This is a genomic window from Subtercola sp. Z020, assembly GCF_002931235.1.
In the GTDB taxonomy this organism is placed as follows: Bacteria; Actinomycetota; Actinomycetes; order Actinomycetales; family Microbacteriaceae; genus Subtercola.
The window spans coordinates 1-55,675 of sequence record NZ_PSTT01000100.1 but is presented as its reverse complement, the minus strand read 5'-3'; the positions used below and the strand labels follow the sequence as shown (position 1 = coordinate 55,675).

Annotated in this window: 56 protein-coding genes and 2 pseudogenes (1 of these 58 cut by a window edge); 21 read left to right on the top strand and 37 right to left on the bottom strand. The window is 66.4% G+C overall.

Annotated features, from left to right (window positions below; genetic code table 11):
* The 5 genes from C5B96_RS13115 to C5B96_RS13095 form a co-directional block, all read right to left on the bottom strand.
* On the bottom strand, positions 1-491 hold the 5' portion of the coding sequence (locus C5B96_RS13115; RefSeq protein ID WP_104245803.1) for a type 1 glutamine amidotransferase domain-containing protein. 67 nt of this gene lie to the left of the window's left edge; 491 of the gene's 558 nt are visible here — the first part of the coding sequence; the start codon lies at positions 489-491; its stop codon lies off the left edge, out of view.
* Position 492: 1 nt separating this feature from the next.
* Positions 493-1,653: a glutathione-independent formaldehyde dehydrogenase gene (locus C5B96_RS13110; RefSeq protein WP_104245802.1), complete on the bottom strand. Its 1,161-nt coding sequence runs from the start codon at positions 1,651-1,653 to the stop codon at positions 493-495.
* A 56-nt stretch (positions 1,654-1,709) separates the two neighbouring features.
* Positions 1,710-2,885 (bottom strand): zinc-dependent alcohol dehydrogenase, encoded by a 1,176-nt coding sequence (locus C5B96_RS13105; protein ID WP_104245801.1) that lies wholly within the window; start codon positions 2,883-2,885, stop codon positions 1,710-1,712.
* Positions 2,882-3,361 carry a hypothetical protein gene (locus tag C5B96_RS13100; protein ID WP_146078178.1) on the bottom strand — a complete coding sequence of 160 codons (480 nt, stop codon included), beginning with the start codon at positions 3,359-3,361 and terminating at the stop codon, positions 2,882-2,884. The genes C5B96_RS13105 and C5B96_RS13100 overlap by 4 nt, the downstream gene beginning before the upstream one ends.
* 242 nt (positions 3,362-3,603) lie before the next feature.
* Positions 3,604-4,824: an ROK family protein gene (locus C5B96_RS13095; RefSeq protein ID WP_146078177.1), complete on the bottom strand. Its 1,221-nt coding sequence runs from the start codon at positions 4,822-4,824 to the stop codon at positions 3,604-3,606.
* A gap of 152 nt (positions 4,825-4,976) precedes the next feature.
* Here C5B96_RS13095 and C5B96_RS13090 point away from each other — a divergent pair, with 152 nt between their 5' ends.
* From C5B96_RS13090 to C5B96_RS13060, 7 genes are read left to right on the top strand one after another with little or no spacing between them, the layout of a single operon-like run.
* Positions 4,977-5,981, top strand: a complete 1,005-nt coding sequence (locus tag C5B96_RS13090; RefSeq protein WP_158507187.1) for an SIS domain-containing protein — start codon at positions 4,977-4,979, stop codon at positions 5,979-5,981.
* The gene (locus C5B96_RS13085) at positions 5,953-6,885 is read left to right on the top strand and encodes an ROK family protein (protein ID WP_104245797.1); all 933 of its coding nucleotides are present in this window, start codon (positions 5,953-5,955) and stop codon (positions 6,883-6,885) included. The genes C5B96_RS13090 and C5B96_RS13085 overlap by 29 nt, the downstream gene beginning before the upstream one ends.
* A gap of 49 nt (positions 6,886-6,934) precedes the next feature.
* Entirely contained in the window at positions 6,935-8,509 is a 1,575-nt protein-coding gene (locus tag C5B96_RS13080; protein ID WP_146078176.1) for an ABC transporter substrate-binding protein, read from the top strand.
* A gap of 50 nt (positions 8,510-8,559) precedes the next feature.
* Positions 8,560-9,543 (top strand): ABC transporter permease, encoded by a 984-nt coding sequence (locus C5B96_RS13075; protein ID WP_104245795.1) that lies wholly within the window; start codon positions 8,560-8,562, stop codon positions 9,541-9,543.
* A complete protein-coding gene (locus C5B96_RS13070; RefSeq protein WP_104245794.1) occupies positions 9,540-10,457 on the top strand; it encodes an ABC transporter permease in 918 nt (305 codons plus the stop codon). Before C5B96_RS13075 ends, C5B96_RS13070 begins: the two co-directional genes overlap by 4 nt.
* A 48-nt stretch (positions 10,458-10,505) precedes the next feature.
* On the top strand, positions 10,506-11,345 hold the full coding sequence (locus C5B96_RS13065) for an ABC transporter ATP-binding protein (RefSeq protein ID WP_104245793.1): 840 nt from the start codon (positions 10,506-10,508) through the stop codon (positions 11,343-11,345).
* A gap of 9 nt (positions 11,346-11,354) precedes the next feature.
* Positions 11,355-12,158 (top strand): ABC transporter ATP-binding protein, encoded by an 804-nt coding sequence (locus C5B96_RS13060; RefSeq protein ID WP_104245792.1) that lies wholly within the window; start codon positions 11,355-11,357, stop codon positions 12,156-12,158.
* Positions 12,159-12,209: 51 nt separating this feature from the next.
* On the opposite strand, the gene C5B96_RS13055 is transcribed toward C5B96_RS13060, so the two are convergent.
* Positions 12,210-12,776: a TetR/AcrR family transcriptional regulator gene (locus C5B96_RS13055; RefSeq protein ID WP_104245791.1), complete on the bottom strand. Its 567-nt coding sequence runs from the start codon at positions 12,774-12,776 to the stop codon at positions 12,210-12,212.
* 110 nt (positions 12,777-12,886) lie between these two features.
* On the opposite strand from C5B96_RS13055, the gene C5B96_RS13050 reads away from it, so the two are divergent.
* A complete protein-coding gene (locus C5B96_RS13050) occupies positions 12,887-13,312 on the top strand; it encodes an ester cyclase (RefSeq protein WP_104245790.1) in 426 nt (141 codons plus the stop codon).
* Entirely contained in the window at positions 13,309-14,664 is a 1,356-nt protein-coding gene (locus tag C5B96_RS13045) for an FAD-binding oxidoreductase (protein WP_199176652.1), read from the top strand. Before C5B96_RS13050 ends, C5B96_RS13045 begins: the two co-directional genes overlap by 4 nt.
* A 25-nt stretch (positions 14,665-14,689) precedes the next feature.
* Here C5B96_RS13045 and C5B96_RS13040 read toward each other — a convergent pair whose 3' ends face one another.
* The 3 genes from C5B96_RS13040 to C5B96_RS13030 form a co-directional block, all read right to left on the bottom strand.
* A complete protein-coding gene (locus C5B96_RS13040) occupies positions 14,690-15,040 on the bottom strand; it encodes a hypothetical protein (protein WP_104245789.1) in 351 nt (116 codons plus the stop codon).
* Positions 15,041-15,088: 48 nt separating this feature from the next.
* On the bottom strand, positions 15,089-16,132 hold the full coding sequence (locus C5B96_RS13035) for a DUF4436 family protein (protein ID WP_104245788.1): 1,044 nt from the start codon (positions 16,130-16,132) through the stop codon (positions 15,089-15,091).
* Between the two features lie 68 nt (positions 16,133-16,200).
* Positions 16,201-16,590, bottom strand: a complete 390-nt coding sequence (locus C5B96_RS13030; protein ID WP_104245787.1) for a DUF1622 domain-containing protein — start codon at positions 16,588-16,590, stop codon at positions 16,201-16,203.
* Positions 16,591-16,705: 115 nt separating this feature from the next.
* Between C5B96_RS13030 and C5B96_RS17630 the strand changes: the two genes are divergently transcribed.
* From C5B96_RS17630 to C5B96_RS13005, 6 genes are all read left to right on the top strand, one after another.
* On the top strand, positions 16,706-17,191 hold the full coding sequence (locus C5B96_RS17630) for an RNA polymerase sigma factor (RefSeq protein ID WP_104245822.1): 486 nt from the start codon (positions 16,706-16,708) through the stop codon (positions 17,189-17,191).
* A 58-nt stretch (positions 17,192-17,249) separates the two neighbouring features.
* Positions 17,250-17,390 carry a hypothetical protein gene (locus C5B96_RS17425; protein WP_158507186.1) on the top strand — a complete coding sequence of 47 codons (141 nt, stop codon included), beginning with the start codon at positions 17,250-17,252 and terminating at the stop codon, positions 17,388-17,390.
* Between the two features lie 69 nt (positions 17,391-17,459).
* Positions 17,460-18,377 (top strand): helix-turn-helix domain-containing protein, encoded by a 918-nt coding sequence (locus C5B96_RS13020; RefSeq protein ID WP_104245786.1) that lies wholly within the window; start codon positions 17,460-17,462, stop codon positions 18,375-18,377.
* A gap of 182 nt (positions 18,378-18,559) precedes the next feature.
* The gene (locus tag C5B96_RS13015) at positions 18,560-18,817 is read left to right on the top strand and encodes a hypothetical protein (protein WP_104245785.1); all 258 of its coding nucleotides are present in this window, start codon (positions 18,560-18,562) and stop codon (positions 18,815-18,817) included.
* A 122-nt stretch (positions 18,818-18,939) separates the two neighbouring features.
* The gene (locus tag C5B96_RS13010; RefSeq protein WP_104245784.1) at positions 18,940-19,227 is read left to right on the top strand and encodes a hypothetical protein; all 288 of its coding nucleotides are present in this window, start codon (positions 18,940-18,942) and stop codon (positions 19,225-19,227) included.
* 125 nt (positions 19,228-19,352) lie between these two features.
* Positions 19,353-19,709, top strand: a complete 357-nt coding sequence (locus C5B96_RS13005) for a VOC family protein (RefSeq protein ID WP_104245783.1) — start codon at positions 19,353-19,355, stop codon at positions 19,707-19,709.
* Between the two features lie 383 nt (positions 19,710-20,092).
* On the opposite strand, the gene C5B96_RS13000 is transcribed toward C5B96_RS13005, so the two are convergent.
* Positions 20,093-20,830, bottom strand: coding sequence for a VIT family protein (locus C5B96_RS13000; RefSeq protein ID WP_104245782.1), 738 nt, complete (start codon positions 20,828-20,830; stop codon positions 20,093-20,095).
* A 231-nt stretch (positions 20,831-21,061) separates the two neighbouring features.
* On the opposite strand from C5B96_RS13000, the gene C5B96_RS12995 reads away from it, so the two are divergent.
* The gene (locus C5B96_RS12995; RefSeq protein ID WP_104245781.1) at positions 21,062-21,439 is read left to right on the top strand and encodes a DUF1801 domain-containing protein; all 378 of its coding nucleotides are present in this window, start codon (positions 21,062-21,064) and stop codon (positions 21,437-21,439) included.
* A 30-nt stretch (positions 21,440-21,469) separates the two neighbouring features.
* Complete coding sequence (locus tag C5B96_RS12990; protein ID WP_104245780.1) at positions 21,470-21,682, top strand: DUF4287 domain-containing protein; 213 nt, start codon at positions 21,470-21,472, stop codon at positions 21,680-21,682.
* A 58-nt stretch (positions 21,683-21,740) separates the two neighbouring features.
* Here C5B96_RS12990 and C5B96_RS12985 read toward each other — a convergent pair whose 3' ends face one another.
* The 13 genes and pseudogenes from C5B96_RS12985 to C5B96_RS12925 form a co-directional block, all read right to left on the bottom strand.
* Positions 21,741-22,577, bottom strand: a complete 837-nt coding sequence (locus C5B96_RS12985; RefSeq protein ID WP_104245779.1) for an undecaprenyl-diphosphate phosphatase — start codon at positions 22,575-22,577, stop codon at positions 21,741-21,743.
* On the bottom strand, positions 22,574-23,317 hold the full coding sequence (locus tag C5B96_RS12980) for a phosphatase PAP2 family protein (RefSeq protein ID WP_104245778.1): 744 nt from the start codon (positions 23,315-23,317) through the stop codon (positions 22,574-22,576). Before C5B96_RS12980 ends, C5B96_RS12985 begins: the two co-directional genes overlap by 4 nt.
* Positions 23,314-24,090 carry an ABC transporter permease gene (locus tag C5B96_RS12975; protein ID WP_104245821.1) on the bottom strand — a complete coding sequence of 259 codons (777 nt, stop codon included), beginning with the start codon at positions 24,088-24,090 and terminating at the stop codon, positions 23,314-23,316. Before C5B96_RS12975 ends, C5B96_RS12980 begins: the two co-directional genes overlap by 4 nt.
* Positions 24,091-24,099: 9 nt before the next feature.
* Positions 24,100-24,714, bottom strand: a complete 615-nt coding sequence (locus tag C5B96_RS12970) for a VTT domain-containing protein (RefSeq protein ID WP_104245777.1) — start codon at positions 24,712-24,714, stop codon at positions 24,100-24,102.
* Entirely contained in the window at positions 24,711-26,135 is a 1,425-nt protein-coding gene (locus C5B96_RS12965; RefSeq protein WP_104245776.1) for an FtsX-like permease family protein, read from the bottom strand. Before C5B96_RS12965 ends, C5B96_RS12970 begins: the two co-directional genes overlap by 4 nt.
* A pseudogene (locus C5B96_RS12960) lies at positions 26,132-26,889 on the bottom strand (ABC transporter ATP-binding protein). Before C5B96_RS12960 ends, C5B96_RS12965 begins: the two are co-directional and overlap by 4 nt.
* 107 nt (positions 26,890-26,996) lie before the next feature.
* A complete protein-coding gene (locus C5B96_RS12955; protein ID WP_104245775.1) occupies positions 26,997-27,665 on the bottom strand; it encodes a response regulator transcription factor in 669 nt (222 codons plus the stop codon).
* Positions 27,662-28,894, bottom strand: a complete 1,233-nt coding sequence (locus C5B96_RS12950; protein ID WP_104245774.1) for a histidine kinase — start codon at positions 28,892-28,894, stop codon at positions 27,662-27,664. The genes C5B96_RS12955 and C5B96_RS12950 overlap by 4 nt, the downstream gene beginning before the upstream one ends.
* Before the next feature lie 185 nt (positions 28,895-29,079).
* Positions 29,080-30,126, bottom strand: coding sequence for a family 43 glycosylhydrolase (locus C5B96_RS12945; protein WP_199176655.1), 1,047 nt, complete (start codon positions 30,124-30,126; stop codon positions 29,080-29,082).
* Positions 30,123-32,768 (bottom strand): alpha-L-rhamnosidase, encoded by a 2,646-nt coding sequence (locus tag C5B96_RS12940; RefSeq protein ID WP_104245773.1) that lies wholly within the window; start codon positions 32,766-32,768, stop codon positions 30,123-30,125. The genes C5B96_RS12945 and C5B96_RS12940 overlap by 4 nt, the downstream gene beginning before the upstream one ends.
* 2 nt (positions 32,769-32,770) lie before the next feature.
* Positions 32,771-33,667 carry a carbohydrate ABC transporter permease gene (locus C5B96_RS12935; protein WP_233189190.1) on the bottom strand — a complete coding sequence of 299 codons (897 nt, stop codon included), beginning with the start codon at positions 33,665-33,667 and terminating at the stop codon, positions 32,771-32,773.
* A gap of 5 nt (positions 33,668-33,672) precedes the next feature.
* Positions 33,673-34,557, bottom strand: a complete 885-nt coding sequence (locus tag C5B96_RS12930) for a carbohydrate ABC transporter permease (protein ID WP_104245772.1) — start codon at positions 34,555-34,557, stop codon at positions 33,673-33,675.
* Between the two features lie 97 nt (positions 34,558-34,654).
* Positions 34,655-35,965 (bottom strand): ABC transporter substrate-binding protein, encoded by a 1,311-nt coding sequence (locus tag C5B96_RS12925; RefSeq protein ID WP_233189189.1) that lies wholly within the window; start codon positions 35,963-35,965, stop codon positions 34,655-34,657.
* A 140-nt stretch (positions 35,966-36,105) separates the two neighbouring features.
* On the opposite strand from C5B96_RS12925, the gene C5B96_RS12920 reads away from it, so the two are divergent.
* The 3 genes from C5B96_RS12920 (at position 36,106) to C5B96_RS12910 (ending at position 41,295) form a co-directional block, all read left to right on the top strand.
* Positions 36,106-37,176 carry a LacI family DNA-binding transcriptional regulator gene (locus tag C5B96_RS12920; protein WP_104245771.1) on the top strand — a complete coding sequence of 357 codons (1,071 nt, stop codon included), beginning with the start codon at positions 36,106-36,108 and terminating at the stop codon, positions 37,174-37,176.
* 251 nt (positions 37,177-37,427) lie between these two features.
* On the top strand, positions 37,428-38,168 hold the full coding sequence (locus tag C5B96_RS12915) for an aldo/keto reductase (protein WP_146078174.1): 741 nt from the start codon (positions 37,428-37,430) through the stop codon (positions 38,166-38,168).
* 301 nt (positions 38,169-38,469) lie between these two features.
* Positions 38,470-41,295, top strand: coding sequence for a discoidin domain-containing protein (locus C5B96_RS12910; RefSeq protein ID WP_158507184.1), 2,826 nt, complete (start codon positions 38,470-38,472; stop codon positions 41,293-41,295).
* A 71-nt stretch (positions 41,296-41,366) separates the two neighbouring features.
* Here the strand turns inward: C5B96_RS12910 and C5B96_RS12905 are convergent, their stop codons facing one another.
* The 10 genes and pseudogenes from C5B96_RS12905 to C5B96_RS12865 form a co-directional block, all read right to left on the bottom strand.
* Positions 41,367-42,095: a substrate-binding domain-containing protein gene (locus C5B96_RS12905; RefSeq protein ID WP_233189188.1), complete on the bottom strand. Its 729-nt coding sequence runs from the start codon at positions 42,093-42,095 to the stop codon at positions 41,367-41,369.
* 96 nt (positions 42,096-42,191) lie between these two features.
* A pseudogene (locus tag C5B96_RS18130) lies at positions 42,192-42,332 on the bottom strand (LacI family DNA-binding transcriptional regulator); the annotation flags it as partial.
* A gap of 49 nt (positions 42,333-42,381) precedes the next feature.
* Positions 42,382-42,870: a Sec-independent protein translocase TatB gene (locus tag C5B96_RS17625; protein ID WP_199176651.1), complete on the bottom strand. Its 489-nt coding sequence runs from the start codon at positions 42,868-42,870 to the stop codon at positions 42,382-42,384.
* Positions 42,871-42,916: 46 nt separating this feature from the next.
* Positions 42,917-43,714, bottom strand: coding sequence for a twin-arginine translocase subunit TatC (gene tatC, locus C5B96_RS12895; RefSeq protein ID WP_104245767.1), 798 nt, complete (start codon positions 43,712-43,714; stop codon positions 42,917-42,919).
* Positions 43,715-43,718: 4 nt separating this feature from the next.
* On the bottom strand, positions 43,719-43,964 hold the full coding sequence (locus C5B96_RS12890) for a twin-arginine translocase TatA/TatE family subunit (protein ID WP_369826483.1): 246 nt from the start codon (positions 43,962-43,964) through the stop codon (positions 43,719-43,721).
* A 42-nt stretch (positions 43,965-44,006) separates the two neighbouring features.
* Positions 44,007-44,627, bottom strand: coding sequence for an intradiol ring-cleavage dioxygenase (locus C5B96_RS18125; protein ID WP_369826482.1), 621 nt, complete (start codon positions 44,625-44,627; stop codon positions 44,007-44,009).
* A gap of 850 nt (positions 44,628-45,477) precedes the next feature.
* Positions 45,478-47,964 carry a beta-glucosidase gene (locus C5B96_RS12880; protein ID WP_104245766.1) on the bottom strand — a complete coding sequence of 829 codons (2,487 nt, stop codon included), beginning with the start codon at positions 47,962-47,964 and terminating at the stop codon, positions 45,478-45,480.
* A 140-nt stretch (positions 47,965-48,104) separates the two neighbouring features.
* Positions 48,105-49,013: a carbohydrate ABC transporter permease gene (locus C5B96_RS12875; protein WP_104245765.1), complete on the bottom strand. Its 909-nt coding sequence runs from the start codon at positions 49,011-49,013 to the stop codon at positions 48,105-48,107.
* On the bottom strand, positions 49,010-50,059 hold the full coding sequence (locus C5B96_RS12870; RefSeq protein ID WP_104245764.1) for a carbohydrate ABC transporter permease: 1,050 nt from the start codon (positions 50,057-50,059) through the stop codon (positions 49,010-49,012). Before C5B96_RS12870 ends, C5B96_RS12875 begins: the two co-directional genes overlap by 4 nt.
* Positions 50,060-50,064: 5 nt before the next feature.
* Positions 50,065-51,360 (bottom strand): ABC transporter substrate-binding protein, encoded by a 1,296-nt coding sequence (locus C5B96_RS12865; protein ID WP_104245763.1) that lies wholly within the window; start codon positions 51,358-51,360, stop codon positions 50,065-50,067.
* 150 nt (positions 51,361-51,510) lie between these two features.
* Between C5B96_RS12865 and C5B96_RS12860 the strand changes: the two genes are divergently transcribed.
* On the top strand, positions 51,511-52,518 hold the full coding sequence (locus C5B96_RS12860) for a LacI family DNA-binding transcriptional regulator (RefSeq protein WP_104245762.1): 1,008 nt from the start codon (positions 51,511-51,513) through the stop codon (positions 52,516-52,518).
* 28 nt (positions 52,519-52,546) lie between these two features.
* Here C5B96_RS12860 and C5B96_RS12855 read toward each other — a convergent pair whose 3' ends face one another.
* The 4 genes from C5B96_RS12855 to C5B96_RS12840 all read right to left on the bottom strand — a co-directional run bounded on the left by C5B96_RS12855 (position 52,547) and on the right by C5B96_RS12840 (position 55,489).
* Entirely contained in the window at positions 52,547-53,521 is a 975-nt protein-coding gene (locus C5B96_RS12855; RefSeq protein ID WP_104245761.1) for an acetylxylan esterase, read from the bottom strand.
* 49 nt (positions 53,522-53,570) lie between these two features.
* A complete protein-coding gene (locus C5B96_RS12850; protein WP_104245760.1) occupies positions 53,571-53,780 on the bottom strand; it encodes a hypothetical protein in 210 nt (69 codons plus the stop codon).
* A 19-nt stretch (positions 53,781-53,799) separates the two neighbouring features.
* The gene (locus C5B96_RS12845) at positions 53,800-54,561 is read right to left on the bottom strand and encodes an SDR family NAD(P)-dependent oxidoreductase (RefSeq protein ID WP_104245759.1); all 762 of its coding nucleotides are present in this window, start codon (positions 54,559-54,561) and stop codon (positions 53,800-53,802) included.
* A gap of 85 nt (positions 54,562-54,646) precedes the next feature.
* The gene (locus tag C5B96_RS12840; RefSeq protein ID WP_233189194.1) at positions 54,647-55,489 is read right to left on the bottom strand and encodes a PDDEXK nuclease domain-containing protein; all 843 of its coding nucleotides are present in this window, start codon (positions 55,487-55,489) and stop codon (positions 54,647-54,649) included.
* Between the last annotated feature and the right edge of the window lie 186 nt (positions 55,490-55,675).

Sequence of the window (55,675 nt, the reverse complement as noted above, 5' to 3'; positions counted from 1 at the left end):
GGCGACCGGCTCGTGGTGAGGGTGCCGTCGGTCACGACCACCGCGTCGACCACCTCTGCGCCCGCGTTCCGCAGGTCTGTGCGGAGGCTCGGCCACGATGTCAGCCGTCGCCCGCGAACACGGTCGGCCTCGATGAGGGTCCACGGCCCGTGGCAGATCGCGGCGACGGGCTTGCCCGAGTCCACGAAGTCGCGCACGAACGCCACGGCCGACGAATCGGTGCGCAGCTTGTCGGGATTGACGGTGCCCCCGGGCAGAAGCAGAGCGTCGAAGTCGGCGGGGCTCGCATCCGACACCTTCCCGTCAACCGTGAACGTTCCAGCGTCGGCCAGGTCGTGGTCGCGGGCCGCGATCTCTCCCTCGTCGAGCGAGAGCAACGTGGTGACGGCTCCCGCTTCGTCGAGGGCCTGCCGGGGCTGTTCCAGTTCGACCCGCTCGACCCCGTCGGCGGCGAGAATGGCGATGCGCCGCCCGTTCAGTTCGTCAGCCATGTCACACCCCCGCCAGTGCTGTGTCGGGGTGCAGCACGACCTTCGTCCAGCCGGCTTCCCGGTTGTCGAAGTGCTCGTACGCCTCCACGGCATCATCGAGCGGGAGCTCGTGGCTGACCACCCACGAGGGTGTCGCCTTTCCCGCCGCGATGAGGTCGCGGAGTCGCCTGTTGTACTTCTTCACCGGGCACTGCCCGCTGCCCATCGACTGGCCGCGGAACCAGAACTCGCCGAAGTCGAAGGCGACCCGGCCGCTCTTGGCGAGCTCATCGCTGGCGCCCGGATCCTGTGGCACGTAGACGCCGACGACGCCGATACTGCCCGTGAACCGCACGGATCTCACCAGGCGGTTGAGTGTGGCATCCGGATGCTCGTCACCGTCGGGGTCGTGCGCCTGGTAGCCGACACATTCGCAGCCGTTGTCGGCGCCGAGGCCCGCGGTCAGGTCGTTGACGACCTCGACGGGGTCGACGGCGGAGTCGTCGATCGCGATCGCGCCGATCTCCTCCACCTTCTTCAGGCGGTCAGGGTGGCGGTCGACGACCATGACCCTGCTCGCACCCTTCAGAATGGCCGAGTATGCCGCCATGCACCCGACGGGGCCCGCACCGTAGATGACCGTCTGGTCGCCCGGCTGCACGCCCGCCAGTTCGGTGGCGTGATAACCGGTCGGAAAAATGTCGGCGAGCATCACGTAGTCGTTCTGCTTGTCTTCGGCGTCTTCTCCGAGGCGCAGGCAGTTGAAGTCGGCCCAGGGTACCCGCAGCAGTTCGGCCTGCCCGCCCGCCCACGGCCCCATGTCTGCGAACCCGTAGGCGGCGCCCGCCCACTCCTTCTTCGGCTGGGCGGTCAGGCAGTAGTTGGTGAAGCCGCGCTCGCAGTTCTTGCAGTGGCCGCAGGCCACGTTGAAGGGGAGCACGACGTAGTCGCCGACGCTGATCTTGTCGACGGCGTCACCCACCTCGATGACCTGGCCGAGGTTCTCGTGACCGAACCAGCGGCCGGTCTCGAAGTCGGTCCGGCCCTCGTACATGTGCAGGTCGGAGCCGCAGATGTTCGTGGTCGTGATTCTGACCAGGGCGTCGGTGGGTCTCTCGATCCGCGCGTCGGGCACCTCCCTGACGCTGACCTTCCGCGGACCGTCGTACACAACTGCTTTCATTTTCCTCTCCTCTCCTCTCCTCTCACTGCGGCGACGGCTCGTGCCGTCGCCCTCGGTCACGCTGCGGGCTGGAACACCGCTCGCACGCAGCCGTCCTCCTTGTTCTTGAACATCTCGTATCCCCGGGGCCCGTCATCGAGCGGCAGGATGTGCGTGGCCAGGTGCTCGGTGTCGATCTCGCCGGCAGCGATACGGTCGAGAATGGCCGGGATGTAACGGTGACCGTGCTGCTGGGCTCCCCGAACGGTCATGCCCTTGTTCATGATGGCGCCGAAGGGGAACTTGTCGACGACCCCGCCGAAGACACCCAGGGCGAAGAGACTGCCTCCTTTGCGGCAGGCGTAGATCGCCTCGCGCAACGCGGTCGGCCGGTCGGACTGCAGCCGCAGCTGCTGCTTGACCTGGTCGTACAGGTACGCGGGGCCGGTGCTGTGCGCCTCCATCCCCACGGCCTCGATGCAGACGTCTGGCCCGCGACCGCCGGTGCGCTCCTTCAGTTCGGCGAAGATGTTCTCCCTCGTGTAGTCGAGGGTCTCCGCGCCGATGAAGCGTCGTACCTGGTCGAGGCGTTCGGGCAGGCGGTCGATGACGACGACCTGTTCCGCACCCAGCAGCATCGCCGCCCGTGCGGCCATCTGCCCCACCCCGCCGGCGCCCCAGACGGCGACGGTGTCACCGGGGGTGATGCCGGCCAGGTCGGCGCCGGTCCATCCGGTCGGGGCGGCGTCGGAGGCGAACAGGGCGGCGAGGTCGGAGACGCCATCGGGAACAGTGAAGGCGCCCTGGTCGGCGAACGGCACGCGAATGTACTCCGCATGGCTCCCGGCGAAACCGCCGAGCGCGTGGCTGTAGGCGAAACAGCCGCCGATGGGGGAGCCCCACATCGTCTCGGTGATGCCCGGGTTCGGATTGCCGTTGTCGCAGAGCGAGAACTGTTCGTGGGTGCAGTACCAGCACTTTCCGCAGGCGATGAACGAGCACACCACCACCCGGTCGCCGATGCGGTGGTTCTTCACCGCAGAGCCGACCTCCACCACCTCGCCCATGAACTCGTGGCCGAGCACGTCTCCCGAGCGCATCGTGGGGATGTACCCGCCCAGCAGGTGCAGGTCGGAGCCGCAGGTGGTGCTCAACCGCACTTTGACGATGACGTCCCGGTCGTTCAGAATCGTCGGGTCGTCCACCTTCTCGACCTCGACCTTGTTGACACCTGTCCAACACAACGCTTTCACAGCAGTCCCTCCTCAGCTCCTCGATCGGTCGCGAATTCGACGACGGCGCCCATCGGAGTCGCCTTTCTGCGACCGTGGGGCGTCGGATCGACCCGCAGAATCTCGCCGACCTCGATCAGTTGCTTCGCTTCGCGGAGCGACCGGCGAAGCCGGCGTGCGCGATCCCCTTCCGCTCTCTTCGAGCGGTCGGCGGATGCGCTGCGGCGAAAACGGGCAGAGATCTCGGTTCCCTTGTCGCCCGGCGCCCGGCGCACCCTCGTCTCGACGTCTGGTCCCCAGGTGGTGAGGGAACCGGGCAGGGAACCGCCGGGCGCCACCTCGTCGAGAGGGAGAATGACCGTCACCGATCGCCAGCGCGACGCGGGCTCCCCTTCTCCGCTCTGCTGCGGGTCTCGTCGTCGGCGTTGCTGCTCCACCAGCAGTGACGCCCCGCCCGCCACGGCCAGTACCGTGACGGCGGCCAGCCGCGGCCTCATCGCGGGCCACCCGTCGTCGCCCGCTCGGAGCGGGCGTCTCGCACCCGGCCAGAGAGGGGTGGAATTCCTCGGGAATGTGCACTCATCATCGCGGTCTCCTCGATTCGCTTCGGTGCGTATCAGACAAGACGAAGGCGTGGCGGAAGGGGGCGCCAGGAGGGCACTCGATCTCAGCCTCGCTTTCGCGGCAACAGTATCGGTCGTGCTCCTCGGGGTGCGCAAGCCCTCTGTTTCGCCCGATTTCACCCCTCGGCGGGCAGGGCCCACCGAGACCGGTAACTGGAGATCGCCGTGGCGGAATGGCCGTCGAGAAGGTCGGCCAGGTACTGTTCGGCGGCGATCGCAGCCGCCCCTGCCACGGTGGCCGCCTCACCGAGGCTTCCGTGCTCGATCGGTACGGTGATGCCGAACCGATCGAGATGGTCGCGAACGAGTTGCAGCAGGTCAGCGTTGCGACCGATGCCTCCACCGAGCAGAAGGAGCCTCGGGCTGGCGGTCGCGACCAGAACCGAAGCCAGGTACGCAATGCCCCTGGCCTCGTCGTCGATGGCCGCCTGTGCGAGCGGGAGGGCGGCACGGGCCCGGGAGAAGACCTCGGCAGAAGAGGCTGCGTCGCTGCCCCCTTCGCCGTGGCGACTGAGGTTGTACCGGCCGATCAGCCCCCTGGCGGCGAGTGCCTCCTGGCTGCCCGGCGTCTTCGCGGCGCCCGGGAGCGGGGCGAAGAGCGGCAGGGGCAGCTTGCGCAGCTCCCCGCCCTGGCCGAGGAAACCTCTCAGTACACCCCCGCCGCTGATGATTCCCGCGCCCAGCCCGACCCCCACCTGCAGATAGGCGATGTCGGTCTCGCCGCCGGCCACTCCGTGGCGGAGCTCACCCACCGCCGCGCAGTTCACGTTGTTCTCGGCGTAGACGGGGATCTCGGTGGGGATTCCGATCTGCCTGATGATCTCGGGCAGGTCGCTGGTGGGGTGTTCTTCTTCGGGCTCCTGCTGCCAGTTGCGGAGGCCGATGAGGGAACGCGAGAGCGCCAGGCAGGCGCTCCGCAACGGCCCGTGCAGGGGCCCGATCCGCCGAATGAGGTCGCTGACCACTGCGCCGGCCTGGCTCGCCATGTCTGCGTTCGCGGTGTTCGGAGCATCCGGAACGATGTGTTCCTGCTCCAGGATCAGATGGCCGGTGAGTGTGCTCGCTGCCACTCGGATGTGCGTGGAACCCATGTCGATGCCGAGCAGCCAGCCGGCCCTCGGAGCCACGTCGTAGATCAGCGCCGCGCGGCCGACGAGCCCCTGGTGGGAGGCGTTCGCTTCGACGAAGCCCGAACCCTCGAGTTCCGTCATCGCCAGCGAGATCGTCTGCTTCGACAGGTTCGTCGCTCTGCTGATGTTCGGCCGACTCTCCGAACCGTTCGCGATGAGAGATGCGAGCGTCTTCTTGGCGCTGTCCGAAAGCGTGGTGTGGGCCAAGCGTCATCCGATCTGCCGTTGTTCGTATGTCAGGAAGCTATCAGACGGCCTCACGTCGAAAACCGACTCTTGCATGTTCCCAGCCGAGGCCGATAGATTGTTCGTCAACCGACCGAATTAAACTCGCGGTCCGAGCGAAAGCCAATTCCTCCATGAAATTCCCCTCCCTGTTCGAGCATGTTCCCGCGACGATCTCCGAGATCTCCTCGCGCACGATCCCCGCCGCGGCGGTCGAGATCGTGCGTCGTGCATCCGCCGTGCGGTTCGTGGCCATGGGTGGCTCGTACAACGCCGCGTCGGCAGCCGTCGAGGCATTCCTCGCCCGCGACGTCGATGCGCGTGCAGAGCTCGCCTCCCACCTCCTGCACGTCGAATCGGTGACGGCGAAGCACTCCGAGGCGATCGTGTTCATCTCGCAGAGCGGTACGAGCGTCGAGACCATCCGCGCGGCAGAGCGACTGCGTGCGCTCGGGTACTCCAACCTGATCTGCATCACGAACAACGTCGACAGTGATCTGGCACGCGCCTGCGACGTCGTCATCGACCAAGCCTTGACGAAGCAGATGCGCGTGCCGTTCGGTCCTTGGATCGCCACCTACACGACCCTCGTTCGCCTGGCAGGTCTGCGCGCCGGCCAGCCCGAGGCCGACTGGGACTCGGCAGCAGAGGCTGCCCGTTCTGCCCTCGGCCAGCTGCACGAGGTCGTGGCACTGGCCCCGGTCGCACCGGCCTACGTGGAGTTCTTCGGCCGTGGTGCCTTTCGCGCGACGGCCGAGCAGGGCACGCTCATCGTGCGGGAGATCGCCCGGGTGCCCGCCTCTGCGTGGGACTCGAGCACCTACCGCCACGGGCCGATCGAAGCGATCTCGCCGTCCCAACTCTCGATCGTCTTCGCCGCCTCCCAGGGCCGCGCTGCCCAGCTCGACCGTGCCTTTGCTGCCGCGCTGCGCGAGATCGTCTCCGACGTGATCGTCGTCGGCCCTGAAGACGCCGACGTGCCCATCCGCGCCGACGATGAGATCGCTGCCCTCGTCAGCATCCTGGCCGCCGCGTTCCTGGCCTACACCTGGGGTGAGTCGGCAGGGCTGACGATCGGTGAGTTCCGTTACACCTCCCACTCCGTGACGGATGAAGACACTCTTGTTCTCGGCAACTGACCCTCGGCCCGGCACCGTCGGTGTCGACATCGGCGGAACGAAGATCGCGGCGGGTTACGTGAACGCGTCGGGTCAGGCCGTGCTGCTGGGTACCGCGTCGACGACGCCCTACGACGGTGCCGCGAATCTCGCGACCGTCGAGCGTCTGATCTCGCAGTCGGAGGTGGCCGGCGCCGACCTTCTGGGTGTCTCCGTGGCGACCACCTTCGACCACCGGGGCGCCCTCCGCGACCCGAGGGGCTGGTTCGGGTGGAAGGGGCAGGTGCTCGCAGACCTTCTCGAACGACCCGATCGCAGGGCCCTGGTCTTCGCCGACGCGGCCGCTGGCGCCGTCGGGGAGTACACCAGGGGAGCGGGCAGCACGCTCGACCATCTGCTGTACGTGACGGTGGGTACGGGAATCTCCCACAGTTTCGTCATCGATGGCACGCCATTGAACGGCGCCCACAATTCGGCGTACTTCAGTGGCTACACCCCTCAGGCCCGCTGCCAACGGGAGCGATGCGACTTCGCCGATGTGGAGAAGATCTGCTCGGGCCCCGCCCTGGCCCGGGAGTTCTCCGGGCCCGAGGCCCGTGATGCCCGCCCGGTCATCGCGGCGGCCCGCGCAGGCGATGCACGCGCCCTGCAGATCGTCGAGCACGCAGCGTTCCACCTCGGCGCTCTCATCGCCACGATGGTGATGATGTACGACCCTGCCGGCGTCGTCATCGGGGGTGGACTCGGCACCGGGGCCACCGACTACCGCACCAGGGCCGTCGAGATCGCCCGGTCTCTCATCATCACCGAACACGGTCGCGCCATCCCGATGAAAGCGGCCGAACTCGGCGCCTCATCGTGCTGGGTCGGCGCCATCGAGATGGCCCATCAGCGAAGCGGCGTTCCTCTGGGTTCCGCCGGCTGACCTCGTTCCCTGCACTCACGTACCACCCGAAGAAGAGAAGGTATTCACTGTGAAACGAACAAAATGGATGCTCGCCGCGGCCGCGGTGGCCCTCAGCGCGATCGTCGTGAGCGGCTGCTCGGCGTCATCGGAACCCTCAGCCGGAGGCGATCATGTCTTCGTCGTCGCGATTCCCTCGAACCCGCCCCAGTTCAACCTCGGAGTCACCAACGACGGGTCGGCGACCTTCGTCGGGCGCTCCATCTTCGATCCTCTGGTGAACCTCAACACCGACTACGAGGTCGTGCCTGCTCTGGCCGAATCGTGGAGCGCCAACGCCGACTCCACGGAGTTCACGCTCAACCTCCGTCACGGCGTGAAATGGCACGACGGCACCGACTTCACCTCGGCCGACGTGAAGTTCTACTTCGATGAGGTCATCCCGATCCACCCCCTGGGTGCGCCGATCGCTGCGGTCTACGACCACACGTCGACGCCCGATGACTTCACCGTGATCGTCAGCCTGAAGTCGCCGTTCGCCCCCTTCATCCAGGCCCTGGCGGGTCACATGATGCTTCCCGCGCACCTCTACGCCGGAACGGACATCGCCACCAACCCCGCCAATCTGCAGCCGGTCGGCACGGGTCCCTACAAATTCACCTCCTTCACCAGCGGCGACTCCGTGATCGTCGACCGCAACGAGGACTACTGGGGGGAGAAGGGCGATGTCGACGAGGTCGTCTACCGGGTCATGCCCGACTCCAACGCGCGAGCGCTCGCCTTCCAGAGCGGCGAGGTCGACCTCGCCACGATGCTTCCGCTCAACCAGGTCGAGACTCTGAAATCCGACAACCGGTTCGCCTTCGACTCCGCCGCCATGGCGGAACACCTCTACGGCTTCTTCAACACCGCCTCGGCGACCCTGCAGAATGCCGACGTGCGAAAAGCGCTCTACCACGCCATCGATCGCGACGAGATCGCGTCGAAGGTCTTTCTCGGTACGGGCACGCCGTCGGTCTCGCCGGTACCGAACCAGGTCACCTGGGCCATCGACCCCGCCACGGACTACACCACGGAGTTCGACTTCGACCTCGACGAGGCCGGCCGCATGCTCGACGCCGCCGGTTACCCCGCCGGCGCAGACGGCACGAGGTTCTCGATGAACGTCACCTACCGCACCGACAACGCCTCGTGGGCGACGACGGCCGATCTGATCAAGACGAGCTTCGGCAAGATCGGTGTGAACGTCAACCTGGTCGGGCAGGACACGCAGGTGTTCGCCGACACCGTCTACACACAGCACGATTTCGATTTCGCGCTGCAGTCCCTCGGCGCCTACGCCGATCCGAGCCTCGGGGTCGCACGCGCGTTCATCTGCAATCCGACCAACGGCAGCTACCGCAACCCCACGGGTGTGTGCGATCCCGTGATCGACGGTGCATTCGCTGCCACTGCCGCCGTCTCCGATCCCGCCGCGCGCCTCGCCGCCTTCAAGACCGCAGCGGATGCCGTTGCTGCAGACCTCGGCACTGCGCCCCTGATCTCGTACAACCAGATCACCGCCTACCGTGCCGACAAGTGGAACGGCATCGACCAGTTCAACAGCACGGATGTCTGGACCTGGGGCGCGCTCCGCGCCAAGTGATGCGCCGAGCAGTCGAGTGACGGATCGGGTGAACAGAAGAGGATGACGCAGTGAATGTGCACTGGCTCAGGTACTACGGGCGATTGATCGGATCGTCGGTACTGCTCATATTCGTGGTCATCCTGGTGATGTTCCTTCTCCTGGAGATCGCGCCCGGCGATCCCATCCAGTCGCTCGTCGGCCAGGTGCCGGTGACCGAGGAGTTCCGCCGGCAGATGACGGCGACGTACGGGCTCGACCGCCCGCTCTTCGAGCGATTCGTCTCGTACGTCGCCAACGTCGCCACCGGCAATCTCGGGTACTCGTTCGCCAATCGCGAGCCCGTGACCGAACTGATTCTGCAGAGACTCGGCAACACGCTCGTGCTGACTCTGCCGAGCCTGGTCATCTCCTCGATCGGCGGAATACTGCTCGGCACAGCGGCGGCCCGAACCCGGTCGAAGGTGAAAGACGGGGCGATCTCCTTCGCCGCGGTGGCCGGCTTCTCCATTCCGAGTTTCTGGCTGGCCCTGCTCCTCATCATGCTGTTCGCCGTCAGCCTGGGCTGGCTCCCCGCGCAGGGCATGGCGTCGTACGGGTCGAAGGGGCTGTCTGTGCCGCACCTGATCCTTCCGCTCATCGCGCTCGCCATTCCCGAGCTCGCGTTCAAGGCGCGCATCATGCGGTCGACCATGATCGGCGTTCTCGGGGAGGACTACATCGACACGGCGAGGTCGAAGGGGCTCTCGAGCTTCGAGATCCTCCGTCGTCACGGGCTGTTGAACTCCATGCTGCCGATGGTCTCAGTCATCGGCTACAGCCTCGGTTTCACCCTCGCAGGCGCGGTGACAGTCGAGAAGGTGTTCGGCTGGCCGGGGATGGGAATGCTGTTGTACACCTCGATCCAGACGGGGGAGAACATGGTGGTGATGGGCATCCTGCTGGTCGTCGCGATCACGGTCGTCATCGTCAACATCCTCACCGACCTCGTCTACGGTCTTGTCGACCCGCGCATCCGCGCCCGGTCCCGAATGTCGCGAGGAGTGAACGTATGAGCGACCCCGTGAATGTGGCTGCCGTCGAACTGCCTGTGGGGCCTGCTCTGGCAGACCAACGGCCCACCGACCCGCAGCTCTACCGCAGGCACAGTGCGGCCGGCGAGTTCTTCCGCCGCCCGACGACGGTGCTGTACCTCGTCGTACTCGCAGCGATCGTGATCTTCTGTTTCGTCGGCCCCTTCTTCAGCCTGAACCCGTCGGCGACCGACTTCCCCGTGCTGGCGGCACCGAACTCCACCAACCTGGCCGGCACCGATTCGCTCGGGCGGGACCTGCTGGCCCGGCTGATGGTCGGCGGCCAGGGCTCCCTTCTGGTAGGCGTCTCTGTCGCGGTGATCTGCCTCACCGTCGCCCTTCTCGTGGGCGGTCTCGCCGGCTTCTACGGCGGTGTCGCCGACGCGGTGCTGCGGCGGGTGTCAGAATTCTTCCAGGTCATCCCGAGCATCATCCTGGCGCTGGTCGCCGTCGCCATCATCGGGGCCAGTCTGCCGCTGATCATTCTGATCCTCGGAATCACCATGTGGCCGGGCGTGGCCCGCATCGTGCGTGCAGAGTGCATGCGCATCCGGGAACTGGGCTATGTGGAGTCGTCGCGCGCGGCCGGGTTCTCCTCCTTCCGTATCTTCTGGTCGGATGTGCTCCCGAACGCCTTCCCGCCCGTGCTGGTCGCGACCACCCTCACCGTCGGTCGCGCGATTCTCGCTGAATCGTCACTCGCCTTCCTCGGGCTGGGGGATGCGAACCGGCCCAGCTGGGGAGCCCTGCTCTTCGACGCGCAGAGCTACATGCAGACGGCCTGGTGGCTCACCCTCCTGCCGGGCATCGCGATCTTCATCGTCGTTCTGTCAGCGAACATGCTCGGCGATGCCCTGAACGACAGCCTCAACCCGACTCTCGGCAGGGTCAAGTGAGCCACCCGGCCGACCGAGCCGGATCGATCAGAACGAAGGTGATCTGCGATGAGTGAAACGCCACTGCTCTCGGTGCACGGTTTGAGCGTGACGCTGCCGACGGGCCGCAAACAGTCCGTCGACGCCGTTCGGCGCGTCGACCTGACGGTGATGGCCGGCGAGAGAGTCGGCATCGTCGGCGAGTCGGGGTCGGGAAAGTCCGTGTCGGTGCGGGCGATGTCCGGCCTGCTGCCGGAGTCGCCCCTCGTGCGCGTGGGCGGCTCGATCCGCTTTCGGGACACCGAGCTCGTCGGCGCATCCCGATCCGTCTGGGACGACATCCGCTCGAAGCGGATCGCGATGATCTTCCAAGACCCGTCGAGCTTCCTGAACCCCACCATGAAGGTGGGGCGCCAGGTGAGGGAAGCGCTGCTGAAGGGCCGCTCGACCGACCGCTCGTGGGCGGAGACGCACCGTTTCATGACCCTCGCCGGCCTCTCGGACCCGGCGACGGTCGCCGACCGCTACCCCTTCGAACTGAGCGGGGGCATGCGGCAGCGCATTCTGATCGCCATCGCCCTCGCGAAGGCTCCCGAGATCATCATCGCCGACGAGCCGACGACGGCTCTGGATGCGACGGTGCAGCGACGGGTACTGAAATCCCTCGACGAGAGTGTCTCGCAACTCGACACGGCGCTTCTCCTGATCACTCACGACCTGGCCGTCGTCGCGGGTCTCTGCGACCGTGTCTACGTGATGTACCGCGGCGAGATCGTCGAGTCGGGCAACACAGACCAGATCTTCTACGAACCGCAGCACGCCTACACCAAGGAGCTTCTGCGCTGTGTGACCAGCCTCTCTGACAGCACCCCCGACCTGTACGTCGGCGACTACGCAAGCCGCCGCTGAGGAGTGACGATGATACTGACAGCCTCACATGTCTCGAAGACGTTCGGTCGCGGCCGAACGGCGGGAGCGAAGGCGGTGAACGACGTGACGCTCGCGGTCGCGCCCGGGGACTTCACCGCGGTGGTCGGCGAGAGCGGCAGTGGCAAGAGCACGGTGGCCCGCATGTTGCTCGGCCTGATCGCTCCCGACGAGGGAGAGGTCGCGTTCGACGGTGTTCCGCTGGGTTCCATGAGCAGAGCGCAGAAGATGGCGTTCCGCTCGTCGGTGCAGTGCGTGCTGCAGGATCCGTCGGCGGCGCTCAACCCCCGCAAGTCGGTGCGCGACATCCTCGCCGAAGTGATCCGGCTGCACGGCGCAGCGACCGGCAGGGCTGCGGTCGAGGAGAAGGTGCGGGAGGCGCTCGCGATCGTCGACCTGCAACCGACCGAGATGTACGCCAACCGGTTGCCGCACCAGTTGAGCGGAGGCCAGCGCCAGCGGGTGCTCATCGCGCGCGCCGTCATCCTCAATCCCTCGATCATCATCGCCGATGAGGCTGTCTCCGCCCTCGATGTCTCGGTCAAGGCCGGCATCCTGAACTTGCTGAACCGGCTGCGGCGGGAACGGAACATCGGGTACCTCTTCATCACCCACGACCTGCCCGTCGTGAAGAAGGTCGCCGGCGACGTCTACGTCATGCGGTCGGGCAGTGTCGTCGAGCACGCCCCGAAGGCGCAGCTGTTCGCGGCCCCGGGTTCCGAGTACACCCGTGAGCTCCTGGCCGCTGCGCCGCAACCCGATCCCGTTCTCGCGCGAGCGTGGATCCGGGGCTGATCGCAGGGGCGTGAGGGCGAGGGCGTCAGGGGCGCGCGTCACGCCCGGGCGTCACGGCAGCAGCCGGCCCACCAGCAGGTCGATGCGGGCGGTGTCGTGGCCGGGCCGCAGCCGGCCGCTCCGCAGCAGCACGACGAGGCCGTGCAGACCGGCCCACAACACCTCGGTGAGCGTCTCGGCGTCAGCCTCGCCGGCGTGGGGGGCGACCGCAGCACGCAGCTCGGCGAACGCGGCAGAGGGTGTTGTGGGGGAGCCGGGCCCGAAACGCAGGCGCGTCGAGCGGGAGAACATCGCGTCGTAGACCGCGGGCGCGTCGCTCGCGAAGGCGGCGTAGCGGTGCGCGACCGCCCGTACGTCGTCGCCCGGCGCTGCAGCCCGGCGGGCCTCGGCCAGGGCGGCGGCGAGCTCGCCGAAACCGTCGAGAGCGACAGCGTCGGCGATGTCGTCGAGCGACGAGAAGTGCTTGTAGATGACCGGCTGGCTGTACTCGATCTCGGCCGCCAGGCGACGCGTCGTGACGGCATCCCAGCCTTCCCGCCCGGCGAGAGCGCGCGCGGTGGACGTGATGAGCTGACGCTGCGACAGCCGGTCGCGGTTCCGTCGGTCCTGGATGGTCATGCCTCAGTGTAGCGGCGCTCGAAACGCTAGCGCTGATATTGACACGCCTCGCCCCCTAGCGCTAGCATCGCTAATGGTTAGCAACGCTAGCCCAACCGGAGGAGAGCACCATGGAAGCCCGCGAGCTGGTCGACACCTACCTGACGATGCTGAACACGCACGACGCCGACCTCGTCGACGCGTTCATCGCCCCGCAGTACATCAACCACAACGTCGTCGTCGCCGACGGGCCGGAGGCCAACCGCGAGTTCTGGGCGATGTTCTTCGCCGGCCTGCCCGACGTGGCCGTGACGATGGAAGACGTCATCGTCGCCGGCGACCGGGTCGTCGGCCGCTTCATCTACCGGGGCACGCACACGGGCGAGCTGATGGGCATCCCGGCGACCGGCGCAGCAGTCGAGATGCGCAGCATCGACATCTGGCGCATCGAAGACGGCCTTCTCGCCGAGCACTGGGACGAACTGAACCTGATGGAGGTCTTCCAGCAGGTCGGCGTGCTGCCCCAGCTCGGCGGCGGCGGAGCGGCCCGGTCGTGACCGCCCCCGCCGCATCCACCGTGCTCGTCGACGAGACCGACCCCGCCTACCCGGCCGCCACCCGCCCGCACACCTCGTCGGTGACGCAGCATCCCGCTCGCGTGGCGGTCATCACGAGCGCAGCAGACCTCACCGTCGCCCTCGAAGCGGTCGCCGAACTCGAGCACTCGACGGGTCGCCGCCTGCGGGTCGTTCCCCAGGCCTCCGGCCACGGGGCGGGCGCGCCGGTCGACGAGGGAACGGTCATCTTCGACACCTCGGCTCTCACGAAGGTGTCGATCGATCCGGATGCCCGGGTCGCCGTCGTGGGAGCCGGCGTCACCTGGTCTGACGTCAACGCTGCCGCCGAGAAGCACGGCCTGCTCGGCCTCGCGGGTTCCTCGCCCTCCGTCGCCGTCTCGGGGTACACCTTCGGTGGCGGAATCGGGTGGATGACCCGCCGCAACGGCCTCGCCAGCAGTTCCCTGCGCGCGGTGCACTACGTCGACGGCAGCGGGCAGCAGCGAACCGCCCGAGACGACGCCGACGAGGAGCTCGACCGCGAGGCGATCTGGGCCTTCCGGGGTGCCGGGGGAGTCGGTATCGCCCATACCCTCGAATTCGATCTGGTGCCGGCCCCGAACCTGCACGCCGGTGCCCTACTCTGGCCGGTCGATGCCCTGCCCGAGCTCGTCGAGGCGTGGGCCGCCGCCCTGCCCGAGCTCGGCGCGAGCGTCTCGTCGAGCCTGTCGGTGCTGCACGTACCGCCGCTGCCGACATTCCCCGCAGAGCTCCGCGGCCGGCCCGCCCTGCACCTGGCGATCGCGGACCCCGATGGCCCCGAGGGGGCGCGCCCCCTGCTCGACGCCCTCAGCGCCGTGGCCCAGCCTCTGCTGAACACGTGGGGCCCGACCGATGCTGCCGGGCTCGCCCGCATCCATCTCGACCCGCCGGTCGCCACCCCGGCGATCGGCGACGCCCGCTGGCTGGGCGCCTCGACCCCCGGCATCGCCGAGGCGCTCTTCTCCGAAGCCCTCGCCGACGACGCGGCCGTGGTGATGGTCGAAGTGCGGCACCTCGCCGGCGCCCCGCTCTCCCGCCGCGGCGGCGCCGTCGTCGACCCGCCCGGCGACTTCATCTTCCACGCCGTCGGGTCGCTCGATCTCTTCCCGCGGGAACGCATCGATGCCACGTTCGCGAGACTGCGTTCGGTCTGGAGCGCCGTCGACGCCGGCACCACGCCCGGCTCATGGATCGAGGGCGCGGCGGGTGTGCCGAACGCGCTCCCCCCGGCGCACCTCGAACGAGCCATCGCGGCGGCGCAAGCGGTCGACCCCCTGCACCGCCTGCAGCGCTCCCGTCTTCTGGGTTAGCCGTGCATCCCGAACCGGCCGCACATCACCTCTCGACCTCGAGGTCGTAGTCGAAGTTGATGTCGGGGATGTCGAGCATCTCTTCGCCCCAGACGGGCCGGGAGGGCTGCAGTCGTCGGGTCTCCCGTTCGAGATGCTCGATCACCTCTTTGTCGAAGGGCTCGTCGCTCGCGTGCTCCACGGGCGTGGAGAAGAATTCGGAGGCTGGTCCGATGAGCAGATGTGCCGACGCCTGGCTGCCGCCGTCGGTGATGACCGGCACAGTGATGACATCGGACTGCCCCGCCATCGCCAGCGCCCGGGAATAGCGGAGTACGGCCTTGCAGGTCATATCGGCGAGCAGCATGTGCCCGCCGGCGTAGTGGAGGTATCTCATGCGCGGTATTTTGCCGCGGGCGCCGGTCGGCTGACAGGACTTGACAAGCTACCTCTCGGGGCCCAAATCGGTGCTCGGATCGGTGCCGGTGGTGCCGGTGGTGCCGTTCCCGGTTCCGGTCGTGCCGTTGCCGGTTCCGGATGATCGCCGGGCCGCTCGGGTGCCCCACCGGTTCCACGCGAGCACGTAGATGGTGAGCCCGGCGACGAGCCCGACGATCACCCACAGCACCACGAGGTAGTCGATCCACGAGCCGACCGGCGGCGAACCGGGCAGAAAGTTGCGAAGCGGAATGACCGCGAAGAGCATGGCGCCGATCCAGCTCGTCAGCGTGGCCTCGACCTTTCGCCGACCGACGTAGGCGCTGATGGCCACGAAGAGCACGAGCACCGGGATGACCGCCATCAGCCCGAGCAGCACGATGCCGAACGCCACCGTGCTCGCCGACCGCGTGGCGATGATCTTCACGGTGGGCAGTTCGACGACACCATTGGCGGTCGTGACGGTGTTCTTGCTATCCGTCTTGAGACTGGTGTGCATCTGCCAGCCCGGAACCGTGTCGTCGAGGCACACCGTCGTCGGAATGGCGACGCGCGAATCGCCCTCCCCGGTGAAGGCGAACGTCGTGAGCTCGGCGGTATAGCTGTCGAACGGCCACTCCTCCACAACGCCGGCCGCATAGTCCGACTGTGCCGAGCTGCCGAGAGCCTCACCGGCCGGGAAGGTCAGAACGCGCGACCCGTCGACGGGGAAGGTGAGCAGGCTGATGGCCTGCTTGGCGGTGAAGCCGTCGGGTGCGATCAGACTGTCGGGCGGGTCGAGTGTGAGCTGAAAGTCGAGCCGTTGGCCGGCGGCGTTCACGGCTGCGGGAAAGAGGTCGACCCGGGCGGTGTCCACACGGTCGGCGTCCGCCGCGCTGACGGCACCCGCCACGTCGTCGGCGCCGGCGATGACCTGCTGGCATTCGGGCGCCGACTGTCGCAGCCCTCCCGTGTACAGCATCACGACGCCGGCGTAGACGATCGAAGCCACGAGCACGGCGACCACGCCGGGCCAGAACCGACGGAGCGACCGCAATCGTGTGGCGAACATTTCGCGAGCCTATCGAGCACGCACCCCCCGCACGGCACGAACCGCCGGTGCCACCGCGCTGCCGGCGGTCAGGCCGCCGCGTTGCCCGAGCCGAGGGCGGGGTCCGCCTCCGCCGACGCCGCCTTCTTCGTCTGCCACGGCCACCGCCCCGTGATCTCGAGTTCGAGCGAGAAGCTCAAGAAGGTGCGGATCACAATGATCGCCGCCAGCACCGCCACGCTGTCGAGCGTGGGCGTCACCGCCACCGTGCGGATGATGTCGGCCGCCACCAGAAACTCGAGACCGAGCAGAATCGATCGCCCCAGGTACTGGCGGTAGGCGCGATACACCGGCCGTTGGCCCCGGATGATCCTGGCGAGCACCAGCGCGGTCGAGATCCCCGCGCCGCCGACGATGATCAGCACTCCCGCGCAGAGAAAGCCCACGGCGAGGGACGCGGCATCCGGGCCCTTGCACAATCGGCGAAGCCCGCCCGGCCCCTACCGGCACGATGCCGTGCGGGATATGCTCCGTCTCGGGCAGCCGCGCCCGCTCCGACGTGGGCCGATCACGATGTTCGGGAAAGATTCTGTGATGGTGTCACTGCCCGGACGGGAGTCGCTGAGCGATGCAGACGACCGCACCGTCGCGAGCCGTGCCGCCGACGGCGACATTCGGGCGTTCGAGATCCTCATGAAGCGCTACGGTTCCCTCATGCGGGCGTACGCGGCCCGCATTGTCACCCCCTCCGACGCCGACGACGTCGTTCAGGAGACGTTCGTGACGGCGTGGCAAGACCTGCCCGACCTCGAGAATCCGGCCGCCGCGCAGCACGCGCTCGCCCACGATGTCGCCGGCGCCGACCTGGGGTTCTCGGAAGGGGCCGTGCGCGCCCTCGTGCGCGACGTCGGAGACGAGACCGACGGGCTGCTCGTCGAACGCACCCACCTCGACGGTGACCTCGAGATGCTCGGAGCCCCCGTGCAGGTGAGCGTCGTCGTCTCGACCTTCGTCGACGCGGTCGACAGAGACGTCACCGACGCCGACCTCGACGACGACGGAAACCTGGTGGCCCGATGAACGACGACACAGACGACGACCTCCCGACCCGGCTCACCAAACGGGTACTCTCGCCATCATGGCCTGTATCGGGGTCTCCGGCGAGGAACCCTCGACGGTGGTCTGCCGGCGTGCCCACGACGCACTCCGCAGCCACTTCACCGACGCCGGGCAGACTGCGCCCACGGCCATCAGGGTCACGGTCGGCCGCGTCGGCTGAATCATCGCTCGACCCGGTTCGCAGTCGGGTCGGGCGTTCACGAACGTATCGAAGAGAAGGAAACTGCGGGTGAATTTCAGTACGCATGCCACCATCGACGTGGTGGGCCGCGCCACGCGGGAGGTCGAGCTCCTCCCGCCCCAGGCGGTGGCTCAGGATGTCTTCCACGCGACGGGCACGCAGTGGCAGTTCGGCGACATCCTGGTCGGCGACTTCCGGCTGGAGGCCTTCGGTGACGACCGGCACCCCCAGGGCCCGCCGCGCTACCCCACGGAGCAGGCGGTGAACGTCGTGTTCATCTGCGAAGGAACCGCGCACGTCTCCCTCAGAGGGTCGTCGTTCGTCTTCGTGGCCGGCTCTGGCGTCGTTCTGCCCACGAACGAGCTCCCCGCCTTCTACTGCACCGTTCCCACCCGCATCCTCGCGGTCAGTCTGCGGGGGCCCGATGCGTTCGTGCTCTCGGGGCTGATCCCCGAACAGACCACGGCCATCGCGGCCGCCGTCATCGACACGCATCCCGCGCTCGAGTTCCTGCTCGCCCTGGTCGCCACGGCCCAGCAGCATCCCATCAAGACCCCGCCCGCCGGGGCGATCATCGCCAAGCTGATCGCCTCCCTGCTCGGCGCCGACCAGGACTGGCACACCCGCCCCAACGACCCGGCCGTCACCGAGGTGCTCACCGTCATCGACGAGCGCTACAGAGAACCGGCCTTCGATGTGAAGGCGATCGCCCGGCACCTCCACATCACCACCCGCGACCTCGAACATCTCTTCGACCGGCAGTTCGGCGGCAGGCGCCCGAGCGACGTGCTGCTGGAGCGCAAGCTCGTCGCCGCCATGACGCTGCTGCACCCCGACAGTGCGTGCTCGGCCGAGCAGATCGCCGCACGCAGCGGCTTCGCCACCGTGGCCGCGCTCGACGAGGCCATCGACAGCGTGTACGGGCTCGACACGAAGACGCTGCTCGCCATCCAGTCGCCCGCCTGACAGAACCCCGGGCATCCTGCAACCCCTGTCGGCGCCGTGCGCTCGCGGTGAGGATGGGGGGACTGCGGCACGCACGGTCGCGTGTCGCGTCGCGCGCTTCGCGTCACGCGCTTCGCGTCTCGCGTCTCGCGTGCCGCGCGTGCTGCGCGTGCTCGTCTCGCTCGTCTCGAAAGGACACCCCCATGGATCTCGGCCCCTACACCGCCTACCGTCTGCCCTCGGCGATCCGTGAGGCCTACGGCGCCGATACCGCCGGCGAGCTCGCCGACCGCCTCGGCGTGACAAAGCGCCCCGGCCCCGACGTCGGCCCGGAGGCGGATGCGGCCTACCAGGCCCTCCGCCGCGGCGACCAGGCGCCGGCTCGCGCCCTCCTCATCGACAGGCTCGGCCTCACCGAGTCGGCCGCCGACGACGCCCTCGCCAAGCTGCCGAACCTCTGACGCCCCCCGGCCCCCGAGCCGGCTGCCGTAGAGCCCACCGGCTCAGAGTCGGCTGCCTCAGCGTCGGCTGACGGCGCGCTGCACCGAGGTGCCGAGCCGAGCTCGAGCGGCAGGCCGCTCTGATGCTCATCGTCGCAGCGCTCACCATGGCGATCATCTGCGGCGCCGTCATCGTCTCCGGTTGGTTCGCCGGCGTTCTCGTCGACCGCTGGGAGCGCGTCTTCTGGGCCGGTAGCGTGCTCGGCTGCGTAGCGGTCGCGGTCTTCGCCGCCGCTGCGGCGCCCGGGGGAGTGGATGCTCGCCGCACCTGCGCGCGCATCTCCTGGTTGTTGCGGGTCGGCCTGCTGGTGTTCGTCGCAGCTCCCGCGCTCTGCATCCTCGCGATGGTCGGCGACTTCTACCGCCTCTGAAGCGCGAAGTTCGCTTGCGAGAGAGCATCGGACCGTCTCGCGCAAGGCCCTCAGCCGTTCGGATGTCGCGGGTAGCGTCGAGAGCGTCGTCTGCTTCAGGGCGACCGAAACTGAAGAGGTATGTGATGGCTACAGGTGTCGCAGCAGTATGGGTTCCCGTCGAGGACATGGCACGCGCGGTCGCGTTCTACCGGGACGCGCTCGGATTCGACGTCGACGAGCAGGGCCCGGATTGGGCGGAGGTCGACGCGAACGGTGTGACGATCGGCCTGAACGCGAGGGAGAAGGCGACCACCCGCTCTGAGGGTGGTGCGGTGATCAGCTTCCAGCCCGACGGCGACCTCGAGGCCGAGGTCGAGGAACTCAAGGGCAAGGGCGTGTCGTTCACCGGCGAGATCAGTGACCACGAGTGGGGCCGGATCATCCCGTTCAAGGACTCCGAGGGCAACGACCTGCAGTTCTACACGCCGCCCGCCAACTAGCCCGAGACGCGAGGGGGCGCACCGGCCGGTGGTCTGTGCGCCCCCCCCTCGTGTCTGCGCTGGTCGGACTGGCGCCTCCGCCGCACTCGGGTGCCCGACCCCCGGCGCTGCGTCGCCTTCGCGCAGAGTGCCTTGTCGCCGGAATGTCTCAGGAAGTCTCAAAAGTCGTCATGAGAAATGCCCGAGAGCAAGATGAGTTTTCGAGACAGTCGCCAGCCGCGGCATCTCGTGGATTATGCAGACTACTCCTTGGGGGAGCGGGTGTCTCAGAAACCTTTAGCTTTCTGAGACACGCACTGTAGCCGCGGGTGTTGTCAGCGGCGGTGAATCGTGTGGTTATGCGCGAAGTATGTTTTGACCGACTAACGGGCTGGGGGAGACGGTTAGACGATTCCGCTTGTCCCGAGGAGGGTGCCGACGATAAAGGTCGCGGCGAGTGCGAGTGCGCCGCCGATGACCACCCGGATGGTTGCGCGTGCGACGGGGCTGCCGCCGAGTCTCGCACCGATGACGCCGGTGATGGCGAGGGCGATGAGCACAACAGCGAACGTGAGGGGGACGCGAACTGCTTCGGGCGTCAGGAGAATTGCGAGGAGCGGGAGGATGCCTCCGACGAGAAAGGCCAGGGCTGAGGCGCCGGCGGCGTGCCACGGGCTCACGACATCGGCTTCGTCGATGTTGAGTTCCATGGAGAGGTGCGCGCGCAGCGCGTCGTGGTCGGTGAGTTCGGTGGCGACCTGCAGGGCGGTCTCTGCGCTGAGTCCGCGGGCCTGATAGAGCCCAGCGAGCTCGGCGAGTTCTCCGGCCGGGTCGGTGTTCAGCTCGGTGCGTTCCTTCTCGATGAGGGCGCGTTGGCTGTCGCGTTGGCTGCTAACGGAGACGTACTCACCGAGGGCCATCGAGATGGCACCGCCGATGAGTGCGGCAGTGCCTGCTGCAAGGATGGCGGGAGGGGAGTAGCTGGCGCCTGCGACCCCGACGACGATGGCGGCGACGGAGACGATGCCGTCGTTCGCGCCGAGGACGCCGGCGCGCAGCCAGTTCAGGCGGCCTGCGAGGCTTCCGGTGTGGGGCTCGTCGGGCTGGTTCGCGAACGCCGAATCCGCGGTGGGGAGGGTCATGCGATCACCATAGGCTCGATGCACTTCGCGTTGCCAGCGTGGGGAGCCTTGCCTAAGGGCCGCCAATCGACTCGCCATCCGACCGTTGCGTATGCCTGGCGCGTCATCCGATCGCGGTCGGTAGAACCATGGCGCGGCACGTTTCAGGAGTCGGACGGAACCGCATCTCGCCGCACGTTATTACCATGACGTATGCGGGCAGTCCGCGCCGCTCGATCAGAAGGCCAGCACATGACATCGACCGAGGTAGACCAGATCATCGCCGCTTTTCCGGACTGGCGGGGCGATGCGCTGTCGCGCATCCGCAGCCTGATTTGTGAGGCGCTGCCCGACGTCGTCGAAGGGGCAAAGTGGAAGAAGCCCACGAACCCGCTCGGAGTTGCCGTCTGGAGCCAGGGCGGGCTCATCTGCACCGGTGAGACCTACAAAGACAAGGTCAAACTCACCTTTCCGAAGGGCTCGTTGTTGCCCGACCTCGCCGGGCTGCTCGCGGTCGGCGCCGGCGTGCGGCGGGCTGTCGACATCCGTGAGGGCGACACCGTTGATGCGGATGCGCTGCAGGCCGTGGTCCGCGCGGCGGCTGCACTGAACACGGCGCCCACGAGCTGAGGCGGGCTGCAGTTCTGGCACACTCGTTTCATGTCAGAGAACACGGTGTCGGGTCCAGCGACGTACTTTCCCTCCATCGAGAAGAAGTACGGGCAGCCGATCGAGTATTGGATGCAAGAGCTTCAGGCGGTTGCCGGCCAGAAACACATGGAGCAGGTTGCGTTGCTGAAGGAGAAGTTCGGGATGGGTCACGGTCACGCGAACGCCCTCGTCGCCGTATTCCGCGCAAGAGACGGTTCCTGAGTCGAAGATTCAGGAAACGATGGCCGACCTGAAGCCCGTCGTGATGCGGAGGCGAGGGTCAGGTGGCGGTGATCACGCCGGTGGCAAGGAATGCTGCGACGATGAGTCCGAGGGCGATCCGGTACCAGATGAACACGGTAATCGGATGCCGTGCCACGAGCCGGAGCAGCCACGCGATGGAGGCGTAGGCGACGATGAAGCTGACGATGGTGCCGATTGCGACAGCTCCCCAGCCGACGGTGGCGTTCACCGCGGATGCCTGGCTGACACTCTCGTAGGCGCCGGCGCCAATCAGGGCGGGTATGGCGAGAAAGAACGAGAGCCTGGTCGAAGCGACGCGGTCGAGGTTCCGGAGAAGGCCTGCACTGATGGTCGCTCCCGAGCGTGAGACCCCGGGCACCAGTGCGATGCACTGAAACAGCCCGATGATGAGTGCGTCTTTCAGGGTCAGGCTCTCTTCGAGCCGGGTTCTGCGGCCGACGCGTTCAGCGATGAACATGACGACGCTCCAGAGGATGAGTCCGGCGACGACGACCCAGAGGTTCCGAAGGGCACCCGAGACGACATCTTTCGCGGCGAATCCGACGATGCCGATGGGGATGGACCCGGCGATGACGTACCACGCGAACCGGTAGTCGCGGTTTCGGCGGGCCTCCGCGTTGAAGAGGCCTCGCCACCATGCGGCGACCAGGCGGGCTATGTCGGAGTGGAAGTAGATGATGACGGCGATGATGGCACCGAATTGGATGATCGCGGTGAAAGCGGTGACTCCGGGATCGTCGATCGACAGCCCCAGGAGTTTTTCGACGAGGGTGAGGTGGCCGGTGCTCGAGACGGGGAGGAACTCGGTGAGTCCTTCTACTATGCCGAGGATGATCGCGTGCAGGAAGTTCACGGGGTGCTCGATTCTGGGTTCGGGTCGGCGGGGTGTCTGAGGGCGTGTCGCCTGGCGTGGATGATGTGCATGAGGCGGTGGGCGGTGATGATGATCGCGAGCCACGCGAGTCCGAGGATGAACCCGGCGAGCACGTCCGTGAACCAGTGGTGCCCGAGAAAGACGCGGCTGAGACCGATGGTGGCGGCGAAGACTGTTGCGATGCCGATGGTCAGTGCGCGGGCGATGCGCGAGCTCTGGTGCAGCGCGAGGAGGTAGGCGATGGTGCCGGCGACGACGACGGCGTTCAGGGTGTGCCCGCTGGGGAACGATGGCGAGTACTCGTAGGGCGGAACGGCGTCGTTCAGTGGTGGGCGTACCCGGCCGATGAGGTCTTTGCCTGAGATGGTCAGCAGGAGCGATCCGCCGCCTGCCGCGATGATCATGATGACCGGGGTCCACGACCGCCACCGGACGCCGAGGGTCACAAGAGCCAGCACGGCGATGATGGGCATGCCGATTGGGCCGGCCACGTTCGTGTACGCCGTGACGGTGCTGTTGAGGGCGGGGGAGCGGTGGGCGAGCATCCAGTTGAGAATGGGCTGGTCAAGACCTGAGACGCCGTCGACGTCGGTGATCGAGTCGTAGATCTGAGCGACGGCGACGCTGAGGAGGAACGCGATCAGCAGGCCGACGGCCAGAATGACGATGAGTGTCGCGGTGGGGCTGAGACGGGCAAGGAACGCCCTGAGCTTTGTCATGTGGTGCGGGCTTTCCGTGGGCTGAAGATCTCGGGTGCGGGTTTCTGGGAGACGGCGCCGATGAGGCGCAGGAGCAGGGTGGCGGTGATGGTGCCAGCCGCCAGGATGCTGGCGAGCACGACGATCTGGAATCGGCCTGCTTCGAGGGGTGAGGCACCTCCGAAGATCGCACCGACGAATGCTCCGGGGAGCACGACGACGCCGGTTGTCTTGGTCTGGTCTATCGAGGGCACGAGGGCTGAGTGGATGGCGGTGCGGGCGAGCAGACGGGTCGACTCCAGTGGTGTGGCGCCGAGGGCGAGCCATCCTTCGACCTCGCCCCAGTGGTCCCGAACCGACGTGTGGAAGGTCCGCCCCGTCAGGGTCGCGATGCTCATGGTGTTGCCGATGACGATGCCGCCGATCGCGAGGGCGTAGCGCGGTGAGAACTCGATCGCCCCCGTGGTGAAGACGATGACGAGCACGGCGACGTTCCCGGCGAGCATCGCGGCGCCGACGGCCGCGGTCTGCTGCCGGTTGGCGTGGATGCGCCGTGCGACCGTGTGGACGGCCGCAGCGAACATGACGATCAGTCCTACGGTGACGAGCAGCGGGTTGCCCAGGATTCCGGCGAGCACCAGGCTGAGGGCGGCGAGTTGCGTAGCACCCCGGAGGATCGCCCAGAGCGGTGCTGTGGCTTGCGGCACGTGCGCCGCCGTGAGCCCGATGAGCGCGATCGCGGCAAGCAGGAGCACCGCTACGAGGGTCGGCACCAATCCGCCAAGAACATTCATGGGCATCCGTCAGGACTGTCGGCGTCGGCGGAGGATGTCGATCACGATCGGCAGCACAGAGACGATGACAATGAGGACGGCGATCACTTCGATGTTGTCCCTGACGAACGGGATGCCGCCGAGGAAGTAGCCGGCGAGGGTGAGGATGAGCGCCCAGGCGATGCCGCCGATGCCGTTCCAGAGGAGGAACGATCGGAACGGCATCTTCGACATCCCGACGATCGGCGGCACGAACGTGCGCACCAGCGGGACGAACCGCGCGAGTACGAGGGCGCGGCCGCCGTAGCGGGTGAAGAACTCGTCGGCTTGGTCGCGGTACTTCGTCTTGAAGATCCGCGCGTCGGGCTTGAAGAGGCGCGGCCCGAACGGTTTGCCGATGTGATACCCCGTCTGGTCGCCGAGGATCGCGGCGGCCGCGACGCCAACGACGAGCAGTGGCAGTGGCAGTCCGAGTGGCCCGGCGAGGAGGGCGGCGGTGAAGACGAGGGTGTCGCCCGGCAGGAACGGAAACAGCAGCCCGGTCTCGATGAAGACGATGGCCATGACAACGACCAATGCCCATGGCCCGACTCCTTCGAGAAGCGGTGTGGGGTCGAGGAGGCTGGCGGTGTGGATGTGGATCATTCGATGGCCAATGCTCTGACGGGGGACACCCGTACCGCGGAACGGGCGGGAACGGCGGAGGCGACGACGGCGAGGATGATGGCGCCGGCGATGATGCTGATGATGATCCACGGGGGAATCGTGGGCAGAAATAGACCGCCGATGTGGTGGTCGCTGGCGATCGCGGTGAGGACGCCTGCCCAGCCGTAGAACACGCCGAGTACGAGGCCGGTGGCTCCGCCGACGATGGTGAGTTGGATGCTCTCGGCCAGGATCATCGTACGAACCTGCCTCTTGGTGAACCCGAGGGCGCGGAGCAACCCGATTTCGCGGCGGCGCTGGATGACGCTGAGGGAGAGCGAGTTGACGAGCCCGATGGCGGCGATCACGAGCGAGAACCCGATGAGCACGGCGAGGATGCCCATGGTCAGTTGCAGAAAGGCCTGGTCGCCAGCTGCGTCGGCTGCTTCTGCTCCAGCTGCGACGGGGCCGCTCTCGGCGAGGAACGACTGCCCGGCGACAGTGAACATCGTCACGAGCGTCACCCCGATGACCAGCCCGATCGTCGATCGCGAAGACCGCGCGGGGTAGCGCAACGCGTTGGCGCTGGCGAGCACACTCGGAGTTGACCGGCCGGTGAGCCGGCCGGCAGCTCTGAGCATCGCGGGGATGAAGAACGACGACCCGAGAACGAACCCGACGAAGCTCAGCGCGCCGCCCGGGGCCGCGATGAGCAGTCCGAGCGGGCTCTTCAGCCCGACAGCGACCCCGGCGATGAGCAGCACGATTCCGCCGACGAAGGCAGCGATGACGAGGGTGCGGAGCCGCCGGGGCATCTCGCTGGCGGTGACGGCTTTCGGTTCCTGTGTGGCGCCGGTCGCTTCGATGGGGGAGACGTTCAGAATCTTGCGGGATCCGAACCAGGCTGCTCCCGTGGTGCTGATCACGCCGACCAGAACCGGTGCGACGAGGAGAGGGGAGAGAGTGTCGATCGACACGTTCACGAAGGTGCCCGACGAGACGAGGGCGCCGTACGTGATCTGCGCAACGAGCAGTCCCACAATGAGCCCGAGCACGCCGCCAACGAGTCCGACGACAGCGCCTTCGATCGCAATGGCGCCGCGAAGGGTGCTCGCTGACGCGCCGAGCAGCCGCATGAGCGCGATGTGTTTTGCGCGGCCGGCCATGATGATGCCGAACGTGTTCGCGGTGACGATGCACGCGACGAACACGGCGATGAAGAAGAACAGCAGGTCGAGCACGTCGAGCAGCGCCACAACGTAACCGTGCTGGATGAACTGGCCGCCGATGGACTGAACGCGCAGCACGATGTCCATTTCGATCATCATCGTGGCGAACACCGACGTGATGAACGCGACGAGCAGGCTCGACGTGTGCTGGCGGCCGCCGTGCCAGAGCTCTCGGAAGGCGAGGGCGATCACGCCGCGACCTCGAGGCTCAGGATGATGTCGGAGAGCGTCTTGGCGTCGCTCTTCGCGACATCCTGAACCACCCGTCCGTCGGCGATGAAGATCACCCGGTCGGCGTGCGAGGCGGCAACCGGATCGTGGGTCACGAGCACGACGGTCTGCTGAAACTCGCGGGTCAGGTCGCCCAGCAGCCCGAGCACTTCGCGGCTGGAACGAGAGTCGAGGTTGCCGGTCGGCTCGTCGGCGAAGATCAGCTGCGGCCGCATCGCCAGGGCGCGGGCGATCGCGACACGCTGCTGCTGCCCACCAGAGAGTTCGTGCGGGCGGCGCGCTTCGAGCGTTCCGATACCGAGCCGGTTGAGAAGCAGCCGCACCCACGCCAACTCGGCGACGCTGGGCTTTCGCCCGTCGAGCTCGAACGGCAGCGTCACGTTGCCCAACACCGAGAGCGTGGGCACGAGGTTGAAGGCCTGGAACACGAACCCGAGACTGCGACGACGGAGGAGAGTGAGGGCGTTGTCCTCGAGGTGAGTGATGTCGGTGTCGCCGATGCTGACCCGCCCGCTGGTCGCCGTGTCGAGTCCGGCGAACACGTGCATCAGGGTCGATTTGCCCGAGCCACTGGGCCCATGATGGCGGTCAGGCTGCCGCTGCTGATCTCGAGGTCGATGGCGTCGAGCGCCATCGTTGCGGAGGCGCCGCTGCCGTAGACCTTGCTGACGCCGACCGCTGCCGCGGCAACTCTGGTGCTTGGTTCGTCGCTCATCGGAAGCTCCTTCTCGTGGGTCATTCCACGCTAAGGAAGGGCCGGTGCCCGGCGAATCAGTACATGTGACCATCTTCCGCGTACATCGCTGTGATGACGCCCAGCTCTCAATCGGTGCCGATGAGCCCGTTCTCGTAGGCGAAGATCACCAGCTGCACGCGGTCGCGGAGGCCGAGCTTGGTGAGGATGCGGCTGACGTGGGTCTTCACGGTCGTGTCACTGAGATGAAGCGAGGTGGCGATTTCGGCGTTGCTCAGCCCCGCTGCAACGAGGTCGAAGAGGTCGTGTTCGCGAGGGGTGAGCGAGTCGAGCGCTTGAGAACGGTTCGCGCTGTGCGGTGCGGCGAACCGCCGGATGAGATTGGCGGTGGCGCTCGGCGCGAGCACGGCGCTGCCGGAATGCACGGTGCGGATGGCCGCCAGCAGGAATTCGGGGTCGGTGGATTTGAGGAGGAACCCGCTGGCCCCCGCGTTGATGGCCTCGAAGGTGCGGTCGTCGAGATCGAACGTCGTCAGCACGATGAACCGGGGCGGTGCGTCGGCATCCGACGGTAAGGCCAGCACGCGGGTGATCGCCTCGATGCCGCCCATTCGGGGCATCTCGAGATCCATCAGCACGACGTCCACCGGGGTCGATGCGGCGAGCTCGACGGCTTCGACACCGTTCGACGCTTCCCATTCGACGGTGATGTCGGGTTGGGAATTCACGACCATGGCTATCCCGGCGCGGAACAGGGGCTGATCATCCGCCAGTCCCACCCGAATCGCCGCGGTCACTGCGGTACTCCCGTGGCCCGGTAAGGTAGGCGGGCATCGACCCGGAACCCGGGCTGACCGTCGGTTCGGGGGCCGGCATCGACGGTTCCGTCGAGGAGCCGCATCCGTTCTCGCATTCCGATGAGTCCCTGGCCGGCCAGCGAGGGCCGGGCGGTGGCCTGCAGATCGTCGCCGGATGTCTCCACTGTCGTGACGCCGAAGCGCACGTCGTTCGTGCCCCAGTCGACGCTTACGGTTGCTGCTGTTCCTCGGCCGCCGTGCTTGATGGCGTTGGTGAGCGACTCCTGCAGCACCCGGAACATCGCTAGATCGTGGGCTGCGGTCAGCGGCATCCGGGTACCCGTCTCAGCGATTGTGACCTCGAGGCCAGCCTGCCTCACACTGTTGACGAGCAGGTCGAGGTCGCCCGTGCGAATGCCAGCGGTCGACGCGTCTCCGGGTTCCCGCAGCACGCTGAGCAGTTCGTGCACGTCCTCGAGCGCGGAACGGGCGGTGCGGTTGATTGTCTCCAGGGCGGTCGTCTCGGCCTGCGGGTTGGTGGCTTTCGCGTAGCGCGCGCCATCGGATTGGGCGATGACGACGGCGAGTGCGTGGCCGATGAGGTCGTGCATCTCCCGGCTGAGCAGGGCACGTTCGCGTTCCTGGGTGAGGCGTGCCTCGGCGAGGATGCGGTCGCGGTCACGGTCGGCCCGTGCGACCGCCGATGCCCGCCGGTTTCGCACCAATACCCCCAGCGCCCAGAACAGGGTAAGGGCCGCCGCTATCACCCCGCTCGCGATCACGAAGTAGATTCCCCGCGAAACCGGGTCGGTCGGGATGGCGGCGCCGTCGCCCGTCGGAGGAGCGAACAGGATCAGGCGGGCGCCGGCGATGCCTCCCCCGATCAGGCTCGATATAAGACCTGCCCAACGCACAACGCGGCTCACTGCCAGCCCGGTTGCGAAGACCGCGGCGAGGATGAGGAGGTCCCCGACCAGCAGCCCGTCGACCGTCGCGACCTGCACCAGCGCACCCACCCATGCGATCGCAAGACCCAGGCTGGGCATCCGCCGCCAGAAAGCGAGCGAGAGCGCAAACACGATATCGATCAGCATCCCGGCGGCACCGTCGCGCACAAAATCCGCCGCACCAAAGAGGATGAACGCCGCTAACGCTACGCCCGCGTCGGTGACGCGCGGGCGTTTCTCGAACCAGACCAACACACGCGCAACTCTAACCGCGAGCGGCATCCCCAAGGCCGGCTCGGGCAGACATCACTCGTTGGGATGACCGGCAGCGTGTCTCGCAAAAGCCCAACCCTCACCGGGATCAGTTGTCAAAGCCCGCCTAGCGATGGGCAACCGAGACTCCAGGGGCCTCGGTTGAGACGTCTCAGAATGGTTCAGGTTCTGAGGCGTGGAGCTGCGCCGTCCGTTCAGTCGAATTCTTCGGGGCTCCATTCGTCGCGCCAGTCGATGAAGGGCTTGTCCCCGTCGAAGCGGATGGGGAGCCAGACGTAGTCGGCGATCGAGGTGTTGACCTCTGCGAACTCTTCCATGGGTTCGTCGCTGTCTCGGCCCGGGGCGAAGTGTTCGATGAACGCTTCCTGCGCCTGGGCGCCGTCGGCGAGGTAGGTGGAGAGCCAGCGATCACCGAGTGCGACATAGAGGTCCTTCTTCGTCGGGTGTTTGAAGATGGACGAGATCTGGGAGTGGAACGACGTGCGCGACCGGTCGGTGGGGTGGAGATCGCCGAGCACCTCGAAAGGGCCATGGTAGCTGCGGGCCACCGCAACCTCCGACGGGTTCGGGTAGTACCCGGTCGTTCCTGAAGTTGCGAGGTAGTGAAGACGGTTACGGGTGAAGTAGGCCGGCGCCTCCCTGACGAAGGGGGGTTGGGGCTGAGGGAAGTGAGTGGAGTAGTACCCGGTGACATCGGTGTAGTCGTCCGTCAGGTCTGCGCAGATCATCTCCGAGTGCACGCGCTCGAAGTAGTAGTAGCCCTTGCCGTCGTGCGGGTCGACGACGAGGTCGAAGTCGCCGGCGCTCATCCCGAGCGGCCGGAGCCAGGTTCGGGCGATCGTGTAGGGGCCGAGGATGGAGTCGGAGGTGAGCACCGTCGAGCGCTGCACCGACCCTTTGGTCATGATCTTGAGCCAGCAGACGAACGTGCCGGTGGTTTCGTTGTAGATGATGTGGGGTCGGTCGACGTACTGCGTCGGGTGCGTGGGGGAGTCAGGGTCGGTCTCGTCGGGCGGGATGATCAGTCCGCGGTCGTCCCAGTTGATGAGGTCTGTCGAGGAGTAGCAGCGCACGCCCCAATGCCAGATGTCGGAGCCGGGGGTGGATCGTTCTTTGTTCTCGCCGTACCAGTAGAAGGTCCCGTCGACGGTGATGATGGAGCCGCCGTGGGCGTGGATGCGGTTGCCCGCGGTGTCGAGCCAGGGCTGGCCGGGGCGGATGACGGTCTGCAAGTCGGTCACGGTGTGGGTTCTTTCTGGTCGTCCTCGGCTGAGGTGAAGGTGCTGGTGAAGTGGTGTCGGCCGGGCCCGACCGGAATGGTCTCGCCGCTGGTGCCCGGCAGGATGACTGTCGCGGTGGCTCCCGGTGGCACCTCGACGTCGAGCTCGAATGTCGTGCCGATCCGGGTCCATGAGGCCGATGCTGTTCCGAGGGGCCCGCGGTGTTCCGCGGAGGCGCGGGTCAGGCCGCCGCCGGGCTGGGGCGCGATCCGGAGCGCCCGGCCGCCGATGCCTTCCGTGCTGAGTCCGGCGACGACGCGGTGCATGAAGTCGGCCACGGCGCCGAGGGCGTAGTGGTTGAAGGAGGTCATGCCTCCGGGGTTGATCGAGCCGTCGGGCAGCATGCTGTCCCAGCGCTCCCAGACGGTCGTGGCCCCCATCGAGACGGGATACAGCCACGAGGGCAGTTCGTCCTGGAGGAGTAGTCGGTAGGCTGAGTCGACGCTGCCGGCGATGGTGAGCGCGTCGCAGATGATGGGCGTGCCGACGAATCCGGTGGTGATGTGGTATCCGGATGCTGCGACCAGGTCGACCAGGCGTCGACCGGCGTGCGCGGCCTGTTCCGTGGTGGCGAACAGGTTGAAGACGAGTGCGATGGCGAGGGATGCCACGGTGTCGCTGACGACCCGCCCGGTCTCCGACAGGTATTCCTCACGGAATGCCGTGGCCGCCTTGCCTGCGATCTCTGTGTAGCGCTCCGCGTCGTCGGTGTTGCCGAGGATGCGGGCAACGTCAGCAAGGATCCGGGCTGTCTTCACGTGATAGGCGGTCGCGACAAGATACTTGTCGGTCTGCGAGTTGCCGGGGTGGTCGGGGGGCGCGGCGGGATCGAGCCAGTCACCGAGTTGGAACCCGGTGTTCCACAGGCCGGTCTCCCCGGTGAGTCGGTAGACCAGATCGACCCAGTCCTTCATGCTCTGGTACTGCTCGGCGAGCACGCGGGTGTCGCCGTCGTGCCGGTACAGCTCCCACGGCACGATGACGGCGGCGTCGCCCCAGGCTGCAGTCGGAAAGTTCGGAAACCCGCACTCGATCCAGGGCACGAAGTTCGGTACGTGGCCCTGGTCCTGTTGTTCGAACGCGAGGTCACGGAGCCAGCCGGTGAGGGTTCCGTGGGCACCGTAAAGGTAGAGGGCGGTTGGGGTGAAGACCTGGATGTCGCCGGTCCAGCCCGCTCGTTCGTCTCGTTGGGGGCAGTCGGTGGGCAGGTCGACGAAGTTGTCGCGCATGCTCCAGACGACGTTCTCGTGGAGTCGGTTCAGGCCTGGGTGAGAGCTGTCGAACCACCCGGTTCTCTCCATGTCGGTGTGGATGACGAGCGCCTCCACGTCGACGTCTTCGACGGAGCCCGGCCAGTTCTCCAGTTCGGCGTACTGAAAACCGTGGATGGTGAAGCGGGGGCTCCACTCCTCGATTCCATCGCCGCCGCTGCAGGTGTAGGTGTCGATCGAGATGGCGGTGCGGAGGGGGCGGGTGCCGAGGAGTCCGTCTTCGATGACTTCGGCATGGTGGAGTCTGAGTTCGTGGCCGGCGGGGCCGTTGACCCGGATCCGGAGCCGACCGGCGATGTTCTGGCCGAAGTCCAACCGGATGCGCCCGCTCGGCAACACCTCCGTACGTGTTGGCCGCAGTGTCTCCGTGACTCTGACCGGTGGTCCGGTCGGTGCTTCGATGACGGCCGCGTGGTCAGCGAGCTCCAGTCGGCTGGGTGTGTGCCAGTCGGAGTCGTCGAAGTGCGGTGTGCTCCATCCTGTCGGGAAAGCCCGGGCGTCATAGGTCTCGCCTTCGTAGAGTCCGGTAGCGATAATCGGAGAGACGCTGTGTCTCCAGGAGTTCTCCAGCGGAACGATGACGACGGCGCCATCATCCAGTGTCAACTCGAGTTGCAGCAGAACGGAGACGTCTGGACCGTAGGCATCCCAGACGCCGCCGTCGAACCCGATCCGCCCGCGATACCAGCCGTCTGCCAGCCACACGCCGATGGCGTTCCTGCCCGGCAGGAGGCTTCTCGTGATGTCGGTGGTCTGGTAGCGGATGCGGTGGGTGTAGCTCGTCCACCCGGGCGCCAGCAACTCGTCGCTGACCGGCTTTCCGTTCATCTCCAGCTCGTACATGCCGTGGGCAGTCGAGTAGATCCGGGCCTGGCTGATTCGAGTCCGGTCTATTCCGAGGTCTTCTGCGTCGAACTCGGCACGCAGGAGGTACCCGGGTCGAAGGGTTCCCTGAGGGGCAGAAGGGGAGGGGCTGATGAACGGCACGGACCAGTCCTGACGCTCCAGCAGTCCCGCTTCGATGGTCAGTGGCTGGCTCCAGCTCTCCCGCCCGTCGTGTTGCGTGATGTGCAGACGGATCTGGACCTGCTCGCGGGAGCGCAGCGGGTGGAAGGGCCAGTCGATGAGCCGGGTGGTGTGCGGGTCGACGGCGGCGACGTCTCGTCGCCCTTCGTTGTCGCTCAACTCGATCTCGACTGCGGCGGGGGTGTTCTCGAGAGGGGACAGCCAGGAGAGTCTGGGCCGGCTCTCGCCGATTCCGAGGGTCGAGGTTCCCCGGCGGTTCTCGAGCCAGACGTCGGTGGTCAGGGTCTGCGTGGCGGTGATGCTCATGGTCAGCCCTTGACCGATCCGGCCGTGAGGCCCTTCATGACGCGCTGGTTGAGAAAGAGGTAGATGACGAGGGTGCCGAAGACGCTCACGCAGATGGCCGCGAACAGTGGCCCGTAGGAGACCTGCCCGTAGTTGCCGGTGAAGTTGAGAAGGCCGACCTGAATGGTCTGGAGGCTCTGACTGTTCGTGAAGGTCAGGGCAATCAGCAGGTCGTTCCAGAGGAAGAAAAACTGCACCAGCGCGACCGTGAAGACGGCGTTCCTCACCATCGGGAAGCCCACCGACCAGAACGAACGGAAGATACTCGCCCCGTCGAGGGTGGATGCTTCGAAGATCTCTTTCGGGATTGAGCGGAAGTAGGTGGCCATGAAGAACACGGTCAGCGGCATGCCGGTTGCCGTGTAGGTGATGATCAGCGGCCACAGTGAACCGGTGAGTCCGGTCTGGAAGTAGATGGTGAACAGCGGCAGCAGGATCATCTGGCCGGGGATGAGGATGCCCGCCAGGAACAGCATCAGGATGAATCCGCGGCCCTTGAACACCATCACTTCGAGCGCGAATCCCGCGGCTGTTCCGAAGAGGATGATCAGCGCGAGGGAGGGGAAGACCACGATCGCGCTGTTCAGGATGTAGTGCCCCATCTCGCCGACGGTGAACGCGTTGACGTAGTTGACGAACTGGGGGTCGGCGGGGAATGACCAGAACGGTTTGCCGAGGAACTCGGCCTGCGTCTTGAAGGAGCTGACGAGCATCCAGAACAGCGGGTAGATCTCGATGATCAGGATGACCGCGATGAGGATCTTCATTGGCACGGAGAGCAGAACGCTCTTGAGGGTGCGGGAGCTTCTGCGCCGTTGTGCCTGGGTGGTCGGGGGAGCGTCGAGGAGTGCAGTGGCCACGGGGATCACGCTTTCGTGAGGTCGCGTCGTTGTGCGCGGAAGATGAAGATGGTGACGAGCAGGCAGAGGATCGTGAGCATGAGGGCGATGGTGCTGCCGTAGCCGTAGTCCCCGTAGGTGAACGAGGTCTGGTACATGTACAGGGTCAGCGGTGTCGTGCCGCTGCCCGGCCCTCCGTTCGTCAGCGCCAACACGGAGTCGAAAACTTTGAGGGTGCCGTTGATGCTGAAGATGACCGAAGAGAGCAGCACCGGCAGCGACAGGGGCAGGATGATGTGCCGGAGGAGTTTCCAGCCGGAGGCGCCGTCGAGGCGGGAGGATTCGACGATGTCGTCTGGGATGTCGACGATGCCGGCATAGAGGAGAACGGCGTAGAACCCCATCGATCGCCAGATGTCCATGGCGACGATGACCCAGAACGCCGAATCGGCGTGCCCGAACCAGTCGACGCTCGCAATGCCCAACGAGTTCAGGAATCCGTTGATCGGTCCGGTGGTGGGTGCGGACTGGAAGAACTGCTGGAAGAGCAGGGCCACGGCGACGGTGGGCAGAACGACGGGAAAGAAGACGAGGGTGCGGATGATCGCTGACGCGCGTTTGAGGTAGAAGTGGTACATCAGGGCGAACGCGTAGCCGATGACGACCTGGCCGACGGTCAGCACGACGGCGTACTTGACGGTGAAGGCGATCGCCGTCCACGCGGTCGGGTCCTTGAAGAAGGTGATGAAGTTGTCGAACCCGCTCGGCGTGAAGCCGCTGACAATGCTTCCGGAGAAGAAGGTGTAGCCCAACGACCAGAAGATCGGGATCAGGATGATGAGGGAGTAGACCAGAAGGGCAGGGCCCAGCAGGGCGAGGATCGCCCGCCTGTCGCCAAGGACGCTTTTCATGGATGCAGTTCTTTTCTCTGGGGTGTCGGGAAGACCAGAAGGGGCCGGGCTGCCGCGTGATGTGACGGCGCGCCCGGCCCATGGTGCTGGCTACGGGTTACTGGCCCGCATCCTGAACCATCTGCATGAACGCCTCGCCCGTCAGCGCACCGGTCGCGAGAAGTGCCGCGTTGGTCTGGCTGACCGTGGTCTGCTTCGGGGAGAACAGGGCCTCGAACCAGAGCGTGGCCGTCGTCGTGGCTGCAACCTTCGCCTGAACGACCTGCGTCAGCTCGGGGAGGTCAGTCGGCACGGTGTTCACCTTGAAACCGGAGACCACACCGCCGTTGGCGAGGGCCAGGTCGCCGTAGTTCTTCGCGATGCACTTGACCCACGCCTGCGTGTTCGTTCCGTAAGCGTTCTGGCCGAGCATCACCGGAATGCCGATGTTGGCCGGGGTGTCATCGATCGAACCCTTACCGCCCGTGACGGCAGGGAAGGGCATGTAGGCGATGTTCTCGAGCCCGATGGTGTTCTGGGCGGGATCGTTGAAGTTCGACAGGGTCCAGCTGCCGTTGTACATCATCGCCGCACCACCGGTCAGAAACGCATTCTCCATGCCGTTGTAATCGATGGAGCCGACAGACGGGCCGAACGCGCCACCTTGGCCGAGGGAGGCGACAGCGTCGGCCGCCTTCACGTACGCGGCGTCAGTCAGCTTTGCTTTGCCGTCCTTCACGGCCTGCAGGGCGTCGGCGCCCTGGTCGCGGAAGATGTAGTTGCCGATCAGCCGGGTGATGGGCCAGCCGTCTTTACCGTCTGCGGTGATGGGCTGAACCCCCGCAGCTTCGAGCTTCTCAGACGCAGCGACGAGTGCGTCCCACGTCTCCGGCACGGTGATGCCGTTGTCGGCAAAGATCTTCTTGTTGTACCAGATGCCCTCGATGTTGAACTCGGTGGGCAGAACGTAGGAGTCGGTGCCGCCGTAGAGCTTCGAGATGATCGACTGCGCTGCGGGCAGGATGTTGCTCGAATCGTCGCCGAGGGCTTCGGTGATGTTCACGATCTTCTTCGCCTCGACGAACTGCGTCATGAGGCTGGGCGTTCCGGAGGCGGTCGAGATCGCCGGAAGCGCATTCTGGCCGGCGAGCAACTGCATCTTCTGGTCGACGCCCGTGCCCGGCGTCGTTCCGACGGAGAGGGGCTGGGCCGCATTCTCGGCGGAGCACTGGTCCTTCGACATCAGGGTCAGCACGGTGGAGATCTCGGTGTTGGTGTCGGCGCCGAGGTAGTCGAACTTCTCGCTCCCCTTCCCTCCGGCGGATGACGTCGATCCTGACGAACAGCCGGCGAGCAGCAGCGCCCCGGCTCCGATGATGGCGACGGCGGGCACGATACGGCCCAAGCGCCCCTTGGCTGTGGTGATCACATTTCCTCCTTGAGATGCGAATGTGCCTCAAATGAAGCGCTTCAAAAGAACCATATATACCGGTCCCGTGGCTGTCAACGAATTTTTGGTTACGCTTCAATTACTTTGCTAACGTAGCGACACAAAGCTGGGAGGCTCCAATGACGGATGCTCGAAAAGCTCGTTTGGGCCTGCCGCAACCGAACATGGCAGACGTCGCACGCCATGCGGGCGTTGCAATCGGCACGGTGTCGAACACGCTCAACAATCCCGAGAAGGTGCGTGAACCGACACGGCGCCGGGTCCTCGCATCCATCGACGCATTGGGATTTGTGCGGAACGATGCCGCACGGTCACTGGCGGCAGGTTCGAGCGACACCGTCGGTATCGTCCTGGTGGACATGGGCAACTCGTTCTTCGTCGACATCGCCAGAGGCGCCGAAGCCACCTTGCGTGAGCACGGCATGAACTTACTGATAGCCAACAGCGACATCGAGATCGAAAAGCAGCTGTCGTACCTCGAAGTGTTCGAACAGGCTCGGGTGGCCGGCATCCTGCTTGCTCCACTCGACCCGCACATCACAAAGTCCCTTGTTTCCAAGGCCGTGAGCCGGCCGCTGGTTCTGGTCAACTACGCGCCCGAAGACGCCCAGTACGCAGGGGTCGTCGCCGATGAACATCACGGCGGATACATCGCCGCTCGACATCTCATCGAGCTCGGGAGACGGAACCTGGTCTTCGCGGGTGGACCGTTCCAGTTGCAGGCCGTCGCGGAGCGCCTCGCCGGAGTCCGTCGGGCCGTCGGGGAGACGGCCGGAACGGTGTTGTCGCTGGTCGAGACAACCGGAATGAACATCTCGCATGGGCGAACCGCCGGCGAGAGGATCATCGCCCAGGAGGAGCACGTCGACGGTGTCGTTGCGGCATCTGACCTCGTGGCCATCGGCATCATCCAAGTGCTCGAGCAACAACCGGATCTTCGCATCCCGGAAGACATCGCCGTTGTCGGGTACGACAACAACCACTTCGCCTCCGAGAGCACGACACCCGTGACGACGATCAGCCAGCCGGGAGAGGAGATGGGCCGAGCCGCAGCCGAACTTCTCATCGCCGAAATCCGCGGCGATGGCGGAGCGGAGAAACGCACCGTCGTGTTGCGACCTCATCTCATTCCCAGACGCAGCACAATCGGTACCGCCTCGCCGGCCGACCTGCAGAACCATACGGCATAGACGGGCGCTGCTCTGTGGTGGGTTCAGCACGAAGATTCCCCGCCGGTGGGGCTCTCCGTCTTCGACGAGGACCCAGACGGCGTCTCCGGCGTGGGGGAGGGGGCGACTCGCGGCGTGGCTCTTCACCTATTGGGTAGTTCAAGCACTGATCCAACCGTCTACGCCTTCGAGAACCCGACCGGGCGACCGTGCCTGCTGGTCGTCTACGTCGCAGGAGAGCGATTCTCCACGTGCACCAGCCTGGCCGCGTCATGACGAACCTTCGCCTCATTGGAGACCGGGAGGTCTGGCCCCTTGGGCTCGGCGGCGCCCAGTGGTCGCTGACCGAGCATCCCGATGACGATCAAGCAATACAGGTGATTCATGCCGCATTGGATGCAGGTGTCACCCTGATCGACACGGCCCGCGCGTACACCACGATGGGCGAGCCCTCCCACAATGAGTCTCTCATCCAGAGAGCCCTCATCACGCACCCTCGGGGCGCCGACGTGATGGTGTCAACGAAAGGAGGGCACTACCGCGCCGGTCAGCAACAATTCCCGATAGACGGCAGCGAGCAGACGTTACGCGCTCACGTCGACGCGAGCCGCCGCGCCCTGCAGGCCGACACGCTCGATCTGTTCTTTCTCCATCATCCCGACCCGCTCATCCCGATCGAGGTCAGCGCCCGCGCCCTGCAGCGCCTGAAAGACAGCGGCGCCATCACCAGGATCGGCCTCTCCAACGTCAGCCGGGAACAGTTCCTCCGAGCACAGGCGGTGGCGGAAATCGATGCCGAACTGGCGCAGAAGCATCCGGGTGCGGCTGCGGTGTCTGATCGCCGGGGCATCTCTGTATCCGCGGTCGCATTGGGTTGGCTTCTCAGCCAATCCGCGAACATCATCCCGATCCTGGGCGCCAGGCGTCCCTCCTCGATCGTCGATTCAGCGCTGCACGCCCCTACAGATCTCACGCTCCAAGAGCTCGACAGCATTGCCGCCGCACCGGAATGACGTCGAGCGGGTCATTGAAGGCTCGCCGAATCCACACCGGTGACAGCTCAAGCAATTCAATCTCTCGCGGTCTATTGACACGTGCAAGTAGATCAGCTTCTATGGGGACCAATCGTTCGCGAGGGTACGTCCAATGGAGCACCGCCCTCGCCTTCCGACCGCAGCGACAGTGGTGGCAGTGCGGTACGGCGTAACGGCGCCAAGGTGGACTCCAGGATCACGGAGCCTTTCCATGTCTTTTCGATCACACCGGCTTCGCCTGATAGGGGGCCTCGCAGCTGCTTGTGTCGCAGTCCTGGCAGTGCAACCTCTTACCGGGCAGACGGCTGTCGCCTCGACGGGAGCGGGCGGCATCGTCGATGTCAGCTATACGTCCTACAACGTCGACGAGGGCTCTTACAGGCTGTCGGCGCAAGCGGACAAGACCCTCGCACCACTGACCAGCAGCACGGCTACGACGATCAACGTCGATCCGTCTGTCTCGTACCAGTCCTACGACGGCTGGGGCTCGTCGCTGGAGGACACCACGATCTACCACCTCAATCGCCTGAGCGCGACCGCCAAGGAGAACGCACTGCAAGCGCTGGTGAGCAGGGCCAACGGCGACAACATGAACCTCTGGCGCGCCACCATCGGGTGCGCTGACTTCTGCCGCACAGCCAAAACGACAGGTTTCTGGACCTACGCAGACAATGGCGGCAATCCCGACCCGACCCTGTCCACATTCTCGATCAATCGAGACATCACGGACGGGAAGATCAGCGTGATGCAGCGCATGCGGCAGATCAACCCGGAGCTCCGTTTCTACGCTTCGCTCTGGTCCCCGCCGGCATGGATGAAGACCAACAACAGCATCACCGGCCCCGAGGGCGTCTTCGGCAACTGTGCGACCGACGGCACGGCACCGCGGGTCCAACACGGAAACTCGGGAGCAAACAACACGGGCTCCGCGAACGACTACTACCCCGTGCTGGCCGATTACTACGCCAAGTACGTTCAGGCGTACGCGGGGCAGGGGCTTCCCATCTATGCCGTGACCCTGCAGAACGAGCCGGACATCCAGATGCCTTACCCGACGACCTGTTTCACACCGGGCCAGATGCAGGACTTCGCGAAGGTACTCAAGCAGAAGTTCACCGCCGCCGGTATCACGACGAAGATCTGGGGTATGGACGCGAACCTGTCCAACGAGACCTTCAAGTACACCGACGCTCTTCTGGGCGACACTGCGACCAACACGGCCGTCGATGGCATTGCATATCACAACTACGACAGCTCGAACATGTGGCAGCCCAACGCGGTCACCGCTCAGTACCCCACCAAAACTCAGCACATGACCGAAATCACTCAGGGCGCGAACAAGCTCATCGAGTTCTTCCGCGGTGGAGTCAGCTCATACTCCGGCTGGGCGACGATGTTCGAATACACACAATGCAACGCCATCGACGACACCACCAATGACCTCGTTCTGTGCAACGCAGGGCCGAGTTGGTGGGCCGATCGCCGGGTCAACCCCAACGACCCAGACGCAGATACTCCGTCGCTGATCTCGCCAAAGACGGGAGACGCGACCCAATATGACCTCAACGGGTGGTATTACATCTGGGGGCAGTTCTCCAAGAACCTTCACTTAGGGGCGAAACGGATCGACAGCACCGACCGGATGGGCAACATCTCGAACGTTGCCTTCCAGAACCCTGACGGTTCTGTGGCGGTCATTGTCGCGAACCGTCCCGACGCTACGGGACTCCCCGATTCGGACCCGGCCCGTTACAACACGACGACGCTCAACACCCCAGCTGCGCCCATCCGGATCGCGACTCCGGACGGCGAGTTCACCGACACGATCCCCGGGGACACCATCGCCACCTATGTCTACACGCCGACGACTGGCAACGCGATCAGCAAGGCCGGATGGTCGGCCACGGCGACGAACACCTCGGACGCATACACTCCCGCGCAAGCTATCGACGGTAACCCACGCACGCGATGGATGTCGGGAGCAAATCAGGCAGCCGGACAGAGCTTCACTCTCGACCTCGGCGCGACTCGCACCTTCGACCAGGTGTCTTTGAACCAGATCGAACTCGCCACCGATGGACCGGCGGCGTACACCGTGCAGACCTCGACAAACGGAACGACCTGGAGTGGAACTGTCTCCTACGGAAACGGTTCCACCTCCTTCACGAACGTTTCGTTCTCCCCGACAACCGCGCGCTTCATCCGCATCACCCTCACTGCAGCAGCAAACAAGTGGTGGTCCATCGGTGACGTGAGCGTCTACAACAGCCAGACAGGCCTGCTTCCTCGAAACTCCGGATCGACCACCGCATCAGTTACCGGAGCTGGAACAGCAGCGGCGGCGGCGTGGGACGGGAAGGTCGAATCGAAGTGGTCGACTGGAACTGCACAGGCGGCAGGCCAGTGGTTCCAGACAGACCTCGGCGCGACGCGGACATTTGACACCATCGAGCTGAACTCTGGATCGGCATCGGGCGACTATCCCCGAGGCTTCGCAGTCCAGCTCAGCACCGACGGCGTCACCTGGGGATCATCGGTTGCAACCGGCGCGGGGGCCTCGAACCAAACACGTATTGCTGTGGGAACTCAGACCGCGCGGTACATCCGCGTACAGCTGACCACAGGCTGGTCGTCCAACTGGTGGACGGTAGGGGAGGTGCGTGTCTACAACGGCGCAATTTCCACGGCATCCGGTGTCACCTGGTCGCCATTGAGTCACACTGGATGGGTGGCCTCGGCCTTTGCCAACGGGCCGACAGCGAACTCAGGAATCGATCAGTGGCTCGACTCCCGGTGGCAATCAGGGCAGCCGCAGAACAACAACGAATGGTACGAAGTCGATCTCGGTACCACTCAGACGTTCAAAGGCGTGCAACTGATCGCCACCGGTGGACCGGACAGCAAAGGCGGTGACTTTCCCCGAGGCTACGAGATCTACACTTCCCCGGACAAGGTCACCTGGACAAAGGTCGCAATGGGCACCGGATATGGCGTAGTCAATGCCCTCTTCGCCACGCGGACGGCCCGCTACGTCAACGTCCACAACACCGGGATCGATCCCAGCCACTGGTGGTCGGTCGGCATGCTCAACATTCTGACCAACTGAACCGAGTGGGGAGGTGTGGATTTCTGCCACACCTTCCCACGTCTCAGTTCGTCGGAAGGGATTTCAGCCGATCACGAGGAGCCGCGAATCACAACCACCGGGGAAGCGGGCAGCTTCACCTCTGGGCTATCCGAGCCGACGATGCCAGCGGCTATCTCCGCCGCAAACTCATCAACAAAGTCGCCAAGCTCCGCCCTGACGCTGCTGAGCGCCGGTGTCATCAGTTGCGCGACCGGATCATCATCGACACCGATCACGGCAACATCACTGGGTACTGACAGGCCGAGATCCGATGCTGCTGCCAGAACGGCCATCGCGACATGATCGTTATACGCGCACACGGCTGTCGGCGGATGATCGCGGCTCAGCAAAGCGGCAAGAGCACTCCGGGCGGCTTGTCGTTCCAACGGCATAGCTACGACGAACGGAGTCGTGATGCCGCGCTCCTCTGCGCGCGTCAGCACCGCACCCTGTCGTAGTGTCGACGATCGTTCCAGCTGTGGGTCATCGGATGCGGCGTAGGCGAGCCTCCGATGGCCGCGGTCGATCAGGTGGTCCACCTGCGCGCCGCCCGGAGAGGCCTGAAACCCATCCAGGCCTGGAAACAAAGAACGAACCGGGACTCGGAATCCGGCTGACAACTCCGCGAAACCCGCCTCGTGCTCTCCCAAAGACGTCAGCACGACAGCCGGGGCAAGGTCGCCTCCCATCGCAGCAGACGGCGTTCCCAACTGCCAGAGCAGTTGCAACCCGTGAGAAGTGAGGGCGTCCGCGAGAGCTGACACGATATGCGCGCCCACTGGTTCCGCAACTGTCGCTAGGGACGGTGTGTGTAACAGGACCGTTCGACTCGGCGCTCCTCGTAGCAGTCGTGCCGGACCGTACGGGGTGTACTCCAACCGCGCGGCGGCATCGAGAACTCGCTGCCGGGTCGCCTCAGGAATGCGCTGCCGCGGATCGGAATTGAGCACATAACTGACCGTCGCACGCGAGAGACCGGCCTCACGTGCCACGTCCGCGCTGGTAACCCGGGCCATCACGTCCTCCTCCGCTCAACTGTAGACGCCGAATCATCATCACGAGCCCCTACTCTGTTCCGGATGAGCCGCTGCTGAGCGGGTCCGGATGAGCCGCTGCTGAGCGGGTTATTTCATGTAACAGTTCGGTGTGCGGCGCCGTCGTGATGCGAGAAAGAAGAACGCCCTGCCAACCGCCGGTTGCAGATCGTCTTAGCGTGGGCGGCTCGGGCGGCGAAGGCGGTGCAGGTTCCGTCGACCTGTTTGGTGCTGAAGGGGTCGCAGTCGGTTGCTCCTCTACCGCGGTATTGTCCGTTAGGGCGTCGCGGACGATGCGTCGGGGGTCGTACTGGCGGGGGTCGAGTTTCTCCCATTCCCGAGCGTCGATGTGCGGGCCGAGCTCTGCTGTGACTCGGGCTTTGGCGACGTCCACGAACTCACGAAGGGTCCGCACGATCGCGGCGAGGTCGCTGGCGTAGCGGGGGAGATGCTGCGGGCCGATGATAATCGCGGCGATGACTGCGATCACGAACAGTTTTTCTATCGTCAATCCGAACATCCCTTATTCCTTCTCTTATCGTGCGGTGCGGGCCTGGTGCGGGGTGTCAGGCGGTGATGAGCTCAGGGGCTTGTTGATTCGCCAATTTTGCGCGGCGTGCCGCCCGGTGGTCGTGCAGCAGGGCGACTCCGGCTGCGGTAGCGAAGAGGACGGTCATCGGGGCGGCGATCAGGAACATGGACATGCCGTCCGCGGACGGAGTTGCGAGGGCGCTGAAGAGCATCACACCTAGAAGCACGATCCTCCAGCTCTTCACGATTGCCTGGCCAGAGAGCACCCCGATGAAGTTGAGCAGCACGATGAAGACGGGCAGAACGAACGCGGCACCGGAGGTGAAGACGAGTTTCATCACGAAGTCGAAGTACTCGGAGGCCGCAAGCACGCTACTGGTTTCTGTGGGTGCGATGCTGGCGAGCAGCTGGACGACGTGCGGGAACAGTTCAAACCCGACCCAGCAGCCGGCGGCAAAGAGCGGCACCGAGATGCCGACAAAGCCGAGGACGTACTTTTTCTCTCGCCGGTTCAGGCCCGGCATGAAGAACGCGAAGAGTTGGTGCAACCAGAGGGGGCTCGAGAAGATGACGCCCGCGAACACGGCGATCTTCATCTTGAGATCGAATGCGGCGCTGACGCTGTCGAAGTTCAGGCTGGCGTTTCGCGACTCGGCCAGAGCCACGATCGGTTCCTCTAGCACCTCGATGATCTGATCAGACAAAAGGTAGCCCACGATCGAGCCGAGAAGCAGCCCGACACCCACCTGCATCAGACGCGTCCGCGCCTCATGCAGGTGAGCGGCCAGAGTCATCCTGCCGTGCTCGGGTTCGGATGTGGTCGATGCGGGCATAGCGTCACGACGTTTCCGCGCGGCTTGTCGCTGGCACCGGAGGGGTGACGGCGGGCTGGGCCGGTGTCACCGCCTCGGCGGCGGGCTCGCTGGCCTGGTCTGTGGTTGAGGCGACTTCGGATTTGAAGATGCGGGCCGACTGGCCGACACTTCGAGCGAGGTTTGGCAGTTTGCTGGCCCCGAAGAAGAGGAGTACGACGGCGAGGAGGATGACCGCGTGCCATCCGGTGAGGTTCTGGAGCAATCCCATGAGAGCACTTCTTTCTGTTGGTTAGCGGGTTGGCGGGGTGGGTCAGGCGGCGGGGCCGCCGCCACCGCCACTGTTCCCGCCGCCTCCGCTGGGCGCGGACCCTGCGGTCGGGGTGGTGCTGGTGTCGACGCGGACGACGAGTGACAATTGGTATCCCGAGGTGGTATCGCCTGTTACTGCGGGGAGTTGCAGCGCGCCGCTGTCGTCGCTGAACACGTTGTCGCTGGCGAGGCTCACCTTCCCCAGGTTCGAGGTCGATCCGTCATATGCCGGGAGCGCATAGACGGCCTTTGCCTCAGCCTCCGGCATCGCCAGCTGTGAGGTGCTGATGGCGTTGGCGGAGTCGGTGATGCCATCGACCGTCGGGTACACCTCGAAATGGATGTGTGGCCACCGCCCGCTGTAGCAGGCGGGAAAGATGGAGGAGAACGTCACAACGCCGGCACTGTCGGCTACCTGCACCCCGCGGAGGTAGGTCTCGTTCTCGATGTCGGAGGAGTACATCGAGTAGCGGCCCTCGGCGTCGCAGTGCCAGACGTACACAGCGACATTCGCGAAGGGCGCGTCGTTGTTCGCCATGTCGAGGATCGTCATCGTCAGCGAGATCGGCACGCCCGCGGCGGTGGTCCCACCGCCGATGCTCGACCGGATGTCGCTTCGCACGATCCCCGAGTTCGTCAGCGCATCAGGCCCGTTTGATCCATCGCCCGGATATGGGCCAGCCGTCTCATCGGGGATCTCGCCCGCAGGAAGATCGACAGCCGACGCTGAAGCTGAACTGGACACGGTCGGGGTGGGCGCGGCCGTGGCTGTCGCCGAAGCGACCCCGGAACTCGCGGCGGCGCCGCCAGAAGAGCATGCCGCCAAGGTCACCGCGCCAGCGCCGAGCCCGAGTATGCTCAGCACCACGCGGCGGCTGACGAGTGTGCGGACGTCGAAGGCAACACCCTGGTCGACGACTTCCTCGTCGGCGCGGTCCAAGAGGCGACCCTCGTAGGCGGGTCCGTTTGGGGTGGATTCTGGTTCTGGAACTCTGCTCATCATTACCTCTCGTGTTCGCGATTGCGTGTGAGAAGAGTTTCAATGAGTTGTCTATGTGTGCTCTATGCGCTTTTTACGAGCGGCATATGAACTGAATCTGCCTATGTGCAGCGTCCTCTCGCGTTGACTGGGCCGAGCGCTGATCGCGTTGACCGATTGCAGTCTCGGTACCGGGTCTGGCATCCTTGTGCGCAAAGTGCCAGTTCCTGGGCCTGGTCCATACCTGCTTCCTGACATAATCACCGCTATCGGTAGCTGGCTTCCTGGAAGTCAGACGAGAGACGGACCCGCGGTGGGTCCTGTGCAACAGGCCAAAGAGAGCCGTCGTGCCACCCCAACTCTGCGAGTAAGAGCGAGGGGCCCAGAGGCGGCTAGCCTGCCGAACCCAGACAGGATGGCGCGGTCGGTTGAAAGCGGCGGAGGGTCGGATACGGCGCCCGTTCGGTTCTCGAGGCGAGCACCTTGCCGGAAGTCACTGCGCGGCGACCGGCACGACGACCTCTGCGCTCGCGAGGCGGGCATCGGCGGGGGTCACGCGGTAGACCGAGCCCGCGATCGTAAGCGACGCAGTCGCTTCGCGGGCCGCGCAGGAGGGGCCGACCCAGAGGTCGACGGCGCCCGGCTCGACGACGCGGGCGTAGGCGCGGTCGGTGAAGGCCAGGCGGGTGGTCGGCACGGTGAAGCGCACGACGGCCTCGGCGCCGGGGGCGAGGGTGACGCGGTGGTAGGCGAGCAGCTGGGCGACGGGGCGGGTGACGCTGCCGACGAGGTCATGGGCGTAGAGCTGCACGAGGTCGGTGCCGGGGCAAGTGCCGGTGTTCGTGACGGTAACGGTGGCGGTGAAGGTGTCGCCGGCGGCGACCTCGGGGGAGTCGAGGGTGAGGCCGGTGTGCTCGAAGGCGGTGTAGGTGAGGCCATGGCCGAAGGGCAGCACGGGGGTGCTGTCGGCGCTGGTCACCTCTGAGGGGCCGCCGAGCAGGGGGTGCAGGTAGCTGAAGGGCTGGGCTCCGGCCGAGCGGGGGAGCGAGACGGGCAGGTGGCCCGAGGGCGAGACGCGGCCCGAGAGGATGCCCGCGATCGCCGAGGCGCCCTCCTCGCCGGGGAAGAACGCCTGCAGCACGGCGGCCGGCGCGAGGGTGGGCCCAGAGGTGGGGGTCGGGTCAGAAAAGACATCGCGCGCCGCCGAACCCGCGACCGCCCAGTCGAGGGCGTAGGGCCGGCCGGTGAGCAGCACGAGCACGACGGGGGTGCCGGTGGTGACGATGCGCTCCACGAGCTGGCGCTGCACGCCGGGCAGGTCGAGGCTCTCGACGTCGTTGCCCTCGCCGACGGTGCCGCGGCCGAAGAGTCCAGCGCGGTCGCCCACGACGACGACGGCGACGTCGGCCTGTGAGGCGGTGCGCGCGGCCGCGTCGAAGCCCGAGACGTCGGTGCCCTCGACGGTGCAACCGGGCTCGAACGAGACGGTGGCGGCGGCGAATTCGGCGGTCACGGCATCCAGAACCGTCGGGATCTCCAGCCCCATGGGGGTGCCGGGATGGTGCGCCAGAACGTGGTTCACGAAGGAGTAGCAGCCCATCAGCGCCTCGGAGGAGTCGGCGTTCGGCCCGATGACGGCGATGCGGGCGGGCGGCGTCGACAGCGACGGCGAAGGCGACGACAGCGACGACAGCGAGGGCGACGACAGCGATGACGCCGCCGACGCGAGCGGCAGCACGCCGTCGTTCGTCAGCAGCACCAGCGACTCCTCGGCGAGACGGCGCGCGACGTCGCGGTGGGCGGGGGTGTCGAGGTCGATGGCCGTCGGGGGAGTGTCGAAGGTCGCGTCGAGCAGGCCGAGCTCCTCCTTCTGCGCGAGCACGCGCAGAACGGCGGCATCGATCAGCGGCAGCGCGAGCGAGAGGCCGCCGCCACCCGCGGCGTCGCCCGCACCCGCATCGACCCCAGCCCCAGCATCGGCACCAGCCCCAGCCCCAGCCCGGATGCGCTCCGCGAGCGCAAGGTACGCATCCCCCGTCGGCAACTCGACGTCGATGCCTGCCTCCAGCGCCAGCAGCGCGGCGTCGGCACGGTCGGCCGCGACCGCGTGCATCAGGTTCAGAAAGGCGACCGAGAAGTAGTCCGAGACGATCGCGCCGTCGAAGCCCCAGCGCTCGCGAAGGATGCCGGTGAGGTATTCGGGCGTCGCCCCGACCGGCAGCCCGTCGATCTCGGCGTACGAGTTCATCACCGAGCGCGCCCCGCCGTCGAGAACGGCCATCTCGAACGGCGGCAGCAACACGTCTTCGAGCTCGCGCCGGCCGAGGTGCACGGGTGCGTGGTTGCGGCCGGCCTGCGAGGCCGAGTAGCCGACGAAGTGCTTCAGCGTCGCGTGCACTCCGGCGCTCTGCAGGCCCCGCACGTAGGCGGTGCCGAGGGTACCGACGACGTACGGATCCTCCGAGATGCACTCGTCGACCCGCCCCCACCGCGGGTCGCGAATCACGTCGAGCACCGGCGCGAGCCCCTGGTGGATGCCGAGGTCGCGCATGGAGCCGCCGATCATCCGGCCCATCTCCTCGACCACCGCAGGATCGAACGACGCCCCCCAGGCCAGCGGCGTCGGGAACGTCGCGGCCTTCCACGCGGCGAGGCCGGTGAGGCACTCCTCGTGCACGAGGGCCGGGATGCCCAGCCGGGTGTCCCGCTGCAGGCGGCGCTGCTCGGCCCAGAGCCACTCCGCACGCTCGATCGGGTCGACCGGCCGCGTGCCGTAGACGCGGGTGAGGTGGCCGATTCCGTGCGCGGTCGCCTCTTCGTAGCGGCCGGATGTCGCCATCTCTCCCTGCATCGGCGCCACGACCTCGCCGCCCTGGTCGACCCAGAAGCCCACGAGCTGGGCGATCTTCTCGTCGAGCGTCATCTCGGCATGCAGGGCGCGCACCCGGTCGGAGACGGGTGGCAGGGGCGGGTTGGTCATGGCTGTCGTTTCTGTGAAGAGCGCGGGGTGAAGAGGGAAGACCGAGAGGGGCGGCGGGGCGGGGGCGGCGCGGGGGCGAGACGCGGCAGGCGGGGCGGGGCGAGGGGGGCCGGCGCGAAGCGAGGCGGGCGGCGCCGGGCTCAGCCCTTGACCGCCCCCGAGAGCCCGCCGACGATGCGGCGCTCGAAGAAGGCGAAGAACAGCAGGGCCGGAATCATCGACAGCGCGGTGAAGGCGAGCACCTTGGCGGTGTCGACCGAGTACTGCGACGAGAAGGCCTGCACGCCGAGCGGCAGGGTGAAGATGGCCGGTTTGTTCAGGATGAACAGCGGCAGCAGGTAGCTGTTCCAGCTGGCGATGAACGCGAGGATGCCCGTGGTGATCACTCCGGGCGTGGCCAGCGGCACGACCATGCGCCAGAAGAAACCGAGCCGGCTGCAACCGTCGATGAACGCCGCCTCCTGGATCTCGTCGGGGATCGCCCGCAGGAACGGCACCAGAATGATGATGGTCGTGGGCAGGGCGAACGCGATCTGCGGCAGGATGACGCCGCCGAGCGAGTTCATCAGCCCGAGGTTCTTCACGACGATGTAGAGCGGCGTGATCGCGACGGTCATCGGGAACATCAGCCCGGCTGCGAACAGGGCGTACAGCACCCCGCGGCCACGGAAGCTGTAGCGCGCGAGCACGTAGCTCGCCATCAGGCCGAGCACGACGACGCCGAGGGTCGTGGCGAGTCCGACGATGACCGAGTTCAGCACCTCGCCCCAGAACACGCCGCCGGTGAGCACCTCGAGGTAGTTGGCGACGTTCCAGACGGCGGGCAGGCCGGCCGGGTCGACCGAGAGCTCGGAGTTGGTGCGGAACCCCCCGATGATGATGAACACGACGGGCGCGAGCATCAGAATGATGACGACCACCGCGACCACATAGGCGATCGGGTTGCCGAGGTTCCGGCGGGCCTTCGGGCGGGCGCTCGGCTGAGCGGAGTGCCGAGTCGAGTGCTGAGTGGATGCCCGGGGGCCGGTCGCGGTGCTGACGGCGCTCATTCGGGGTTCCCCTTGTCGGTGAGGGCGCCCTGGGTGTCGCGCCGCAGAATGAAACGCTGGTAGACCAGCGCGATGATCAGGGAGATGACGAAGAGCACGACGGCGACCGCGTTGCCGTAGCCGTAGTTGCCCGCGTTCCGCCCGTTGGCCACCATGTAGGTCGCCATGGTGGAGGTGCCGGCCGTCGAGCTGACGTACTGGCCCCAGATGATGTAGACGAGGTCGAAGAGCTGCAGTGACCCGATGATCGACAGGAAGGCCCAGATGCGCAGGGTCGGGCCGAGCAGCGGCAGGGTGATGCGCCGCTGGATCTGCCAGAACGACGCCCCGTCGATCGCCGCGGCCTCCGACAGCTCCTCGGGAATTCCCTGCAGGCCGGCCAGGAAGAGGATGACCGCGAAGCCGACGTACTTCCAGGTGATGATGATCATCAGCGTCCAGATGGCGAGGTCGGGGTTCGACAGCCAGTCCTGGCTGAGGCCGCCGAGACCGACGTTCTCGAGCATCCCGTTGAACGCGCCGTTCGACTGCAGGATGAGGCTCCACCCGGTGCCGACGACCACCTCAGAGATGACGTAGGGCACGAAGATCAGCACCCTGATCAGGGACTGCCCGCGCAGTTTGCGGTTCAGCAGCAGCGCCAGCAGGATGGCCGCCGGCCCCTGCAGCACCAGCGAGAGCACCAGGATCACGCCGTTGTGGGTGAGGGCCTGCTGGAAGGTCGGGTCCTGGATGATCGTGAGGTAGTTGCGGATGCCGACCACGTCGGTCGGGGCGCCGTACCCCTGCCAGCTGAAGAACCCGTAGTACGCGGCGATCACGACCGGGAAGATCACGAAGGCCAGAAAGACGAGCAGGGCGGGGCCGACGAGGATGGCGACCTCCCAGCGACCGGCCCGGTTGAAGGAGCGGCGCTTGGGCTTTCCCGACACCTGGCCCCGGGCATCCGGGAGCCGGGGCGGAGCAGCCGACGAATCGACCGCCCCGCCCCGCGCGAGAGGCGCTGCCGTGTGCTGGGCGCTCGGAGCGCTCTCGCGAACCGTCATCGTCGCTAGGCCTTCTTGGCCGCGTCGTTGACCGTCTGCACGAGCTGCTCGGGGCTGCTCTTGCCGGCGAGCAGGTCGACGACACCCACGTTCAGGGCGTTGCCGACGTTCAGGCCGTAGAGCGTGTCGAGCCACTGCGACACGAACGGCGCCGCGTTGTAGGTGGTGATGATCTGCTGCAGGTACGGTTCGGTCACGGCCTTCTGCGCCTCGGTGTTCACCGGGGGAGTGTTGAAGGCGGTGTAGTACGCCTTCTGCAGGTCGGGCGTGGCGATGTAGTTCAGAAAGTCGACGCACGCCGGCGGCGCATCCGCCGAGCAGGAGTAGCTGTCGACGCCGCCGAGAATGGAGCCGGCCTCGCCGTCACCGCCGGTGACCTCGGGGAACGGGAACCACGAGAGGTCGGGAAGTGGCTTGGCGTCGGGGGTCAGTGAGGCGATGACGCCCGGGTCCCAGGCGCCCATCAGTTCCATGCCGGCCTGGTGGTTGGCGATGAGACCGGCCGAGCTGCCGGCACCCTGCTGCGCGGGGGTGGAGAGGAAGCCGTCGTTGAACGGCTGCGTGCCGGCGAAGTATTCGAGGTCCTGACCGGCGCGAATCCAGCAGTCGTCGCTGAAGTCCTTCGAGCTCGTCGCGCCCGAGAGCACCTCGGGGCTGCACTCTCGCAGGGCGAAGAAGTAGTACCAGTGCGCGGCGGGCCAGGCATCCTTGCCGCCGAGGGCGACGGCCTGCACGCCCGACGCCTTCAGCTTGGTGTTCGCGGCCTCGAGTTCGTCGATCGTCTTCGGCGGGGTGGTGATGCCCGCCGCGGTGAAGAGATCCTGGCTGTAGAACAGGCCGCCCGGCAGCACGGAGACCGGCATGGCGTATGTCTTGTCGTCGACGGATACCGCACCGAACGTCGCCGCCGGAATCTGGCTCTTCGCGTCGGCCGAGATGCCGTCGGTCAGGTCTTTCACCTGGCCGGCCGCCACCATCGCAGCCATCTTGCCGCCACCGCGCTGCAGGAAGATGTCGGGGGCGTCGCCCGAGTTGAGCGCCGTCTGCAGTTTGCCGTCGAGGTCTTCGTTCTGGATGGCCTGTACGTCGATCGTGACGTTCGGGTTGGCCTTGGTGAAGTCGGCAGCCGCGGTGTCCCAGAAGGCCTGGCCGGGGCCGGTGGTCGAGTTCTCCCAGAGGGTCATCGAGACCGCTCCGCCGTCGGAGCCCGATCCGCCGGAGCTGTCGGTGCTGCACGCGCTGAGGCCGAGAGCCCCGAGCGCGAGTACCGAGAGGCCGGCGACGATTCGTTTCGTCTTCATGCGTGATACCTGTTCTCTTCGTTGAGTTGAGTGGCCACCGGGGAATGTTCGTGGTGCTGCGTGGACCCGGCAGAAAGTCAGTGTGCCAACGGCCAAAACCACTGTCAAACGTTTTCGAAAACCTTTTCCATTTTGCGCTAGGCTGCCCCCATGACACGACGGGCCACCATCCACGACGTCGCCGCGGCGGCGGGGGTCTCCGTCTCGACCGTGTCGAAAGCCGTGAACGGGCGGTATGGCATCTCCGAGGAGACGGCCGCGCGCATCCTCGACGTCGTGAGGACGCTCGGCTACGAGTCGAGCCTGGTGGCGAGCAGCATGCGGTCGCGAAAGACCGGGGTCATCGGCATCCTCGTCGCCGACTTCGAACCGTTCAGCGCAGAGATTCTCAAGGGCGTCGGCACGGCGCTGCGGGAGTCGGGGTTCGATCTGCTCGCCTACAGCGGCTCGCGGCAGAACTCCAGCGACGGGTGGGAGCGCCGCTCGCTCTCCCGGCTGAGCGGCACGCTGATCGACGGCGCCATCATGGTCACACCCACCGTCGTCGCGACCTCGACCGAGATACCGGTCGTGGCGATCGACCCGCACACCGGGCACGCTGACCTGCCGACCGTCGAATCCGACAGCTTCGGCGGGGCGCTCCGGGCCACCCGCTACCTGATCTCCATCGGGCATCGCAGGATCGGGTTCATCGCCGGCCGGCCCGACCTGCAGTCGTCGAACCTCCGCGACGGCGGGTACCGTCGCGCGCTGGCCGAGGCCGGCATCCCGTTCGACCCGGCGCTCGTGCGGGTGGGCATGTACCAGCGGGAGACGGCGCGCGACCCGGCGATCGAGCTGCTCACCATGCCGGGCAGGCCCACTGCGATCTTCGCCGCGAACGACCTGTCGGCCATCGCGACGGTGCAGGTGGCGGCCGAACTCGGCATCAGCGTGCCGGGGGATGTGTCGGTGATCGGTTTCGACGACATCCCCGAGGCCTCGCAGATGAGCCCGGCGCTGACCACCATCCGCCAGCCGATCCAGAAGCTCGGGGCGCGGGCGGCGGATCTGCTCGTGACGCTGCTGGCCGGGGAGACGCCGGCGGCCACGCACCTGCAGCTGCCGACGCGGCTCGTCGTGCGGGCGACGACGGCGCCGCCCGGCGTCAGGCCGTAGGCGTCGGGCGTTTCGGCGCCGCCCGGCGTCAGGCCGTGAGCTGCTTCGCGAAGAACGCCCGGATGCGGTCGTCGTCGTCGGGGCCACCCGCCTCGTGGCCGTTGTAGGGCCAGACGACAAGTTCTTTCTGGCCCGCGTAGGCGTTGTGCGCCGCGAAGACGGTCGACGGGGGCGTGATCTCATCCATCAGCGCGACGGTGAACAGCGCCGGCACCCGCCCGCGCCGCGCGAAGTTCACCGAATCGAAGTAGGCGAGCGTGCGGTGCACCAGGTCGACCTCGTCGCGGTGGATCGCGAGGTACGAGCCGATCTCCTTGAACGGATTCGCGTTGGTGATGACGCTCGCCCGCGGAAAGTCCGCGAGAAACGGCACCGCGGCGGCCACCGCAGACACCCCGGGTGCAAGGGCAGCGGCAGCGAGCGCGAGGGCGCCGCCCTGGCTGCGCCCGTACACGCCGAGCCGTGAACCGTCGACCTGAGGCAGCTGTCTCGCCGCCCCGACCGCGCGCACCGCGTCGGTCATCAGGCGCCGGTAGTAGTAGGTGCTGCGATCCCGGATGCCACGGGTCATCACCCCGGGGAACTGCGGGCCGGTCGCATCGAACGCGTCGGAGGTGTCGCCCGCCGACCAGGCCGAGCCCTGCCCCCGCGTGTCCATCTGCACATGGGCGAAGCCGGCGGCGGCCCAGAAGAGGTTCTCCCACGGGCGCCCGCGCCCACCGCCGTAGCCGACGAACTCGACCACCGTCGGGAGGGGTTCGGTGCTGCCGGCCGGAACGCGCAGCCACGCCTTGATGGGTTCGCCGTTGAACCCGGCGAAGGTCAGGTCGAAGACGTCGAGCGCCGAGAGGCCGGAATCGACCTTGGTGAGCAGGGGTGCTGTCGTCGCGGCGGCTGCCTGGGCCTCGGCGAGCGTGTCGGCCCAGAACCCGTCGAAGTCGGGCGGGTCGACCTGCCGGCTGCGGTATTCGCGCAGCTCGGGTTCGGGCATGTCGGTGAACATCCAGAAGCCTCGCCTTCGTCGTTCTCGCGTCTGAGCGGTCTCAGCGGTCTCAGCGGTCGCGGCCCGGGCGACGCAGACCGACCACGATCATGACGATGCCGACGGCCGCGAGCACCAGGCCGATGTAGAGCCACGTGCGATCGCCGGTCATCGAACTGCCCGGAATGAGGTTGGCGCCCTGTCCGGCGAACACGGCGCCCACGATGAGGGCGATCGCGCCGACGACACCGAGAGCGAGGCGAGCAGTGCGGGAGTTCATGACCTCAACCTACCCCCGTCTACTTGGCGGCGGTGTAGCCCCCGTCGGCGATGATCGTCTGCGCGGTGATCGCGCGGGAGGCCGGCAGGGAGAGGAACAGCACCACCTCGGCGATCTCGGCCGGCTCCATCAGGCGGCGCTGCGGAGTCTGCGAGAGCCAGGCATCCATCGTCTCGGGGTTCGAGGCGCCGACATCTTTCAGCAGTTCGGTGTTCGTGTAGCCCGGCGCGACGGCGTTCACCCGCACCCCCTGCGGCGCCCACTCGACAGCGAGAGTGCGAGTCAGGGCCGCGATCGCCGCCTTGGTGGCGTCGTAGCCGACATGCACCTCGGGACGGGTCGCCGAGAACGCCGCGATCGACGAGATGTTCACGATGGTGCCGTGGGACTCGATGAGCGCCGGGGCGAACCCGCGGCAGACGTAGAAGGTGCCGGAGAGGTTCAGGTCGACCACCTTCGACCACGCCTCGTCGGTGTGCTCGATGCTCGGGCCGTCGAGCGACATACCCGCGCAGTTGACGAGGTGGTCGACGCGCCCGAACCGCGCCAGCGCGCCGCTCACCAGCTCGGCGACCGACGCAGAGTCGGTGACGTCGACGGCGATGCCGACCGCTTCGGCTCCGGTCTCGGCGGCGATCTGCTCGGCCGCTGCCACGGCGGCGTCGAGCCGGATGTCAGCGATCACGACCGCGACCCCCCGCTCGGCGAACGCGGTGGCGATGGCCCGCCCGATGCCGCCCGCGGCTCCGGTGATGACGGCGGCGGCTCTGGGTTCGGTCATGGGGGTTCCTCCTCGGCGGTGGGGTGGATGCGCGCCTGCTCGGCGCCTCTCTAGCGTCGCACACGACCCACGTTCGTCATCTTCTTCAGAACATCTTCGGCGGGCAGAGCGTCAGCGTCAGCGGCTGAGAGCTCATATCGGGAGACCGCCACCGGTTGAGCGGTACCGCCCAGGGCATATCGCACGACCGTGTCCTTCTTGTCTGTGACGAGGAGGATCCCCATTGTCGGCCGGTGGATCTCGGCGTCACGAAGCCTCCCTCGATGTCGAAATGAACCTGTCGGCCGACGAATGCGAAGCCGACGCCGAGCTCTCGAAGCGTTTCGATGATGCGAGACGTCAACTGATCTTCGAGCTCGCGCTCTGTCGCGTCCGAATCGATTGCGAGAAAGTCGAGGGCGTTTGGATCCTTCGTGATCTGCTGTGCGAGCTCAGAATCGGCTGTTTCCAAAGCCGTCACGAAGTTGCTCTGCGCGGCGCCTTCGCGATCGTGCAGGCGTGATGCGATCTGGTGTTCGAGAACGGCACGGCTCCAGCCATGCAGCAGGTCTTGCGCTGCGTACCAGTCTCGAACAGGTGTCTCATCGAGCTTGTCGAGAAGAGACACGATGTGGCTCCACGGCAATTCTCCAACAGCCTGTTGGAGAATTGCGTCTTCTTTCCAGCAGTCGGCATATCCCCTCATATACGCGAGATTCGCCAACGAGAACCCTTTCATCGAGGGAAACTCGGTGCGAAGATCCGCGGCGAGACGGGCGAGAACTCCGCTTCCCCAGGTCTCGACTCTCTGACGGGCCAGAATTGTGTGGCCAATTCGCCAGTACAGACGGAGCATCTCAGAATTGGCTCTGCGTTGCACAGTGAAACGCGCCTCGTGCACCTGTCGTTTCAGGAGGGCGAGGGTCTCAGCGTAGTCAGCGGGTTCCATCTGTGTCACGGCTGCTCCAATGCGTGCGACGAGTTCTCCAACGAGCTGTTGGAGAAATGCCCCCCGGCTGGGCTCAGCGTGCCGATCCCGGCTTCCATTATCGAGTGCCGGCTCACTCCGTTTGAGGCGCCGCGCCTGGACCGCGGAGCGCGGGGCGGGGGCCGGGCGCCTACCACGGCGGGAGGG

Excerpts from the sequence above, each read along its gene's own strand:
- C5B96_RS13110 (WP_104245802.1), bottom strand. The coding sequence starts at position 1,653 with ATGAAAGCAGTTGTGTACGACGGTCCGCGGAAGGTCAGCGTCAGGGAG.
- C5B96_RS13100 (WP_146078178.1), bottom strand. The coding sequence starts at position 3,361 with ATGAGGCCGCGGCTGGCCGCCGTCACGGTACTGGCCGTGGCGGGCGGG.
- C5B96_RS13090 (WP_158507187.1), top strand. The coding sequence starts at position 4,977 with ATGAAATTCCCCTCCCTGTTCGAGCATGTTCCCGCGACGATCTCCGAG.
- C5B96_RS13085 (WP_104245797.1), top strand. The coding sequence starts at position 5,953 with ATGAAGACACTCTTGTTCTCGGCAACTGACCCTCGGCCCGGCACCGTC.
- C5B96_RS13070 (WP_104245794.1), top strand. The coding sequence starts at position 9,540 with ATGAGCGACCCCGTGAATGTGGCTGCCGTCGAACTGCCTGTGGGGCCT.
- C5B96_RS13065 (WP_104245793.1), top strand. The coding sequence starts at position 10,506 with ATGAGTGAAACGCCACTGCTCTCGGTGCACGGTTTGAGCGTGACGCTG.
- C5B96_RS13060 (WP_104245792.1), top strand. The coding sequence starts at position 11,355 with ATGATACTGACAGCCTCACATGTCTCGAAGACGTTCGGTCGCGGCCGA.
- C5B96_RS13055 (WP_104245791.1), bottom strand. The coding sequence starts at position 12,776 with ATGACCATCCAGGACCGACGGAACCGCGACCGGCTGTCGCAGCGTCAG.
- C5B96_RS13050 (WP_104245790.1), top strand. The coding sequence starts at position 12,887 with ATGGAAGCCCGCGAGCTGGTCGACACCTACCTGACGATGCTGAACACG.
- C5B96_RS13040 (WP_104245789.1), bottom strand. The coding sequence starts at position 15,040 with ATGAGATACCTCCACTACGCCGGCGGGCACATGCTGCTCGCCGATATG.
- C5B96_RS13035 (WP_104245788.1), bottom strand. The coding sequence starts at position 16,132 with ATGTTCGCCACACGATTGCGGTCGCTCCGTCGGTTCTGGCCCGGCGTG.
- C5B96_RS17630 (WP_104245822.1), top strand. The coding sequence starts at position 16,706 with ATGGTGTCACTGCCCGGACGGGAGTCGCTGAGCGATGCAGACGACCGC.
- C5B96_RS17425 (WP_158507186.1), top strand. The coding sequence starts at position 17,250 with ATGGCCTGTATCGGGGTCTCCGGCGAGGAACCCTCGACGGTGGTCTGC.
- C5B96_RS13015 (WP_104245785.1), top strand. The coding sequence starts at position 18,560 with ATGGATCTCGGCCCCTACACCGCCTACCGTCTGCCCTCGGCGATCCGT.
- C5B96_RS13010 (WP_104245784.1), top strand. The coding sequence starts at position 18,940 with ATGCTCATCGTCGCAGCGCTCACCATGGCGATCATCTGCGGCGCCGTC.
- C5B96_RS13005 (WP_104245783.1), top strand. The coding sequence starts at position 19,353 with ATGGCTACAGGTGTCGCAGCAGTATGGGTTCCCGTCGAGGACATGGCA.
- C5B96_RS13000 (WP_104245782.1), bottom strand. The coding sequence starts at position 20,830 with ATGACCCTCCCCACCGCGGATTCGGCGTTCGCGAACCAGCCCGACGAG.
- C5B96_RS12995 (WP_104245781.1), top strand. The coding sequence starts at position 21,062 with ATGACATCGACCGAGGTAGACCAGATCATCGCCGCTTTTCCGGACTGG.
- C5B96_RS12990 (WP_104245780.1), top strand. The coding sequence starts at position 21,470 with ATGTCAGAGAACACGGTGTCGGGTCCAGCGACGTACTTTCCCTCCATC.
- C5B96_RS12980 (WP_104245778.1), bottom strand. The coding sequence starts at position 23,317 with ATGACAAAGCTCAGGGCGTTCCTTGCCCGTCTCAGCCCCACCGCGACA.
- C5B96_RS12975 (WP_104245821.1), bottom strand. The coding sequence starts at position 24,090 with ATGAATGTTCTTGGCGGATTGGTGCCGACCCTCGTAGCGGTGCTCCTG.
- C5B96_RS12970 (WP_104245777.1), bottom strand. The coding sequence starts at position 24,714 with ATGATCCACATCCACACCGCCAGCCTCCTCGACCCCACACCGCTTCTC.
- C5B96_RS12950 (WP_104245774.1), bottom strand. The coding sequence starts at position 28,894 with ATGCCGCTCGCGGTTAGAGTTGCGCGTGTGTTGGTCTGGTTCGAGAAA.
- C5B96_RS12940 (WP_104245773.1), bottom strand. The coding sequence starts at position 32,768 with ATGAGCATCACCGCCACGCAGACCCTGACCACCGACGTCTGGCTCGAG.
- C5B96_RS12930 (WP_104245772.1), bottom strand. The coding sequence starts at position 34,557 with ATGAAAAGCGTCCTTGGCGACAGGCGGGCGATCCTCGCCCTGCTGGGC.
- C5B96_RS12920 (WP_104245771.1), top strand. The coding sequence starts at position 36,106 with ATGACGGATGCTCGAAAAGCTCGTTTGGGCCTGCCGCAACCGAACATG.
- C5B96_RS12915 (WP_146078174.1), top strand. The coding sequence starts at position 37,428 with ATGACGAACCTTCGCCTCATTGGAGACCGGGAGGTCTGGCCCCTTGGG.
- C5B96_RS17625 (WP_199176651.1), bottom strand. The coding sequence starts at position 42,870 with ATGTTCGGATTGACGATAGAAAAACTGTTCGTGATCGCAGTCATCGCC.
- tatC (WP_104245767.1), bottom strand. The coding sequence starts at position 43,714 with ATGCCCGCATCGACCACATCCGAACCCGAGCACGGCAGGATGACTCTG.
- C5B96_RS12890 (WP_369826483.1), bottom strand. The coding sequence starts at position 43,964 with ATGGGATTGCTCCAGAACCTCACCGGATGGCACGCGGTCATCCTCCTC.
- C5B96_RS12880 (WP_104245766.1), bottom strand. The coding sequence starts at position 47,964 with ATGACCAACCCGCCCCTGCCACCCGTCTCCGACCGGGTGCGCGCCCTG.
- C5B96_RS12875 (WP_104245765.1), bottom strand. The coding sequence starts at position 49,013 with ATGAGCGCCGTCAGCACCGCGACCGGCCCCCGGGCATCCACTCAGCAC.
- C5B96_RS12870 (WP_104245764.1), bottom strand. The coding sequence starts at position 50,059 with ATGACGGTTCGCGAGAGCGCTCCGAGCGCCCAGCACACGGCAGCGCCT.
- C5B96_RS12865 (WP_104245763.1), bottom strand. The coding sequence starts at position 51,360 with ATGAAGACGAAACGAATCGTCGCCGGCCTCTCGGTACTCGCGCTCGGG.
- C5B96_RS12860 (WP_104245762.1), top strand. The coding sequence starts at position 51,511 with ATGACACGACGGGCCACCATCCACGACGTCGCCGCGGCGGCGGGGGTC.
- C5B96_RS12855 (WP_104245761.1), bottom strand. The coding sequence starts at position 53,521 with ATGTTCACCGACATGCCCGAACCCGAGCTGCGCGAATACCGCAGCCGG.
- C5B96_RS12850 (WP_104245760.1), bottom strand. The coding sequence starts at position 53,780 with ATGAACTCCCGCACTGCTCGCCTCGCTCTCGGTGTCGTCGGCGCGATC.
- C5B96_RS12845 (WP_104245759.1), bottom strand. The coding sequence starts at position 54,561 with ATGACCGAACCCAGAGCCGCCGCCGTCATCACCGGAGCCGCGGGCGGC.
- C5B96_RS12840 (WP_233189194.1), bottom strand. The coding sequence starts at position 55,489 with ATGGAACCCGCTGACTACGCTGAGACCCTCGCCCTCCTGAAACGACAG.